Raw genomic sequence first — 56627 nt, 5'->3', positions numbered from 1 at the left:
TGCCCAGCTCGTCGATCTTGTTTTGCATCTTCTCGAGGATCTTGGGGATCTGGCTCTCATCGTTGACCACATCGCGTACAAAGCTCATGTCGTGACGACGCTTGATAAACTCGTTGGCCACCAGATAGCTGGAGTCGCTGTCTGCTGCGGCCAGCGCCTTGCGGGTAGCGTCGGTCACCATGGAGACACCGATCTCGTTGTTACCGTAGACATCGGAGACATCATCAAACTCACCGACGATGATCCCCATATCCAGAGTGGTGCCGCCACAGTCGATCACCAGAGTCTTGGTGAACTCGTTGCAGCCTGAGCCAATCAGGCGGGAGAGCGCAGCAGGCAGACTCTCCGGCATCACTTCGACGCTGACGATATTGAACAGCTCGCCCTTGTTAAGGGTGATCGGACGCATCAGGTTGCGGCGTTTCTTCTCGATCTTCTCTTCGTTACGCTGGCAATCATCCGGGTTGTAAAACTCGGTGATGGGCAGGGTCACGGTAATGGCGACATCGCACGGCGTTACACCTGTCTGCAACAGGGCATGATGCACGGAGAGCAGGTTGAGATCGTCATACTGGTACTCCACATGGGTGGTGGCCAGAGACTTGTCGGAGGTCGCGTCGTAGGTATATTTGGTGTTGCCTATCTCGTAGTTGTAGATCTTCTTGTCTTTACGCAATGCGGCGCTCTTCCAGTCCTTGCGAAAGGAGTTGGGAGAGATGATGGTCTTGAGCACCTTGTTCTCAATCCAGCTCACCTTGACGTTGGTCGAGCCATCATCGATGGCCATTTTCATTACTTCAGACATGAGGAAACACCTGTTAATAGATCAGAAATGGGTCCGATTGCCTTGCCTTATGCCTTTGGCAAGGCGATCGAACCAATACATACACGGGGTAAAAGGGCGACAAGTTTAATGGGTTTCTAAAATCCGGTGAAGCAAATGATTAAATCCGGAAGGATCTTCCGCAGGCCAGGCGTGGTGGCCGTTGGGGGTGTGGATGGTGGCGTTGGGCAGGGCGGCAAACTGCTCTACCCGTTTGGCCAGCGGCAGGTAGTCGTGACTGGTGGAGATGATGGCCACCGGCTGCCAGATGGCGCCGAGCCGGGCGCGTACCGACCAGCCGGGTAACGCCTCCAGCAGTGCCTTGTAGGTTTTCTTTTTATTGCGCACGAAACGCAGCCGGAAGGTGTGGCGCACCTGCGCGAGATCCGGGCCCGGGAAGAGCTCGCGTCCCAGCCACCAGGCGAGCGGGCGCATACCGAACCAGCGCAGCCACTTGAGACGCTGGGCGTAACGCTCCTGCTCTTTGGGGGTCTCCAGCAGAAACTCGCTAAAACCGTTGACCAGCACCAGCCCCTGCACCTTGTGGGGCAGTTGCAGCGCCAGCTCCAGCGCTACCATGGCCCCGAGCGACAATCCGACAACCCAGGCGGGCTCCGGCTGCTCGTCGAGCCAGTTCACCACATCGGCTGCCAGGGTCGCCACATCGAACGGCCCCTCCTGCATGCTCTGGCCGTGGCCGCGCAAGTCCAGCGCCACCACCCGGTAGTGTTCGGAAAACCGTTCGATCTGCGCCTGCCAGTCGAGGCTCGAGGAGCCCAGCCCGTGCAGCAGCAACAGCAAAGGGCCCTCCCCTGCACTGCGCAGGGCAAGACCGTTGAATTTCATCACCTGATTGCGGCGCATCAGTGTATTGCCTCTCGACTCATCACCTGAACCATCTCTTGTTGTTATGTTGCCCGTGGCTATCCTGCCACGTTATCAGCACGGCGCCCAATCAGCCTTCGCTGACCAGACTCACCGCCTTGATATAAGCGTAGATCTGCTGCTCCGGCGCCAGCGCCAGCCGCCTGGCGGAGCGGCTGGTGATCCGGGCCAGCAGTATCTGCTGACCCAGCTCCAACTGCAACAGGGTCTGGCCGGGGCGCACCTCGCACACCGCCAGCAGACGGGTGACGAGACAGTTGGAGAGACTGGAGTGCTCGATGGGGGCTGTGGCAATCACCACATCGCGCCCCGCCACCTTGATCTGCAAGGGGCCACTCTCGTCCGGCACATGGTTCATGGTGACCCGCAACTGCTGCTCGCCGAGTTGCAGGGTCGCCATCTGTTCGTCGTCATCGTAGTGGGCCAAGGTCGCATCCAGCATCACTCCGGCATCGTCACGGCTGGCGAGTGACAGGTCGGTTCGGGCGAAAATCTCGCTCGGCCTGCCTTGCGCCTCCACCCTGCCACTTTCCAGCAGCACCAGCTGATCGCAGAGCAGGCTCACCTCCTCCATGGCGTGACTGACGAAGATCATCGGGATGCCGCTCTCCTGCTGCAAACCCTTGAGCACATGGGCCTGATGGATGCGGCTGCGCCGATCGAGCGCAGAAAAAGGCTCATCAAGCAGCAGCAGATCAGGCTCGGCCAGCAGCGCCCGCCCCAGCGCTACCCGCTGGCGTTGACCGCCAGAGAGGGCATGGGCAGGCTGCCCCAGCAGATCGGCAAAACCGAGCCGAGCCGCCAGCGCTTCGGGCTGCCAGCGCCCTCGCCCCTTGCGGGCCGCCAGTTGCAGATTGCCGAGCACCGTCAGATGGGGGAAGAGGCGCGCGTCCTGAAACACCAGTCCGATCCGGCGCGCTTCGGGCAGCAGTTGAGCATACTCCCGATCGCGCCACCACAAGCGATCCCCGCTTTGGCGATCGAGCCCGGCGATGATGCGCAGCAGGGTGCTCTTGCCGCAGCCGGAGGGGCCAAACAGTCCGAGAATGCCCCCCAGTTCGAGGGTCAGTGCGCAATCGAGGGCAAAGGAGCCAAACTCGCGCCGAACATGGAGGTTCAGGGCATGGCGGTGCGGCTCGTTCACTGGCGGCATAGTGGCGGGCTGGTTCATCCAAACACTCTCCGCTGTCTACGCTGCAACACACCATAGACCAGCACCAGCATCACCAGCGAGAAGGCCATCAGGCCGCCCGCCAGATAGTGGGCTTGTCGGTAATCCATCGCCTCCACATGATCAAACAGGGCAATCGAAAGCACCTGGGTCTCGCCGGGGATATTGCCGCCAATCATCAGCACCACACCAAACTCCCCCAGGGTATGGGCAAAGCCGAGGGCTGCCGCCATTACGAAGCTGGGCAGGGTCATCGGCAAGATGATGTGGAAGAAGCGCTCCAGTGGGCCAAGCCCCAAGGTAGCGGCAGCCTCCAGCTCCTTGTTACCCATGTTGACGAAAGCGGAGGTGAGCGGCTGCACCACGAACGGCAGCGAATAGAGGATGGAGGCAAACAGCAGGCCGAGAAAGCTGAAGGCGAGCGGGGCGCCAAAGGTGTCGCGCCACCAGGCGCCGAAACCATATTCGGGGGAAAAGGCGAGTAGCAGATAAAAACCCAGTACCGTGGGAGGCAGCACCAACGGCAGTGCCACCAAGGCCTCAACCAGCGGCCGCAGCCGGTTCTGACTGTGCGACAGCCACCAGGCCAGCGGCGGTGCCAGCAACAGCAAAATCGCGGTGGTGCAGGCCGCAAGCTTCAGGGTGAGCCAGACCGCCAGCAGATCCCCTTCACTCATTGCCGACCTCCCGGTTGATAAATGCCCCCAACGGCATGGTCTCCATCCTTATTGCAAAGAGTGGCCGACCCGAAGGCCGACCACTCAGGGTATCGCATCAGGCCCATCCCCTTATTGGGGCAAGGCATAACCAGCTGCCTTGATCTGCGCCTGACCCGGCCCCTTGAGCCAGGCGACCAGCGCCTCGACCGCGGCGCCTTTCTTCAATACCAGCCCCTGCTGCTCGATGGGGGGATAGAAGCTCGCAGGCACAGCCCAGGCTTCGCCAGTCTTGCCCGCCTCAACCAGATTGGCCCAGGCGACAAAACCCAGTTCGGCATTGCCGGTGTCGACAAATTGCCAGGTCTGGCCGATGTTGGCGCCGGTCAGCAACCGGTACTGCTTGGGATCGATTTTGAGATGGGTGAGGGTCGCCATGGCGGCAGCACCATAGGGTGCGGTGCGGGCATTGGCGATGGCGAGGTTGCCTTTCCAGCTACGCAGGGTCGCCTCGTCAGGGGCCGGTCCCCCTTTCTTCCACAGCCCCAGCTGGCCGATGGCGTAGGTGAAGCGATCGCTCCCCTTGCGCTCTTTTTCCAGCTTCTCGGGGGTCGCCGCATCGGCGGAGAGGAAGAGATCGAACGGTGCTCCGTGACTGATCTGGGTGTAGAGCACCCCGGTGGCGGCAGACGAGATGGCCAGGGTGTGGCCGGTCTTGGCGGTAAACTCCTTGCCGATACGCTCTATGGTTCCCTTGAAGTTGGCCGCCACGGCCACTTTCACTTCATCGGCCTGCACGGCACCAGTATGCAAGGTGGCGGCGCAGACGCCTGCGATGACAACAGATAACAGCGGTTTCATTCCCTTTCTCCTGATGGGGCCCGCACATCCGCGCCCCTTGGCGGGGCCGTGGTTCCCGTTGAACCTGCGCCCCTCGTGATGAACAGGTCAGGCTTGCCAGCGGGCAGCGGCGGCGTTGTCGCGATCAAGCGCCTCGACCCAGCGTTGCACACCCTCGGCGGTCAGCTCTTTTTTCCAGAACGGCGCCCGGGTTTTCAAGAAATCCATGATGAAGTGACAGGCGTCAAAGGCGGCGTCGCGGTGGGCACTGCTCACCGCCACCAGCACGATCTGATCGCCAAGCCACAACTCGCCGATACGATGAATGAGGGTACACTCCTGCAGCGGCCAGCGGCGACGAGCCTCCTGCACGATATCGGCCAGCGCCTTCTCGGTCATGCCGGGGTAGTGCTCGAGGGCCAACCCCTTCACCTCCTCCCCCTGATTGAAGTCGCGCACCTTGCCAACGAAAGTGACAATGGCGCCACTGTCTGGGCGGGTGGCTAGGCGGGCATATTCGTCCGCCAGCGAGAAATCTTCCCGCTGCACCAGAATGCGGTCTGTAATGGCTACGTCGTTCATGGCTCAGCCTCCGGTCGTTACTGGAGAGAAAGTGAAGAAGGCCACTTCGTCACCACCGCACAGCTCAGTGGTGCGATCCACGGTCATTATCTCGCTCATCCTTAACCTCCGGTCACCGGTGGGAAGAAGGCCACCTCATCGCCATCGTTGATGGGGGTATCGAGGGGCACCAGGGTCTGGTTGACCGCCACCAGCAGTTTGCCCGACTCGAGGGCGAGTGCCCACTTGTCGCCGCGTTCACAGAGCGCCGCACGCAGTTGTTCGGCGGTGGCATAGTCGCACGGCAGGCTCAGCTCATCGCAGGCCACCAGCTCTCTTACTTGCGCAAAAAACAGTACCTTGATCATGCTTGCTCCCCGCTATTTGACCCCAGCTGAAAATGGCCGGACTTGCCGCCCTTTTTCTCTACCAGCCGCACCTGTTCGATCACCATGTCCTTTTGTACCGCCTTGCACATGTCGTAGATGGTCAGCGCCGCTACCGACGCGGCCGTCAGCGCCTCCATCTCCACCCCGGTCTTGCCTGAGAGCTTGCAGAGGGTGCGGATATGCACCCGATTCTGCTCGGCCAGCGGCACTATCTCCACCTCGACTTTGGTCAAGGCCAGCGGATGGCAGAGGGGGATAAGATCGGCGGTCTTCTTGGCGGCCATGATGCCGGCGATGCGGGCGGTGGCGAACACGTCCCCCTTGTGGTGCTGGCCGCTCAGGATCAGCGCCAGCGTCTCGGGGGCCATGGCAACAAACGCCTCGGCACGGGCTTCACGCTCGGTTACCTGCTTGTCGGTCACATCCACCATATGGGCTTCGCCGCTCTGGTTCAGATGCGTCAGGTTGGGCTGGGTCTGCTTGGTATCGGTCTGGTTCATCACTTGCTCTCAGAGGTGGGAGACAAAGTTGCACGGCTTGGTGCGGGCATCGAGCTGATCGCGGATCAGTTGCTCCCAACCCAGCTGACAGGCGCCGGTGGAGCCGGGCAGGCAGCAGATCAGGGTGCGATTGGCGAGTCCCGCCAGCGCACGGCTCTGCATGGCGGAGCCTTTAATCTCGGCAAAAGAGAGCTGACGGAACATCTCGCCAAAACCCTGTACGGTGCGCTCGAACAGCACACCGACCGCTTCCGGCACCCGGTTCTGTTCGTTGAAGCCGGTACCGCCGTTAATCAGTACCACCTGCACCCCCTCATCGGCGATCCACTCGCTCACCCGCGCGCGGATGCGAAACAGGTTGTCCGGACAGAGCGCCCGATCGGCCAGCTGATGGCCCGCGTCGGTAAGGGCCGAGACCAGATAGTCGCCCGAGCTGTCATCGGCGGCAGTGCGGCTGTCGGAAACCGTCAGCACGGCGATCTTGAGGGGAATAAATGCGTTGTGTTTCTGTCCCATCGGGCAGCTCCTTGTGGCTATGGGCCGTCAACGAGGCAGGAAGAGAAGGGGTATGAGAGGCCGGCTGTCAGGGCGCAAAAACGGACGCAGACAGGGGTGACCAACTTGCTCAAGCGTGTGACGGCGGGCTGATTCTATCAAAGGTTTCACGAGATATGGGATTTAAAAGACACACAAATCTGATGCTTGTCCCATATATGAACAAAACGCAGGCCGGGCAAACCCGGCCTGTCGTCGCAGGATCAGAACCCTTTCACCCCGGTCATGTCGGGCAGCTGGTGAGCTATCCCCTTGTGACAGTCGATGCAGGTACTTTCACCACTGGCCAGATTGGTAGAGTGCATCTTGGCGGCACGCTGCCCCTGCAGGGAGAAGTCCATGTACTCGAAGTTGTGGCAGTTGCGGCACTCGCGCGAATCGGTCTCTTTCATCCGCTGCCACTCCCGCTCCGCCATCTCGCGTCGGTGCGACTCGAACTTCTCGCGGGTATCCACCTTGCCGGTGATCATGCCCCACAACTCCTTGGAAGCCTGCACCTTGCGGATGATCTTGTAGGTCCACTCGTGCGGTACGTGGCAATCCGGGCAGCTGGCCCGCACGCCGGAACGGTTGGCGTAGTGGATGGTGTCGCGGTACTCCTCGAACACGTTGTCCTTCATCTCGTGACAGCTGGTGCAGAAGGCCTCGGTGTTGGATGCTTCCATGGCAGTGTTGAAGCCACCCCAGAAAATCACGCCACCGAAGAAGCCCATCAGCAGGATGACCCAGAGAGCCGCCTTCGATGGTGACTTGAAGGTGGTCCACAGACGCTGGATAAAGCCGGGTAATTTCATCTATGGATTCCTCAGTTCAGCGCTTCAACCGGTTTAAAGGTATTTTCCACCAGCGGCTTGGCATCCGCTTGCGGCACATGGCACTGCAGGCAGAAGTAGCGACGCGGCGACACTTCACCCAAGGTCAGGCCGTCGCGGGTCTCGAAGTGAGTCGGACTGATCTTGGGGGCCTTCATGGCACTGGCATTCTTGAAGCTGTGGCAAGCCAGGCACTTGTTGACCTTGGTATCCACCTCGTAGTTGCGAATGTCATGGGGGATCAGCGGCGGCTGATGCATGTACTGGCGATCGTAGGGCGCGCCATCCTTGCGGAAGTTTTTCAGGGGCGCGGCGGTGGCATCGGTCACCAGATCGGTGGCGCCACGCTCGGACTTGAGGCCACCGGTACTGTTGGTGATCTCGGGGGCCGCTGCCATCAAGGATCCCGCCATCAGGCAGGCCAGCATTGCTCCAATCAGCTTTTTCATTATTTGTTCTCCGACGTTTTTTCTGCCTTGACGGCAAAACCTACAGTGATTTCAAAAACTTGTTCCGCGCAGACATCGATGCAGCGGCCACAGTTGGTACACTCCTGAGCCGCAATCAAGGGCCCGTGACCGCGCTTGGCACCGTGAACAGGCCCGCGCAGGATGGGACGCTCCGGGCAGACCGCATAACAATCCATGCAGTTGTTGCACCGCTCGCGCCCCTTGGCAGAAATCTTGATAAATCCGACCCGGTTGACCAAGGCATAGAAGGCCCCCACCGGACAGAGATGACCGCACCAACCCCGCTCAACCACGAAAAGATCGAATAGGAACAGCGCCACCAGCAGGGCCCAGCCCGCCCCCATGCCAAACAGCAGACCGCGCATGGCGAGCGACACCGGATTGACCAGCTCCCACGCAATCACCCCGACCACCGCTGGCACCACCAGCACCATGGCCAGCAGCCAGTAGCGGGTCGCACGGCTGAACTGGCCATTGCCCTTGAGGCCAAGTCGCCCCCTGAGCCAGGCTGCGGCATCCGTGATGAGGTTGACCGGACAGACCCAGGAGCAGAACACCCGCCCCCCCACCAGCCAGTAGCCGGCCAGCACAATGGCAGCCCCTAGCCAGAGGGTAGTGATGGGCCAGTGACCCGCCGCCAGCGACTGCAACAGCGTGAGGGGATCGGTCAGCGGCACAGTCTCCAGCAACAGCGAGCTGGAGAGGTTGCCCTTGAGGATCCAGATACCCGCCAGCGGCCCCAGCAGGAACAATGCGAGCACACTGAACTGACTCAGCCGACGCAACAGCAGGAAGCGGTGGGAACGCCACCACCCCAGCTTGATGCGCGCCTCTTCCCCCGGATAACGACTCATAACCCCTCCGGTTTGCGGGTGGGCAGGGTGAGCCTGTCGCCGATGAGCGACTTGTTCCCCGCCTTGGCCTTCTCTTCCCAGCCGAGTCGGTAGTGATGACCCAGCTCACCCTTGGCAAGCTGGCGTGGCACCACCTTGATGGCCGCTTCCTCCAGCACGCAGGCATGCTCACACTTGCCACAGCCGGTACAGATATCGCTGTGTACCGTGGGCAGGAACATGGCGTGCTTGCCGGTACGCTGGTTATGCTGCAGCTCAAGAGTGATCGCCTTGTCAATCAGCGGGCAGACCCGATAACAGACATCGCAGCGCAGCCCCAGATAGTTGAGGCAGGTCTCGTGATCGATGAGCACTGCCACCCCCATCCGGGCCTGATCGATGTCGGTCATCTGCTGATCCAGCGCCCCGCTCGGACAGGCCACCACACAAGGGATGTCATCACACATCTCGCAGGGCACAGCACGCGCCTTGAAATAGGGGGTGCCGGTGGTCACAGGGTCAAACAACCGGGCGAGCTTGAGGGTGTCGTAGGGGCACGCCTCGACGCAGAGCCCGCAACGCACGCAGGCGCCGAGAAACTCTGCTTCATCGAGGGCGGCAGGCGGGCGCAGCGCCTGGGCAGGCACAGCTTGTGCCTGCTGGCGTGCCATGCCGCCGAGCCCCACGCTAAGCAGGCCCACACCGCAGGCCCCCTTGGCCATGTCGGCCAGAAACTGGCGACGACTACGACTCATCTCGCACTCCCCCGCCTTAAGCCTTCATCACCTTGACGGCGCACTTCTTGTAATCGGTCTCTTTCGAGAGCGGATCGGTGGCGTCCAGGGTCAGCTTGTTGACCAGCTGGCTCGCATCAAAGAAGGGCATGAAGACCAGTCCTTTCGGCGGACGGTTGCGACCACGGGTCTCGACACGGGTCTTAACCTCGCCACGGCGGGAGGAGACGATCACCTCTTCACCACGGCGCACGCCGCGAGCCTTGGCATCGTCCGGGTGCATGAAGAGCACCGCATCCGGGAAGGCGCGATAAAGCTCGGGTACCCGACGGGTCATGGTGCCGGTGTGCCAGTGCTCCAGCACGCGGCCGGTGGAGAGCCACAGATCGTACTCTTTATCGGGCGACTCGGCGGCGGGCTCGAACGGCAGGGCGAAGATGACCGCCTTGCCATCGGGCTTGCCATAAAAACGTACCCCCTCGCCCGCTTTCACATAGGGGTCGAACCCTTCACGGTAGCGCCACAGGGTCTCTTTGCCATCTACCACAGGCCAGCGCAGACCACGGGCTTCGTGGTACTGATCGAACGGCGCCAGATCGTGGCCGTGACCGCGACCGAAGGTGGCGTACTCCTCGAACAAGCCCTTCTGGACGTAGAACCCGAAGTGCTCGGCTTCGTCGTTCAGCATCCCCTTGCTCTGCTCTTTCGGGAACTGGTTGACCTGACCGTTGGCATAGAGCACGTCGAACAGGGTTTTACCCTTCACTTCCGGCATCTTGGCAATCAGCTCAGCCGGCCACACTTCCTCGACTTTGAAGCGCTTGGAGAACTCCATCAGCTGCCACAAGTCGGACTTGGCCCCTTCCGGCGCTTTCACCTGCTGGTGCCAGAACTGGGTGCGGCGCTCGGCGTTGCCGTAGGCCCCCTCTTTCTCCACCCACATGGCGGTAGGCAGAATGAGGTCAGCGGCCTGGGCAGTGACGGTCGGGTACGGGTCAGAGACCACGATGAAGTTGCGCGGATCGCGATAGCCAGGCAGGCGATCGGTATTCATGTTGGGGCCAGCCTGCATGTTGTTGTTGCACATCACCCAGTAGGCGTTGAGCTTGCCATCTTTGAGCATGCGATCCTGCAGCACGGCGTGGAAACCCACCTTGTCGGGAATGGTGCCTTCCGGCAGCTTCCAGATCTTCTCGGCGATGGCGCGATGCTTGGGATCGGTCACCACCATGTCGGCTGGCAGACGGTGGGCAAAGGTGCCCACTTCCCGCGCGGTGCCACAGGCTGAGGGCTGACCGGTCAGGGAGAAGGGGCCAGAGCCCGGCTCGGAGATCTTGCCGGTGAGCAGGTGGATGTTGTAGCAGAGGTTGTTGGCCCAGACACCGCGAGTATGCTGGTTGAAACCCATGGTCCAGTAAGAGACCACCTTCTTGCCCGGATCGGCATAGAGCTTGGCCAGTTTTTCCAGCTTCTCTTTGGAGACGCCGGAGAGCTTGGAGACAGACTCCACATCGTAGTCCGCCACAAACTTGGCAAACTCTTCGAAGGTCATCGGAGTGGCATCGCCGCTGTCCGGGTTCTTCGCTTTCTGCTGCAGCGGGTTGGTCGGACGCAGACCATAACCGATATCGGTGACCCCCTTCTTGAACACGGTGTGCTTGTTGACGAAGTCCCAGTTCACCTTGTCATTCTGGATGATGTAGTTGGCGACATAGTTGAGGATCGCCAGGTCGGTCTGCGGAGTGAACACCATGCCGTTGTCCGCCAGCTCGAAGCTGCGGTGCTCGAAGGTCGAGAGCACGTGCACCTGCACATCCGGGTTGGAGAGACGGCGATCGGACATCCGCGACCAGAGGATGGGGTGCATCTCGGCCATGTTGGATCCCCACAGCACGAATGCATCGGCCTGTTCGATATCGTCGTAGCAGCCCATCGGTTCGTCCATGCCGAAGGTACGCATGAAGCCGACGACCGCAGAGGCCATGCAGTGACGAGCATTGGGGTCAATGTTGTTGGAGCGGAAACCGGCCTTCATCAGCTTGGCGGCGGCATAGCCTTCCCAGACGGTCCACTGGCCGGAGCCGAACATGCCGACAGCGGTCGGCCCCTTCTCTTTCAGGGTTGCCTTGAACTTCTCGGCCATGATGTCGAACGCCTGATCCCAGCTGATGGGGGCGAAGTCGCCATCCTTGTCGAACTGGCCGTTCTTCATCCGCAGCATCGGCTGGGTCAGGCGATCCTGGCCGTACATGATCTTGGAGAGGAAGTAGCCCTTGATGCAGTTGAGGCCACGGTTGACCGGTGCATCGGGGTCGCCCTGAGTCGCCACGACCCGACCATCCTGAGAGCCCACCAGCACGGAGCAGCCGGTACCGCAGAAGCGGCAGGGAGCTTTATCCCAATGGATGGCCGTCTTGTCGGTACTGGTGATGAGATTGGCTGCCAGCGTGGGGGCACTGACACCGGCCACGGCAGCGGCAGCTGCCACCGCGTTGGCCTTCATAAAGTCGCGTCGACTCAGCTTCATGGCATATCCTCACATTGCTTATCGCGTAATAGTTGTCGAATCTGTCGAACGGGAGCCAGCCATCAGCGGCAGAGGGCACGCCCGGCATCCCATCACTCTTTTCAGTGACCGCCCAGTTCATCGAACTGGTGGTAAATCAGGGCGGCAGAGAGCACACCCGGCATCGCCTGTATCGCATCAATGGCCGCCATGATCGGCCGCTGGCTCGGACCTTCCAGAGTCACGACCAGCTTGCCCTCGTCACTGACGGCGTGGATCTCGGCCCCTTCAAGGGCGCCAATCTGTTCGGCGAGCTGATGGCGCAAAGGGGGCTGGGTCAGCACCACCAGACTCGATACATGGAACTCCTGATCCATTGTGGCTTCTGTGTCACACGGCTTCTGACTCATTCTGACTCCTGCTTGAGGGTGGGCTGGCTCGCACCACCGGATGGGGCGGCTCGCCCGTCGACCTTGATGCTGCCAACCGGACAATCCTGCACACAGGCGCCGCAGCCATTACAGCGATCCGGCTCGACCGTCGGGGTAGGCACACGCCCCAGCACCGGAATAAAACGAATGGCATTGGGCTCACAGCTGTCCTGACAGCGCTGGCAGAACACCTGATCATTGGCCAGACAGTTGGCCTCGATATGGGCCTTGTAGTGCCAGGGGGACTCGCTGGTCGGGCGAAACAACGGCGCCTTGCAGACCGTGACGCACTCGGTGCAGAAGGTGCATTCGCCACGCTGGAAATCGACCACCGGAAAACCGCCCTCGCCATTCACCAGGATCTGCTCCGGACAGGCCGCCAGACAGTCCCCGCAGCGGGTGCAGTCGGCGACAAATGCCGACCAGTTGACTGACCAGGGCAACTGCACCGGCGGTTCGGCAGTTCTCAGCCGCCCCCGGAACAGGCCGCGGCGGGCAAGATCGATCTCATCCGGCATGTTGACTCCTGTTCTGGTGAAAAAGGGGCAGTCCGAGTCCATGATTGGCATTCTTGATACCAATTATAAGAGTGGGTGTATATTGCGGCCCTGACAAGGTAAGGGATATACCACCAGGGAGATAAACAGGGGGGATTTTTGCGCCAGATCAAAGCCTTGCAGCGCAATAAAAATGGAGGTATCGGTTAAAATACCTCCATGTGAGGATTGCTATTTAATCGTTGGCGATTTTTTGCGGTTATCCGCCGATCGAGGCGAGATGAGGGGTGATACCGGCATTGCCCTCATGGAGACGATGGGTGGCACTCTTGCCCGCCAGTGCCGCGCGAATGCGCTGTTGCAGCTCATCGGATTGTGCATCTGCGCCGAGCAGATCCCGCAGGTCGATGCCGTTGTCACCAAACAGGCACAGATGCAGCTTCCCCAGCGAGGAGACCCGCAGCCGGTTGCAACCGGCACAGAAATCCTTGCTATAGGGCATGATGAGCCCCACCCCACCTTGCGAATCGGGGTGCATAAAGACCTGCGCCGGACCGTCATCCGTGCCCCGCAACTGCTGCACCCAGCCGCTCTCCAGCAAGCGCTGTTTGATCTGCTCGCCGCTGACATGGTGGTCACGAAACAGGGTATCCATCTCGCCGGTCTGCATCAGCTCGATAAAGCGCAGCTCGATGGGCTTGTGCCTGATCCAGCCCAGAAAGGCATCAAGCTGGTAGTCGTTGAGCCCCTTGAGCAGCACAGCATTGACCTTCACCGATTTGAAACCGGCGGCCAGTGCTGCTTCGATCCCCTCCATCACTTCGGTCAGCTTGTTCTCGCCGGTGATCTGGTGAAACTGGCGCGGGTCGAGACTGTCGACACTGACATTCAGCGCATTGAGTCCGGCATCAAACCACTCCTGAGCCCGCTCCTTGAGGCGATAGCCGTTGGTGGTCATGGCGACCTTCTCGATGCCCGGGGTGGTGGCAATCACCTTGACGATCTCGGTGAAATCGCGGCGCAGGGAGGGCTCGCCCCCCGTGATGCGCACCTTGCGGGTGCCCATGGCGGCAAAACCGCTGACCACACGGCGGATCTCGTCAATCGAGAGAAAGGGTTGACGCCCCGCTTTGTGACCTTCGGGGGGGCGATAGCCGTCAGGCAGGCAATAGGTGCAACGGAAATTGCACACATCGGTCACCGACAGACGCAAATAGTAAAAACGACGGGAAAAACCATCTTCAAGTGGCAACATAAACACCTTTCCAAATACGGGAGGCCAGGGCATTTCTTTCCTGACCCTTACAGCTCGAACGTCGGCTGACGGCTGGTTTCCCCCTATCGCTAGGACTTAGGCAAAACCGCTCGGAGTTCATCTAGTTTTTCGATGCTAACACAAGTTGGAGTACACTCCCACGCATCTTGCGGGGTCCTTATCACTATTCAGAGGTGCGCATCAGTATGGGAAAACGGTTCAGGGTCCATTCGGTCAGCAGTGCCATTGGCCGCGCCATGGTGTTGATCCTCTTCATGGCCAGCCTGATCGCGCTGGTCGCCATGGTCACCCTCTTCTACTCGGTACCCGATGCCAAGGCGATCAACCTCTCCGGTTCGCTGCGGATGCAGGCCTACCGGATGGCCTACGAAATCGAGCGGGGCGACAGCGTGCTGGGGCGCCTCTCCCAGTTTGAAGAGACCCTGCACGCCGAAGAGCTGCAGGAGACCCAGCGCTGGATCACTCCTGCCTCCTTGCGTCGCACCTATGGCGAGGTGCTCGGTCAGTGGCAGGTGATGCGCCAGCACATCGAGGATCGTACCCCCAGACGGTACACCGATAACACCGAGCAGTTTGTGGCGGCCATCGACAATTTCGTCAATCAGATGCAGTACCACGTGGAATTCAAGGTGAGGATGCTGGCACTGGCAGAGGGGCTCGGCCTGCTGGCTATCATCACCATCGCCTGGTTCACGGTGCGCTTCACCCGCCAGCAGGTGGTCGCCCCCCTCAACCAGCTGGTCTACTGTGCCCGCCAGATCCAGCGGCAGGATTTCGATCTTAAGCTGCCCGCCCACGGCGAAAACGAGCTGGGGGAGCTGTCGCGCGCCTTCGTCACCATGGCCGATGAGCTGGGCAAACTCTATCGGGAGCTGGAGAACAAGGTGGAAGAGAAAACCGCCAAGCTGCAACAAGCCAACGACACCCTCTCGTTTCTCTACTCGACCGCCCAGAAGCTACACGCAGCTCCGCTCAGTACCCGTACCCTCATCAAACTGCTGGACCGCGCTGCCGCCCACCAGCATATCGACCACATCCGGCTGACCCGCTTCGAGCACAACGCCATGCCGGTCTACATCTCTGGGCGCACCGGCTGGCCCGGCGATCTCGATGCGGTCGCCAGCTTCTATCTGCAGATGGATGAGCAGGAGTTTGGTCGCCTCGACATCATCAGCCAGCACCCCATCGATGAGCGGTTGATCAAGAACTTCACCATGCTGCTGGCCCAGGTGCTGCACAAAGACCAGACCCTGCTGCAACAGCAGCGATTGCTGCTGATGGAGGAGCGGGCCGTCATCGCCCGGGAGCTGCACGACTCGCTGGCGCAGGCCCTCTCCTATCTCAAGATCCAGTCCACCCTGCTCAAGCGCTCTTACGCCAAGGGGCAACATGACAAGGCGCAGGAGGCGATGCAGCAGATCGACGAGGGGCTTAGCAATGCCTATACCCAGTTGCGCGAACTGCTCGGTACCTTCCGTCTCACCATTGGCGATGCCAATCTGGGGGAAGCGATCCGCGTCATGCTTGATCAACTGCAGCCTCAGACCCAGGCCGAAATCCGGTTCCATTACGGACTGGCCGACAACGACCTGGAGGCGGGCCAGCATATCCACATTTTGCAGTTGATCCGTGAGGCAGTGCTCAATGCCATCAAACATGCCAACGCGCAAGTGATTGATGTTAGCTGTGAGACCCTCGCCAGTGGTAACATTGAGGTTCAGATTTCAGATGACGGTGTCGGGATCGGACTCGCCAGCTCGGCGATCAACCATTACGGTTTGAGCATCATGAACGAGCGCGCCAGCAAACTGCACGGTCTGCTGACCATCAACGAGCAGCAACCACAAGGCACCTGCGTGCATCTGACCTTTCCCACCAGTCTAGCGAGAGACGCCTGATGGACGAGATGAAATACACAGTTCTGGTCGTAGATGACCATCCCCTCATGCGCAAAGGGATTGTGCAGTTGCTGGCTCTGGAAGAGAACATGGAGGTGACCGGTGAAGCCTCCAACGGCACAGATGCCGTGGCGCTGGCCAAAGAGTCCGAGCCGGACCTGATCCTGCTCGACCTCAATATGAAGGGGCTCTCCGGCCTCGATACCCTCAAGGCGCTGCGGGCCGAAGAGATCACCTCCCGGGTGGTGATCCTCACCGTCTCCGATGCCCGTCAGGATGTAGTGGCCCTGCTTAAGGCCGGTGCCGATGGCTATCTGCTCAAGGATACCGAACCTGATCTGCTGCTGGCCCAGCTGGCCGACGTGATGACGGGTAAACAGATCCTGAGCGAGCCGCTGCGCCCCTATCTCGAAAACATCTACGAGCTGGATCACCTGCAGCAGAAGCTGGAAAGCTTAACGCGTCGCGAAATGCAAATCCTGCGCGAAATTGCAAAAGGCCTCTCCAACAAACAGGTCGCCTCGGTACTCCATATCTCCGAGGGAACGGTCAAGGTTCACGTGAAGAGCCTGCTGAAGAAACTCGAGGCGCAAAGCCGCGTGGAAGCGGCTGTCATGTATCTGGAGCAGCGCAACTAAGCGCCCTCAACCTCCCGAAAAGCCACCCTCCGGTGGCTTTTTTCATTCTCTGGCACAGTCGCTGCATTGTCATATTCAGCAACTACTCAATGGAGGATGGAACATGAAACTACAACCTTTGGCACTGTTCCCCTTGCCTTCCCACATACTGCCGGGCGGCAAGCTTCCTCTGCGTCTGTTCGAGCCACGCCACCTGCAGATGCTCAAGGAGTCCTTCATTAACGATCAGGGCTTTGGCATCGTGATGGAAGAGTCGACCACCTCGGGACAATCCGGCCGCATTCTGCCGGTGGGCACCCGGGTCAAGGTGACTGACTTCTACACCCTTAATGATGGCCTGCTGGGGGTGACGGTGCTGGGACTGGAGCGCTTCTGCATCCACGAGATGGAAACAGACGAGATGGGCCTGCGCCGGGCCAAGGTGGAGATGCTGCCCAACTGGCCGAGCACCCACTCAGATTTCAACGACAAGCTGCTGGTCAATCGCCTGCGGGAAGTGTTCGAGCAGTATCCGGAGCTTGATGAGCTCTATCCGGACAAGCGCTTTGAAGATGCCGCCTGGCTCTGCCAACGCTGGCTCGAGATATTGCCGATGCCGATTTATGAAAAGCAGATGCTGATTGCCAAACAAAACAGCGAAGCGGCCCGTAAATTCCTGCATCGCCTGATTTCACAATGACAAAAACAGCGTTGCAAAATGCAATTATTCCAACAATGAAAATGTGAAATTCGCATTTTGCGAGTGAGTTGGAACGCAGAATGCCATAACAAGAGAGAGCTGCTGCGCTAAACGGCCAAAATTGAACACAAAAGAGTCTAAAAAAGTTGGCACAGATTTTTCATATAGATTGATACAACCCGATTTATCCCGTGCTCTCTTCAGTATTTGCTGAAGAACTGGTCAACCCACAAAGTTGACCATTTTTTTTATCCGCGCGTCGGCAACCGCTGACCAAAGTGACGCTGCAAACACTCTCTCAGCCGTGACAAGGTGATGGGCTTGGCAAGAAAGTCATCCATTCCCTGCGCCAGACAGCACGCCTTGTCCTCCGCCATCGCATTGGCCGTCAGGGCAACGATTGGCATGGTGCATCCCAACTCCCGCAAGCGTCGGGTCGCTTCCAGCCCGTCCATCAGGGGCATCCGCATATCCATCAGGATCAGATCCGGGAGCTGCTCATCCACCTGCGCCAGCGCCTCCAGACCATTGGCTGCCAGCCGTACCTTGCCCACCAGTTTTTGCAGCATCAGCGACACCACCAACTGGTTCACCGGGCTGTCCTCCACCACCAGCACATCCAGTGGCAACAGTGCCGAAGCCCCCTCCTCCCGCTGCGGCTGGCTATGGCAAGGCAACGCCATGCCAGGCAGTTCGAACCAGAAACAGCTTCCCTTGCCCGACTCGCTCTTCAGGTGGATCTCACCTCCCATAAGCGTCACCAGACGCTTGCTGATGGCAAGACCGAGGCCGGTACCGGAAAAACGCCGGGTGGCCGAGTTGTCGACCTGGGAGAAGGGTTCAAACAGCAGCGCCTGATCCGCATCGGCGATCCCGATCCCGGTGTCGGAGACCGAGATCAGCAGCTTCTCATCCTGCCAACCCAGGTGCAGTGTCACCTGCCCCTGTTCGGTAAATTTGAGGGCGTTGTCCAGCAGATTGCCCATCACCTGCGACAGACGCATCGGATCCCCCTGCAACTCCCGGGGCACAGACTCATCGACCCGATAAACCAGCGCGATCCCCTTGGCGGTCGCGCGAGCTTGCAGCGGCTCGACCAGAGATTGGCAAAGCTGGACGGGCTGCAGGGTCTCGCAGTGAAACACCAGGGTTTGCGACTCGATTTTCGAAAAATCGAGTACGTCGTCGATGATGGTTTGCAGCAACCTGGCCGAATGGGTGGCATGGCGCAGCAGGCTCTGTTGCTCCGGCGCCAGCTCGGCATGCTGCACCAGATCGAGCATCCCCAACACCGCATTCATGGGCGAGCGGATCTCGTGGGTCATCATCGCCAGAAACTGGGACTTGGCACGGTTGGCCGCTTCGGCCTCATCCCGTGCCCTCGCCAGCTCCTCTTCCCGGCGGATCTGGTTGCTGATATCCCGGGCAGTGCCGCGATAACCGATAAACAGGCCATCATGGTCAAAGCAGGGCTCAGCGCTCACCTCCATCCAGCAGGGGCCGTGTTGCAGCGCAACCTGCATCCGCACCCCTCGCACCGGCTGGCGCAGCGCCAAAAGCTGCAGGTATTTCTGGGCATCGCAGCTCTGCTTGTTGCAGACGTAGTCATAGAGGGTCGGCCGGGTCGCCTGCGGGGTCATCTCATCCAGATAACCCGGCTCTGAGGCATAACTGAGGCGATGCTCGGCATCTGTCTCCCAGAACCAGTCAGAGGCCATGGCGGCGAAGCTGCGAAAACGGCGTTCGCTGGCCTGCAGCGCCTCGGTTTTTACCGCGACTTGCTCCTGCAAGCGGGCCCGATAGGTGATGTTGACCAGCGCCTGGGCGATAAGCGGACGGCAACGCTCCATGGCGGCCTTGCTGGTAAGATCGAAGGTGCCCGCCCGAGCGTGGCGGCAGATGAGGGTGGCGGTAAAACCGGGGGCCTGCAGCCCGGTCAGCATCACGCTGGCCCAGCCCGGCTCACTCGCCAGCGGCGCAAGCTCAGGCAGCTGGGCGGGATCGTAAATCACCAAGGTTTCACCCGAGATGGCGCGGGCAAATGCCGGGGTCATGCGCCAGCTGCGGGCTGATAGCATCGGCTCGGTACTGAGGTGGGTACTCCCCTGCTCCCCTTCCCAGGCCACTACATCCGCGTGCTCAAAGCCGATAAAGGGTTTGAGCACCTGGATAAGGCTCTCCAGCACCTGCTCCAGCGTCTTGGCATCGGCGAGGGTAGCAACCCCCCCCAGCAGAGTCTGGGACTCGTGACGATACTTGGCCTCGCGCTCGCGGCAACGCATAAGGTCGACCAGCGTGGTCTGCAATTTGTCGCCGAGGGCTTCCAGTTCACTGTTGCCAATCATCTTGTTGCCTGCTCTGTTATGTTCTGCCGACTCAACGGGTCAGGAAAATCACGCTTGATACCATCAGGTTACCGTGGGCCAGCTCGCCATTGGGCAGCCGCCCCTGCTCGCCGAAGGTAAAGGGGGTGATAAAAGGGATCTTGCCGAGGCGAGCCTGGCTCTGCTCGACAAATTGGCACAACATATCACCTAGCGCCAAACGGCAACCAGCACAAAAGATAATGAGCGCGCCGATAGGCTGCAATTCCACATCGACCCCATACCCTGGCTCGATACGCATGGCATTGAGGCTGCGCTGCAACAACCCTTCCTGACTGCTGTACATCAACAGCAGACGCTCCCCTTGCACCACATCGGTAAAAAGCCGCAGCCCGCCCTGTTCGGTCACCGCTTCGGGATGGGAGAGTTTGTAGTAAGGAATGCCATCCAGCGCTCCCACCTGACGAGCCAGCGGGGTGAGCGTGGTCTCGCGCAAAATCGCCCCTACCGGCCAGGGCTGCTCGCGCCCGCACCAGCGGGCATAGACCTCGGCGGCAGGCTGATGATCGATGGTGAGTACCTCCCGCCCGTTGCAGGTGGTGATCTCGCCGCTGAATTCGGCAGGCACGTAGCCCGAATGAAACTGAAAGGCCAGCTGGCAATCGGGATAGAGCACCGCCAGACCGATGCCATCCTGAGCCACCGCCTCATCCCAGCAGAGCTGCCAGTCACCGCTGACGCTGCTATCAGCCGCGGATCCACCGACCACCGGCACCGAGGCACCGAGTTCTGCCTCGATACCGGCCAGCAGCCCCTCTTCCTTGCCGGGACTAGCATGAAACAGGATCAACTGGGGCAGCTCGCCCGGCCGACCACAGTCGCTCATGGCTCGGCGCAGCAACTGCCGCACATCCACCCCGTCACCGCTGGCACCGGCTACCCCGAATGCCCCTTTCTTATCGTACAGGGCAGCAACGGCCAGCCCATATCCGTCTCGGGCGTGGTGTCCCATCTCGGTCATGACTCCACCGCAAGAGCTGCACCCAAGCAGGCGGGTCGTCGGGAACTGGCGTTTTAGCGCGTCGCGCAGTATCGCCCCCTCATGGGCTTGGGTAAAATAGAGTAACAGCAGGGAGGGGGCCTGATCGGCATGGTGGCGCAGCTGCGCGCAGATATCTTGGGCCGCCAGCGATGAATTCTGGGCGAGGGAGTGAACGGTCAGAAATTTCAACACCATCTCCTTGTTTTATCGAATGGCAGCCTCAAGCAAAAATCATACCTTTATCAAACAATTATCTCGCTTCACTTGCTAACATAGCGGTCAACTGAGACCAATGACAGGACGCCCATATGTGGCAAAAAAACATCAATGACTTCGATCGGGTCGTTGCCATCGGTGGTGGCCATGGCATGGGACGAGTGCTTTCATCCCTCTCGTTTCTCGGTCAACGGCTCACCGGTATCGTCACCACCACAGATGATGGCGGCTCGACCGGACGCCTGCGCAAGAGTCAGGAGTGCATCGCCTGGGGCGATCTGCGCAACTGCCTGAACCAGCTGGTGACCGATCCCAGTATCGGCAGCCTGTTGTTCGAGTACCGCTTCGCCGGCAAAGGCGAGCTGGCGGGCCACAACCTTGGCAACCTGATGCTGCTGGCGCTCGATAATCTCTGTGTCCGTCCTCTTGATGCTATCAAGCTGATCAGTGACATGCTCAAAATCGAGTCACAATTGCTACCCATGTCTGAATTTCCCACCGATCTCTGCGCCCATATGGAGTGTGGCACCCAGATCCTGGGAGAGGTATCTATCGATCAACTGGCAACCCCCCCCCTCTCCCTCGGCCTGATGCCGGAGGTGAAAGCGACCCGGGAAGCTGTGCTGGCACTGCAGCAGGCGGACATGATCATTCTGGGGCCGGGCAGTTTTCTCACCTCCATCATGCCGCCACTGCTGCTGGCCGAGATCGCCCAGGCCATCAACGAGAGCAGCGCCATGCTGGTTTTCGTCTGCAATCTGGTGGCGGAAAACGGCCCTGCCAGTCAGCTGGATCTGATGAGTCAGTGTCGCTGGCTGGAATCCCGGGTCGGTCAGGGTCGACTGGATGCTATCCTGGCCCCACAAGGCGCGGGTGATGCGGGGGACTGGCAAGGGCGAGTGATCGAAGCCGAGCTGGGCGAGCTTGAGCTGCCCCATCGGCACGATCGGTTGAAGCTGAAACTGGCGCTGGACCGGATCATCCAGCAACTGCTCAACCAGCGTTAGGCAACGGTCACGGCGCCCCGGCATCCCTGCATGGCGCCGTTACTGATAATCGGCAAGAAACGCGAGCACTTGGGGCAAGGAGGCCTCCAGCAGTTGCAATTGGCGCTCTGCCTCGGCCACATCGGCCTGCTTGCTGGCCATCTCCAGCGCCATCACCTGCTGATAGCTCGGCATGGCGCCGTAGCTGCCACAGGATGATTTCATGCTGTGCGCCACCCGAGCCAGCGCCTCCCACTCCCCCTGCTCATAGAGGGGCCTGAGCTGACTCAGCTGCTCGCCCACCTCTTCAATAAAGACTGCGATGACCACGGGCAGCATATCCGGACCGATATCCTCTGCCAGCTGCTGCAACACCTTGCGATCCACCCACTCCATGCGAGGCTCCTCCTGAACGGTATTCAAACAGACCATACTATAGATAGTTTTCGATGTCGTGGCTCACGGCCAGGCAGTGATGAAGCACCCGATTGGATGGCTCAGGGAATAAAGTGGCAAAAAATGTGATCAGTATCGAAATAGCGATGCTGAAATGCACGTCAAGACAACAACTTGATTGCCAAAAATTAACAATTGATCAACACTCAATGCCGTCAGAGTGATGATGCTCAGCAACACCTCTCATCCCTTTTGCCTTTTATGGCTGCTGCGAAGAACCAGGGTAGGTATCTACCCTGGTATTTTTTTATCTTGCTCAAGCGCGACCTGGTTGGTCGCCACCCGCTCCCCCATGCGAAACAGATTGAATTCGCCGGGCGCCATTTTGACCCAATTCTCATTGCCGGTCAGCGGACGGGTGGTGATCAGGGTCACCACATCGTTGGGGGTGGTCTCCCTTTGAAAGTCGATCACCACCTCCTCATCCAGCAGGCTCGCCTCGCCAAATGGCGCACAACGGGTCAGCCAGTGCAGGTTGTTGGTGCAGTAGCTCATCACATACTCCCCGTCCGAGAGCAGCATGTTGAATACCCCGAACGCTCTAAGCTCGTCACACAAGGTGGCTAGATAGCGAAACATGGCGGGAAAGTTGGCCGGACGCTTGGGATATTTTTGCTCCAGCCGGTCGAGCAGCCAGCAGAAGGCGTGCTCGCTGTCGGTATCCCCTACCGGACGGTGGCGACCGGTTGGCAGCTTCTTGTAACCGGTCAGCTGACCGTTGTGAGCGAAGGTCCAGTAACGGCCCCACAGCTCACGGGTAAAGGGGTGGGTATTTTCCAGCGACACGCAGCCACGGTTGGCCTGCCGAATGTGGCTGACCACGGCGCAGCTCTTGATGGGCAGCGCCTGTACCAGTCTGGCGATGGGAGATTGGGCACTGGGCTCGGGATCCTTGAAGGTGCGAAAGCCCTTCCCCTCGTAGAAGGTGATCCCCCAGCCATCCTTGTGGGGCCCTGTCTTGCCGCCGCGCAGCATCAACCCGGTAAAGCTGAAGCAGATATCGGTCGGCACATTGGCACTCATGCCGAGCAGTTCGCACATATCCGGCAGACTCCTTTCATGATTTGGCTTGTGTCATGTTCGACCAGCACACTGGTTCGACAGACAGCAGGGGAAGGCGCAATCCCTTCCCCTGTGACTGGCAACAACCGGCCGATGGCAAACCATGCTACCGGTGATGCCCTTATCTGGTAGTTATGGCCTGATTACTTGGCCATCTCTTTTTCGACCAGCTGGATCAGGATGTGGATCACCTTGATGTGCACTTCCTGAATACGGTCGGCATAGCCAAAGTGCGGAACCCGGATCTCGACATCCGCCAGACCCGCCATCTTGCCGCCATCCTTGCCGGTCAGGGCGATCACTTTCATCCCTTTGGCGCGGGCAGCCTCGATGGCTTTCAAGATATTGCCGGAGTTGCCGCTGGTGGAGATGCCAAGCAGCACGTCGCCACGGCGGCCGACCGCTTCTACGTAGCGGGAGAATACATAGTCATAGCCAAAGTCGTTGGAGACGCAGGAGAGGTGGCTCGGATCGGAGATGGCGATACCGGCATAACCCGGGCGGTTCTCGCGGTAACGACCGGTCAGCTCTTCGGCGAAGTGCATGGCGTCACAGTGGGAGCCACCGTTGCCACAGGAGAGCACCTTGCCCTCTTCCTTGAAAGAGTCGGCCAGCAGTTTGGCGGCCGCTTCGATGTTTTTCAGGTTCTGCTCATCAGCCAGGAAGGCCTGCAGCACGCTGGCAGCTTCGGTCAGTTCATTGCGGATCAATTCTTGGTACATGATGTCTCTTCCACTGTTTTTAGTGTGCGTGTAGATCCCGACTATTCTCGCACAAGCGAATCGCACAGTCGCCCCCCTGCGAGCCACAGCGCTGGCGGCACGTGAGCGTTATGGGGATCACAGAGAGAAGGTAATGAAGATGTAAACAGCTTGATAACTTTGTGCGTATGAATTACAACAGGGGCCATATCCAACAGGTCAGACCTCTGGATCAGTTACACCACGTTGGCACATTTATACACGCAAGGAGCAAGCAATGACGACGACCCTCACTCTGCTCGGGGTGATCCTGGTTATCGGAGCCCTAGCCTATCGCCGGGCATCCCTGTTCATCTCCACCCTGGTCACCGGCGCCGCCCTGGTGCTTGGCGCCATCTATGGTCATGTGCCCTTGCTGGTATGGGCGCTGTTCGCGGTGATCGCCATCCCGCTCAATCTGGTGGAATTTCGCCGCAATCAAATAACCAAGCCGCTGTTCAAACTCTACAAATCGATCATGCCGGAGATGTCTCGCACCGAGAAAGAGGCGATTGAAGCGGGTACTACCTGGTGGGAAGCCGATCTGTTCGCAGGCAACCCGAACTGGAAAAAACTGCACGCCATTCCGGTCGCGACCCTCTCTGCCGAAGAGCAGGCCTTCCTCGACGGCCCGGTGGAAACCGTCTGCCGCATGGTCAGCGACTGGGAAGTGACCCACGAGCGTGCGGATCTCTCCCCCGAGGTGTGGCAATACCTGAAGGACAACAAGTTCTTCGCCATGATCATCAAGAAGAAATATGGCGGCCTCGAATTCTCGGCCTACGCCCAGTCCTGCGTCCTGCAAAAGCTGTGCGGCGCCAGCGCCGTGCTCGCCTCCACCGTCGGCGTGCCCAACTCGCTTGGCCCGGGCGAACTGCTGCAGCACTATGGTACCGACGAGCAGAAGGATTACTACCTGCCCCGCCTGGCAGTCGGCAAAGAGATCCCCTGCTTCGCCCTGACCAGCCCGGAGGCGGGTTCTGACGCCGGCTCCATCCCCGACTTCGGTATCGTCTGCAAGGGCGAGTGGGAAGGTAAAGAGGTGCTCGGTATGCGCCTCACCTGGAACAAGCGCTACATCACCCTCGCCCCCATCGCGACCGTCCTGGGTCTCGCCTTCAAACTGCGTGACCCGGAGCACCTGCTGGGGGACGAGGAAGAGCTCGGCATCACCTGCGCCCTGATCCCTACTCACATCAAGGGGGTCGGCATCGGTCGTCGCCACTTCCCGCTCAACGTGCCGTTCCAGAACGGTCCGACCCAGGGCAAGGATGTGTTCGTCCCGCTCGACTTCATCATCGGCGGCCCGGCCATGGCCGGTCAGGGCTGGCGCATGCTGGTCGAGTGTCTGTCGGTAGGACGCGGTATCACCCTGCCCTCCAACAGCACTGGCGGCGTCAAGATGCTGGCACTGGCGAGCGGCGCCTACAGCCGCATCCGTCGCCAGTTCAAGCTGCCCATCGGCAAAATGGAAGGGATTGAAGAGCCGCTGGCCCGCATCGGCGGCAACGCCTACATCATGGGCGCCGCAGCCAACCTGACCGTGACCGGCATCGACCTTGGCGAGAAACCCTCGGTCATCTCCGCCATCGTCAAATACCACCTTACCGATCGCGCCCAGAAGTGCATCATCGATGCCATGGACATTCACGGCGGCAAGGCCATCTGCATGGGCCCCAACAACTATCTGGCTCGTGGCTATCAGGGTGCCCCCATCGCCGTTACGGTGGAAGGTGCAAACATCCTGACTCGCAGCATGATCATCTACGGTCAGGGCGCCATCCGCTGCCATCCGTACGTGTTGCCGGAGATGCTGGCGGCCAGCCACCCGGATCAGGAGCAAGCCCTCAAGGACTTCGACAAAGCGGTATTCAGTCACGTCGGTTTTGCCATCAGTAACATGGTACGCAGCTTCTGGCTGGGTGTGACCGGCGCCCGTTTTGCCGCGGCACCCTATGGCGACCAGACCAAAGGTTACTACCAGAAGCTCTCCCGCCTCTCTGCCAACCTGGCCTTCCTGTCAGACATGGCGATGGGCACCCTGGGTGGTGAGCTCAAGCGCAAGGAGCGGGTCTCCGCCCGCCTTGGCGACGTGCTGAGCCAGCTCTATCTGGCCTCCAGCGCCCTCAAGCGCTATCAGGACGAGGGACGCCAACAGGCCGACCTGCCGCTGCTGCACTGGGCACTGCAAGATGCCCTGTTCAAGGCCCAAGAGGCGATCGACGAGCTGCTGCGCAACTTCCCGAACCGCTGGATTGGCCTTGCCCTGCGCGCCGTGGTGCTGCCGCTGGGTCGCGACATGAAGCGTCCGAGCGACAAGCTGGACAACCAGGTTGCCCGCCTGCTGCAAACTCCGAGTGAGACCCGCAGCCGCCTGGCCAAGGGCCAGTACCTGACCCGCGAAGAGGGTAACCCCTTCGGTCTGCTGGAGCAGGCGCTCGATGACGTGCTGGCTGCCGAGCCGCTGTTTGACAAGGTGTGCAAGGCTGACGGCATCAAGCGCCCCTTCCTGGCTCTGGACAAGGTGGCAGACATCGGTCTAGCGGCTGGCGTGCTGAGCCAGAGCGAAGCGGAGCTGCTGCGCCGCGCCGAGGTAAGTCGCCTGCGCACCATCAACGTCGATGATTTTGACCCCATCGATCTGGTGGCCAACAAGAAGCTGTTTGAAGCCTCCGCTTACCATCACGCGGCCTGATAACCAGCTATCGACAACGCCTCCCTTGTGGAGGCGTTTTTTATGGGCGCTCACCACTATTCACGGCCCGAACAGCCACCACTTGCACTCACAGCTCCCCCGACCAGCTGCGGGCCCCGTGTGGTCAGCCGGGAAAAAAGGCACAATAGCCGACAAATCGAATCACCAAGGAAGCCAAGATGACCCTTGAGCACCTGATCCTGTGGCGCCGCGACCTGCACCGCCTGCCGGAAGCCGCCTGGAAAGAGTTTCGCACCACCAGCCTGATTGCCCACCATCTGAATGAACTCGGCTATCACATCGTGCTTGGCGACAAGCTGCTGGCCAGCAATCTGATGATGGGGCGCGATGTCGATGTGGCCGCCGAGAAAGCCCGCGCCCGCCGTCAGGGTGCCCATCCCGACTGGCTGGAGCGCATTGGCGACGTGACCGGGCTGATGGGAGAGCTGGATACCGGCCGCCCTGGCCCGACTCTGGCCTTTCGCTTCGATATCGACGCGGTGGAGGTGGAAGAGTCCGACGCTGAACAACACCAACCGCAGCAGGAGGGTTTTGCCTCCCACAACAAGGGGTGGATGCACGCCTGCGCTCACGATGGCCATACCGCCATCGGCATGGGGCTGGCCAGCAGCCTGATGGCGATGAAAGAGCAGCTGTGCGGTCGCATCAAGCTCTTCTTCCAACCCGCCGAAGAGGGGTGTCGCGGTGGCAAGGCGCTGGCTGCCGGTGGTGCACTCGATGACGTGGATGCCCTGCTCTCGCTCCATATCGGCATTCACGCTGGCAGCGGCGAGCTGGTGATCAACCCCACCGAGTTTCTCTGCTCCACCAAGTTCGACGTCCACTTTATGGGCACCGCCGCCCACGCGGGGCTCGAACCCAATGCCGGCAGCAATGCTCTGGCAGCCGCCTGCATGGCCACCACCGCTATGCTCGGCATTCCCCGCCACCGCGACGGCATGACCCGCATCAACGTCGGCCAGCTTCACGCTGGCAGCGGCCGCAACGTCATCCCCGATCATGCCGAGCTGCGCGGTGAGACCCGCGGCGCCGACAGCGCGCTCAACGACTACATGTTCAGTCAGGTACAGCGCATCGTCGAAGGTACTGCCCTCGCCCACGGCGTCACCTACCGCATCATCAAGCAGGGCGAGGCCATTGCCCTCGACAACAGCCCGGCACTGCAGGCCGAGCTGGCGGCGCTGGCCCGCAAACAGGGGCTCGCTACCATCCAGACTCGCCGCTTTGGCGCCAGCGAAGATGCCGGTTTTCTGATGGAGCGGGTGCAAAAGCAGGGGGGCGAAGCGGCTTACCTCATCCTGGGGGCCGATCTGGCGGCGCCGCACCATCACAACGAATTCGATTTCGATGAGCGGGTGATGCAAAGCGGGGTAGAGCTACTGGCCGCCTGGGCCCGCGCCCGGCTGGGTGTGATAGAAGCAGCCCTCTCTTGATATCCCTTCGGCCAGCTCACCGGCTAACGGGATCAAAAAAAGGCGCCTCGGCGCCTTTTTTCTGCAAGAAAGACCTGAGCACTACTCGCGGAGCTTGCGATGTACATCGGGGCGACCACCGGTCACGCTATCGGCTCTCCCCTCCTCTTTGGCCTTCTCGGCCCGCTTTTTGCGCATCTCGCGGGGATCGGCGATGAGCGGGCGGTAGATCTCGATACGATCGCCGTCGTGCAGCGGCTCGCTCCCTTTCACCGGGCGGCTGTAGATACCGAACTTGTTGACCGCCAGATCGATCTCGGGGTGTTTTTGTACGATGCCGGACTGCTCGATGGCCGCCTGCACGCAGGTCTCGGGCGCCACCCGCAGGGCAATCACCGTCTGCTGCTGCGGCAAGGCATAGACAACCTCGATATTGAGCTGGTCAGACACCGTAGACCTCCTTCGCCCGGTTGGAGAAGGCGGAGACCATGGAGCTCACCAGATCGCGGAATACCTGACCAAAGGCCACCTCGATGAGCTTGGAGGTAAACTCGAAATCGAGATCAAACTCCACCTTGCAGGCGTCGACATCGAGCGGGGTAAAGGTCCACCAGCCCGCCAGCTTGCGGAACGGGCCATCCACCAGCTCCATCCTGATCTGACGGTTCACATCCAGCTGATTGCGGGTGGTAAAGGTCTTGGCAATCCCCGCCTTGGCCACATCGACCGACGCCATCATGTAGTCATCGCCCGCCTCGTGGACACGGCTGCCAACACAGCCGGGCAAAAACTGCGGATAGGCATCCACATCGTTAACCAACTTGAACATCTGTTCTGCACTGAACATCACCAGGGCACTGCGCGTAATTCGGGGCATGGCTTTTCCTCATCCAATCGGCGCGATTTTATCACCATGTTTGGGGTTGTGGAGGTAAAACCTCAGCCAAACCGCTCAGAAAGCCACCACTTGACCTGCTGCGCGTTTTACAGCCGCCCCTGCCTACGTATAATACGAGCCTCCTAGTCATTGCCGGAAATCGCCCGTCATGAGCAAAAAAAACAGTAAAAACAAAGCCGGGTCCAGCACCATTGCACTCAACAGAACCGCGCGCCACGAATACTTCATCGAAGAGAAGATCGAAGCGGGTCTGTCCCTGCAAGGGTGGGAAGTCAAATCCCTGCGGGCGGGCAAGGCCAACATCAGCGAAGCCTATGTCATCTTCCGCGATGGCGAGGCCTATCTGTTCGGCTCCAGCTTCCTGCCACTGCAAGCGGCCTCCAGCCATGTGGTATGTGACCCGACCCGCACCCGCAAACTGCTGCTGAGCCGTCGTGAACTCGACAAGCTCGAAAGCCTGATCGCCCGTCAGGGCTACACCATAGTTCCTCTCGCCCTCTACTGGAAACAGTGCTGGGTCAAGGTCGAGATCGGCCTGGTGAAGGGCAAGAAAGAGCACGACAAGCGCGAAGATACCAAGGCCCGCGAATGGGATCGGGAAAAAGCCCGCATCATGAAGAACAAGCATCGCGGCTAACCTGCGACTGGCAGCATCAGAACGCCGGTTCACCTTCCCCCGGCGCAGCTGGCTCTTCAGGCTCAGCTGCGTACAATAAATCGGCAAACAGACTGGCTGTCAGAGGGAATGGGTATCAACGCCTTGCTATGACAGCATTTTTGCGTACAATCGCAATTAACAACTTGGGGCTGATTCTGGATTCGACAAGATTCACGAAACCCAAGGTGCATGCCGAGGTGCGGTAGGCCTCGTTAATAAACCGCAAAAAAATAGTCGCAAACGACGAAAACTACGCACTAGCAGCTTAATAACCTGCATAGAGCCCTTCTACCCTAGCTTGCCTGTGTCCTAGGGAATCGGAAGGTCATCCTTCACAGGATCGTGTGGAAGTCCTGCTCGGGGCGGAAGCATTAAAACCAATCGAGCTAGTCAATTCGTGGCGTGTCTCTCCGCAGCGGGTTGGCGAATGTAAAGAGTGACTAAGCATGTAGTGCCAAGGATGTAGTAATTTTGGACGGGGGTTCAAATCCCCCCAGCTCCACCAAACGTTTGGAAAGGGCCACCTCGCAAGAGGTGGCCCTTTTTATTTGTCCATGTCCATGTTGTTTACCGATATCAAACTGGTTGGATTTTTTTCCAATATCCCCCTTGAACTGGCCTTTGGCAAAAAAAATCAGGCGCATCACCGCGCAGGCTTTATCATCAGGTTGCCATCCCGGTACTAGCCGGACTCACAGCCGCACAGTGGCATGTCGTGGCCCAATATTGAGTAAATTGAAGTTGGCCGCTGCATTTTAATGCACTTACAATATGCGCCCAATTCTGTTGGATTCGTTCTGATGCTCCGCCAATGTGATCGTCTATTCCTGTTTCTCCTGCTACTGCTCTGGGGCGTGGCGGCGCACGCCATTACCAGTCTGAATGAAGACGAATTTGATCTGTCTGAGCGCACCTGGCTGTCATCACACCAGGAGCTGGTCATCGGCATGCCGATGATGGGTGACCCTCCATACAGCTATAAGGATGCAGATCAACGCTTTACCGGCCCAGTCCCCGACATTGCGCAACAGATTGCCAGAACGCTCGGGTTGACCCTGCGCTTCAAGGTTTACCCATCCTACGTGGATGCGCTGACCGGGCTTGACCACGGCGCAATCGACATACTGGTGAACGACCAGCCAAGCGAACAATGGCGATCCAATATTGTCTCCCTCCCGTTTTTGCTCTCCATGCCGCGCGGCGTGCTGCTCAACAATGGCAAAACGAAGTTGTCACGACAGGATGCCCATGGTTTGCACTGGGTCTGTGTCACAGGAGTCAATGCTTGCAGTGAATTGAAAAAACTGGGATTTCTCCGTGTGACCGAGGCCGAGAGTCGCAGCGAAGCAGCCTTTATGCTCAAAAAGCGCATGGCTGACGCCTATCTTGCCGACATGCCGTCACTGGTGATGGTGAAAGAGCAGCACCCCAAGGCTGGCTTCACTATTGCCACTCCGGAATGGGTAAGCGGCACGTCTCTCTCCATCAATATGAACCAGAGCGACCCGGCGCTGGTCAGTCTGGTGAGCAAGGCATTCAACGAGATACCGGTTGAAGATCGTCGTCATATGCTGGCTGCCACCACGACTAGCCAACATGCGGACTCAGGAGCGGTTAAGTCTGTCCCGTTTACCCCTGAGGAGCAGGAGTGGCTCAACCAGCATCCTGAGCTCACTTACGGCGTCTCCCCGGACTGGACCTCCATGAGCGAATTCAATTACCGGGGCAGGCTGGTCGGTTATGTGGCAGACCTGATGGCGCTGATGCAGCAAGTCTCCGGGCTGAAGTTCTCTCTGGTTCGCACCAATAGCTGGGGTGAAACCCAGAATATGCTGAAGCTGCGGCAGATCGATTTTATTCCGGCCATCTCCCCCAACCACGACCGCGGCCAGTTTGCGCTGTTCACCCCCGGCTATCTGTTTGTCGATCGGGTAGTCATTGCCCCCAAACGCAGTGCCGATATCACCGATCTCTCACTGCTGCGAGGGAAACGGGTCGGCATGGTGCATGGCTCGCTTGATAAAGATCTACTGACCCACATCGGCGCCCATCCGGTAGAGGTCAACAATGACAACCGCTTGCTGGAACTGCTGGACACGGGCGATGCCGACTACGTGATGGTCACCCTGCCATCCATCAACAAGCGGGTGAGCGAACGCTATCAGGTGGTCTATGCCGGCAAAGACTTGCGCCTGCCGGTCGCCATGGCCACGCGCAAAGATCCCATGCTGCAGCGGGTCCTTACCAAGGTGCTCTATTCGATACCGCCGGAGGAGCTCAATAAAGTGGAGAGACGCTGGCTCTCCATGAGCGTGCAGACCGGCATCAATAGCGAAACAGTGCTGTTCTGGTTCGCAATGGGCAGCGCAGCTGCCACCCTGCTGTTTACCCTGTTCTGGGCCTGGAACCGTACCCTGAAACGGGAGATCGTGCAGCGACAACGGGCCGAGAAGACGCTCAATGAGCAGTTGGTGTTTATCCAGACCCTGCTCGACTCCCTGCCCAATATGGTGGCGCTGCGGGATCGCGATCATCGCCTGACCCTCAGCAACCGGGCATACCGCGAGCTGTTTGTCGGTGATGGGGAAGAAGGTGATCGCTGGGGCTATATGACCGAGGACGAGCGGCAACAGATGTTGCGCGAGGAGCGTGCGGTCTGGGAAATCGGCGATATCTTCGAAGGATCGGGTTATACCCAGCGCGAGGGGGATGTTCCCCTTCACGTGGTCTACGTCAAGTTGCCCTATCGCGCAGCAGACGGCGCGATTCAGGGGGTGCTGACGGTATTGACCGATGTCAGTGCCCTCAAGGCCGCCGAAAACAAGGTGCGGGAAGTGGAGGGCAGACTGCGGGATATCACCGACAGCATGCCGGGTCTGGTTTATCAATATCTCTGGCAAGGGGCCGGCAAGGGGAAATTCCTCTATCTGTCCCAAGGGGCCAGCGACATTCTCGGGATGACCCACCAAGAGTTGATGGCAGCCGAGTCTGGCGGCGTGATCCTCGGCTTGAACGATGAGGCGTTGGCAACCTTTATCGATAAGGTGGCCAAACATGCGCAAACCCTTGAGCCGCTCGATATGGAGGTGCTGGTGCCCTCTGTTCAGGGGGAGCGCTATATCCAGATCCGCGGCAACTTTGTGGCGCAACAGGGCCATGATCGCCTGCTCAACGGCGTGGTGCAGGACATCACCGCCATCAAGCAACAGGAGCATGAGCTGCGTGAGGCGCGCGCCGCGGCCGAGCAGGCGATGCAGGCTCGCAGCCGTTTCCTGGCCACCATGAGCCATGAGCTGAGAACCCCCATCTCGGGCATGCACGGCATGCTGGAGCTGCTGCGCATGAGCGAGCTCAATGATGACCAGCGCTATCTGCTGCGCAATGTGGAGAGCTCGGCCAACCACCTGCTCTATCTGGTCAACGATATCCTCGACTTTTCCAAAATCGAGGCGGGTCAGCTGCACCTCAATCGCCAATCCTGCCGTCTGCAACCTGTGGTGTGCGATGTGATCCGCGGCCATGCCGCGCTGGCCTACAGCAAGGGGCTGAAGGTCACGCTCCAGTGGGAGGATCAACTCCCCGACCTGGCCGATATCGATCCGGTCAGAGTGGGCCAGGTGATTTCCAATCTGCTCAACAACGCGGTGAAGTTCACCGAGCAGGGCGCCATTTCGATCCAGGCCAGCTATCACGACCAGCAGCTGGTTATCGCGGTGACGGATACCGGCATCGGCATCGCCGAAGAGAAGCAAGCGCAGCTCTTTACCCCGTTCGAGCAGGTGGAATCCGATATCAATCGCCGCTTTGGTGGTACCGGTCTGGGCCTGGCCATCTGTGATCAGCTGGTGAAGAAGATGGGCGGCACCCTGACGGTCAAGAGCCAGCTCGGTGCAGGGGCCTGTTTCCGCTTCAGCATCCCGCTGCTCAATGTCCTGTGGGAACCACCCGCACTGGCGGGCAGCGAATGGTGGTGGCTGGGTAGCGATGCCGCCTTGCAGGCCACCATGGCACGGCTCGGCGCCCGGTTAACTCCCCTCGATATCCATCAGCTCACCGCCGATCTCGACGGCCTGCTGTTGGCGGAAGAGGCCGCGCTGGAGTCCAGCATGGGGAGCGATTGGCACACCTTGCTACAGTCCGGCACTCTCAAGGGGGTCATCCTCTCCCCCCGCGAAGCGTTGCGGGGACGCATGGGCTCGGAGAACTGGTGGCGCCTCGGCCAATCCCCCCTCTATCCGGATCTGTTGCTCGAAAGCTGCCGCGAGCTGATCACCGGGCGAGCCGTGACCACCCATGCCGCCAGCATCGAAAAACTGGGCGGGCGGGTGCTGGTCGCCGATGATCATCTGGTTAATCGCGCCCTGCTGACCCGTCAACTGGCGATTCTGGGAGTGGAGTGCGAGGTAGTGGAAGATGGCGAGAAGGCGTTGCGCGCCTGGCAAACCCGGAATTTCGCCTTGCTGATCACCGACTGCCACATGCCGCACATGGATGGCTACACCCTGACCCGCCGCCTGAGGGAACAAGGGGAGCAGGCCCCCATCATCGGCGTCACCGCCGATACCTCGGAGGAGGCGGCAGCCAATATGACGGCAGCCGGCATGAACGGCATGCTGTGCAAACCCTATTCGCTGGAGTCACTGCGCCAGATGCTGCTGCGGTGGTTGCCCGCGACTACGATCACAGAGAGAGTGCCCGCACGACAGGCCATCAATCTCGACATGATCGGTCGCTGGCAAGATCTGTTTGGCGATGAAGGGATTGCCAAAAGCATGGCAAGGGAGTATCTGGCCTCCAACCGGAAAGATTGCCACGCTATGATGAGCGCGCTCTCCTCCGATGATAGCCAGGAGCTGGTGGAGATCGCCCACCGCATCAAAGGGGCAGCCAGAATGGTCGGGGAGCTCTCCCTGGCCGAGCAGGCGGCGCAACTGGAATCGGCGGCCCGCCTCAAACAGTTGAGCGAGCTCGCGCTGCTGACACAGAGAGTGGAAGAACAGATGAACAATATTGAACGTGAAATGGGATTGTGGCTCGATGAGTAGAACGGCAGACGAGTTGGTCATCATGGTGGTCGAGGATCACGGGTTTCAACGCAAGACCCTGATGCACCAGATCCGGGCGCTCGGTTATCAGCAACTGCTGGAGGCCGCAGACGGCATCGAAGCCCTGGCGCTGTGCCAGAGCCACACTGTCGACATCCTGTTCTGCGATCTGCGAATGCCCGGCATGGATGGCATGGCGCTGCTGCGCCGCCTCTCGCTGGGTGGCTTTCGGGGCGGCATCATCCTCTCCAGCGCGCTGGAAGATGACGTGGTGGAGGCCGTGCTGCGGATGAGCGCGGCCTATGGTCTCCATGTGCTGGGTCGCATCGAGAAACCCTCCAGCCCGCAGCGACTGCGCCAGCTGATCGACTCCTGGGCCCCCAAGTCGGCCCCCTCGGGCAAGGACGATGGCCTCGTCCTGTCGGTGGACGAGCTCAAACGCGCCCTCGACAACGACCAGTTGCTGCCCTGGTATCAACCCAAGGTCGGCTTTGCGTCCGGCCAGTGGGTGGGGATGGAGGCGCTGGCCCGCTGGCAGCATCCGGAATACGGGCTGATCTCCCCCGGCATGTTTATCCCGCTGGCGGAAAACAACGGCCTTATCGACCAGCTGACCGATGTCATCATCAACAAGTCGCTGCAGGATTGCCATCTGTGGGGCCAGACCGGCCTCTCCCTCAATCTGTCGATGAACCTCTCCACCACCTCGCTGATCGAGGGAGATCTCTGCCACTTCCTGATCAACCAGTGCCAGCGCTGGGGCGTCAATCCCGAGCTGATCACCCTGGAGGTGACCGAAAGCTCGTTTGTCGAGGATATCGGCAAGGCGCTGGAGGTGCTGACCCGGCTGCGGATGCACGGCTTTGGCCTCTCCATCGATGACTTCGGTACCGGCTACTCCTCGATGCAGCAGCTGGCGCTGCTGCCGTTTACCGAGCTCAAACTTGATCGATCTTTTGTCGATCGCTGCTATGCCGACCCCTCCCGTCTGGCCATCATCGAATCGAGCATCGAGCTGGCCCGCAAGCTGGGGCTGAAATCAGTCGCCGAAGGGGTGGAAGATGTGCAGACCTGGCAACTGCTGGCCAAGCTGGGGTGCGATATCTGTCAGGGCTTCTTCACCGCCCGCCCGATGCCACGCAGCGAACTGCAGCACTGGCACCAGATCTGGCAAGCCCGGCTGCCCACCCTGATATCCGGCTGATCTTCCGCAACCAACCCTTTGGGCCAACAGCGCGCCGATCGGCAACGTGAATGGCCACCTTGGAAAAGGTGGCCATTTTCTTTATCTAGGACTCGCCACTCACGCATGCCCGCCCCCTCTCCAGCAACCGTCTATCCAGCCGAGTGCCCCCCCTTTGCTCTGCATGCACCGCATGCCTTGCGTCACCATTTATGCAAAATAAGTTGCATCACAAATGGTGCTACTGACGGATAACACCTATCGCGAGCGAGAGCAGCCTCTCTTCTACCAGACGCATAAACTGACAATAAGACAATGAATTTCCTGCTGTAACAGGAATGGTTCTCAACGATGCGCCGAGCAGATGAGGTAGACAAGACAATCTGAAATCGTTTTCTCTTTTGAACAATAAGCTGTCTAAAATCAAATAAAGTTGTAAATAATCTTTGTTATGGTGAGCGTATAGCAAGCGGCCTCCCTGTCGCTTCCCCTGCTGGCTCCGCCAGATGCAGCATTTTCTGCGCCTTGAAAGCGAGTTTATGACGCCATGATCACCATCACCCTCGATGGGGCTCAGTTGACGGTTGACCCGACCAGAACCCTGCTCCAGATAGCAAAACAGCACCAGATCGATATCCCTTCCCTGTGCAGTGACAACACCAGCGCTCCCAAAACGCCGTGCGATCTCTGCGTGGTCGAGATTGCCGGTCTCGGCATCCGGCGCGCCTGCGAGACGCGCCCCGAGGCAGGGATGGTGATCACGACCCAAAGCGATGTCCTGCGCGAGCACCGCCAGCAGGCGCTCGGCCGCATCCTCGCAGATCACTACGCCGATTGCGAAGCCCCCTGCCAGCGCGCCTGTCCGGCCGGAGTGGACATTCAATCCTATCTGCATCACATCGCCATGGGGGAGCACGAGGCGGCGATGGCCGTCATCAAACAGACCCTGCCGATGCCCCTCTCCATTGGCCGGGTCTGCCCCGCATTCTGCGAGGCCGAGTGCCGCCGCGCGCTGGTGGATGAGCCGCTAGCCATTCGTCAGCTCAAGCGCCATGCCGCCGATCTCGATCTGGCCGAGGTTGCCCCCTATCAACCGGCAAAGAAGCCCGCCAAGGGCAAGCGGGTTGCCATTATCGGCAGCGGCCCGGGCGGCCTCACCTGCGGTTACTATCTGGGTTATGAGGGGTTCGAGGTCGCTCTGTTCGAGGCGATGCCCGAAGCGGGTGGCTGGCTGCGCTACGGCATCCCCGAATACCGGCTGCCCAAGGCGATCCTCGATCAGGAGATCGACCTGATGTGCCAAAGCGGCATGCGGATCCACACCAAACAGCGACTGGGCCACCAGATCACCCTCTCGGCGCTGTGCCAAGACTATGATGCGGTCTGTCTGGCGGTTGGCGCTTCCAAGGCGGTGCCGATGGATTACCCGGGCAGCACCCAGGCAGGTTGTTATCTCGGGGTCGATTACCTCAAGGATCGGATGCTGACCAAGCGGCTCACCACCGGCAAGAAAGTTGCGGTGATCGGCGGCGGCAATACCGCTATCGACTGCGCCCGCACAGCGGTCAGGCTGGGGGCTGACACCACCCTTATCTACCGCCGCACCCGCGCCGAGATGCCCGCCGAAGCCTACGAAATCGACGAGGCGGAGCATGAAGGGGTGCGCTTCATGATGCTGACCAATCCGGTAGAGAATCTGCCGGATAGCCGTGGCCGGGTCTGTCAGGTGCGCCTCGAGAAGATGGCCCTCGGCGAGCCGGACGCCTCCGGTCGCCGCCGCCCGGAGCCCACTGGCGAGTACCTCATTGAAGAGTTCGATACCGTGATTGCGGCTGTGTCGCAGCAGCCGGATCTCAGCTTTATGGAAGGGGAGCCCCTCACCCTCCCCTTCACCCGCTGGCAAACGCTGGAGTCCCACCCCGACACCATGCACAGCGGCCACGGCAACCTGTTCGCCATCGGCGATCTGCGCCGCGGGCCCGCCACCGCCATCGAGGCGGTTGCCGATGGCCGCAAGGCGGCGCTGGCCATCGATCAGTTCCTCCACGGTGACATGATCGACCCGGTTCGTCCTTTCAACGCCTGCAAGGCCCCCAAACTCAAGCATGTCGATCCCGCCCAGTTTGCTCACCTGAAAAAAGTCGCCCGCACCATCATGCCCCATCTGCCAGAGCAGGATCGCGAGGGCAGCTTTGCCGAGGTGGAGCGTGGTTTGAGTGATGCCGATGCCCGCAGCGAAGCCAGCCGCTGCCTCGAGTGCGGCTGTCAGGCCAACACCGATTGCGCACTGCGCGACTACGCCACCGAATACAAGGTCGACCAGCGCGCCCTCGATACCAGCCAGTGCCAGAAGTTTGCAGTGGATAACAGCAGCGAATTTATCGTGTTCGATGCCAACCGCTGCATCGGCTGCGGCCAGTGCGTGCAGACCTGTGGCGAACAGGCGGTACAAGGGGTGCTGCGCTTTGCCAAGCACAGCGATGGCACCCTCTCGAACCGCCCGCAGTTCGACACGGGACTCTCGATGGGCGACTCCCACTGCGTGCAGTGCGGCGCCTGTGTACAGGTCTGCCCCACCGGGGCTCTGGTGGATGCCCGCGACAAGTCGCAGGGGCGCACCGAGCTGCTCACGCCGGTCAATACCATCTGTACCTACTGCGGGGTCGGCTGCGGTGTAACCCTCTATGTCGATGAGGCGCGCAACCGCATCCGCTATGTGGAGGGGAACCGCAACTCGCCGGTCAATCAGGGGCTGCTCTGCGTCAAGGGGCGCTTTGGCTTTGACTTTATCCAAAGCGAGGAGCGCCTCACCACCCCGCTTATCCGCAAGGATGGCGAGCTGGTGCCCGCCAGCTGGCAAGAGGCCATTGAGCTGGTTGCCAAGCGCTTCACCGCCCTGCGCCAGCGCTATGGCAACGATACACTGGCGGGTTTCTCGTCGGCTAAAACCACCAACGAAGAGAACTACCTGTTCCAGAAGTTCATGCGCCGGGAGCTTGGCACCAACAACGTGGATCACTGCGCGCGGCTCTGCCACGCCTCCACCGTCACCGGGCTGGAGGCGTCACTCGGCAGCGGCGCCATGACCAACGACATCCCGAGCATCGACCACTCGGATCTCATCTTCATCATCGGCTCCGACACCTCGGCAGCCCACCCCATCATCGGCGCCCATATCAAGCGGGCCGTCATCACGGGCAAGGCACGGCTGGTGGTGGCCGATCCCAAGCGGATCGAGATGGCGGACCACGCCAGCCTCTATCTGGCCCACCGCCCCGGCACCGACGTGATGCTGCTCAACGGCCTTATGCAGCAGATCATAAAGAACGAGTGGCACGACAAGGCCTATATCGCCGCACGAGTAGAAGGGTTCGAGGCATTGCAAGCGGAGGTGCTCTCCCCGGCCTATGCGCCAGACAAGGTCGCCCTCGTCACCGGCGTACCGGCCGAGCAGGTGATCGAGCTCGCCCGCCTTATCGGCACCGCCGAGCGCACCGCCGTCTACTACTCGATGGGGATCACCCAGCACACCACCGGCCACGACAACGTGCGCGCCATCGCCAACCTGCAACTGCTGTGCGGCAACATCGGCATTGAAGGGGGTGGCATCAACCCGCTGCGGGGCCAATCCAACGTGCAGGGCGCCTGTGACATGGGGGCGCTGCCCAACTGCCTGCCCGGCTATCAGAAGGTGGCCAACCCCGAGGTGCATGCCCGCTTCGTGGCAGCCTGGCAGCAGCCAGACTTGCCGCGCACGCCCGGCCTTACCCTCACCGAGACCATCGATGCCGCCTGCGCGGGTAGCATCAAGGGGCTCTATGTGATGGGGGAAAACCCGGTGCTGAGCGATCCGGATCAGCATCACGTCATCGAGGGGCTCAAGCAGCTGGAGTTTCTGGTGGTGCAGGATATCTTCCTCTCGGAAACCGCCCAGCTGGCCGATGTGGTGCTCCCCTCCTGCTCCTTTGCCGAGAAGAGCGGCCACTTCACCAACACCGAGCGGCGGGTGCAGCGCATCTCCCCCGCCCTCAAGGCGCCGGGTGACGCACGGGAGGATTGGTGGATCATCCAGCAGATCGCCAACGCCATGGGTGGCGACTGGCGCTATCAACACCCGCAGGAGATCACCGCAGAGATCTGCCGGGTCACCCCGCAATACGCCGGCATCCAGTGGGACAAGGTGGGAGCGCAAGGGCTACAGTGGCCTTGCAACGATGCGGCGCCCGAAGGCACTCGCCTGCTCCACGGCAAGCAGTTCACCCGTGGCAAGGGGGAGATGGTCGCCACCCCGTTCCGCTATGCCGCCGAGCTGCCCGACGAGACCTATCCCATCGTGCTCACCACCGGTCGCCTGCTGGAGCAGTTCCACACCGGCACCATGACCCGCAAGACCAAGGGGCTCGACAAGCTGGCTGGCCCACGGGTGATGATGAGCGTGGTGGATGCGCAGCGGTTGGGGATCAGCAACAGTGAGCGGGTGAAGGTCACCAGCCGCCGCGGCCATATCGAACTGCCCGCCTTCGTCACCAAGCGGATGCAACCGGGCGTAGTGTTCATCCCGTTCCACTTTGCCGAAGCACCGGCCAACCGGCTCACCATCAATGCCACCGATCCTCACGCCAAAATCCCCGAGTTCAAGGTGGCGGCGGTGCGCATCGACAAGCTGGAATCCCAGTCACAAGCTGGAGAGCTCTCCATGCAGAAGGAGCCAGCCAAACCAGACATCGAGGTTGCCTGAGGGGAAGAGCGAGCGCCGCTTGGTTACCACCTGAGTGGCCACCTACCGAGTGTCTGGCCTGCCAACCCTTCCCCCCTTGGCTTTGCGAGCGCATAAAATAAAGAGGGGTATGAGAAGGGGCCACCAGCCCAAAAGCCCAAAGAGTTAGCTTCACCGTGAAGCTAACTCTTTGTTTTATATGGTGCCGATAAGGGGAATCGAACTCCTGACCTTCGCATTACGAATGCGCTGCTCTACCAACTGAGCTATACCGGCTTGTTGCTCTCCACATTCATAAAAAATGACTGGCAAGTCAATTGAGCCAGCTCGATTTTATGAGTTGGCTCATGGTGTTAGAGCCCGATTTACAGATCGGCAAACTCGGGGATATGGGCCCGGCCGCGGCTTTCGAGAAATTCGAGCAGGGCCCGGGGGGAGCGCACCAGGATCCTCTCTTGCGGGAAGCCCGCTTCGGTCACCAGACGATGGCAGTGGTCAAAATCGCCAAGAGTAAATGCCACGTGGGAATCGGAGCCGAAGGTGAGATAGGCCCCCAGATCTCGCGCGGCTTCGACTATGGCACGGCAGTTGCCTTCGCTCCCCGGGCGGGAATGAATGAAGGAGGAGTTGTTGATCTCCAGCGCCACCCGATAGTCGGCCGCCGCCTTGACCACCGCCTGAATGTCGATGGGAAATGCGGGGTTACCCGGGTGGCTGATCATGTCGACCCGACCGCTCTTGATGGCGTTGATCATCGCCTGGGTGTGGGTAGCCTGATCGCAGGGAGGGAATACCTGCTCATGAAAACCCGCCATGATCATGTCGAGGCGCGACTCGTAACGCTCGGGAAAATCGATCTCCCCCTCCAGGTTTTTGATGTTGGCCTCGATACCCCGCAGGATCCCTACCCCATCCACCACTCTTGGCAATATCGGCAAGTTGGCGAAATGCCAGACATGAGGGGCATCGGCCATCTCGGGGCCATGATCCGTGGTGGCGAACAGCTTGATCCCCTTGGCCCTGGCTATCGGCAGATAGTCGTGGATGGTGCTGTAGGCGTGGGTGCTGGCAATGGTGTGAGTGTGGGTATCGACCGGGTACTTCATCTTCTCTCCCCTCATATTTTGAAAGGGCAGCATAGCAAAGAGCGGCAGCTTGGGCCACGCCAGTGCTTGCCACACTTTGTCACAAAATACCGCGAAGCTGACATAGTCTGAGGGGCTCTGGCTGGCATACTGCCCCCGTCGATACATGCCTGAACTCGCATCGACAGTTTGCTGTCAGGATGACGCGAACTCACTTTCCCCACCGTCGCGCCCTGCGGCGGTTTTTTTTGCCTGCAAACCGCAAACCGGTAACAGACGCGCAAAAAAAGGCCCAACTAGCATGGTGCAGGTTGGGCGAGACTTAATGTTTAATTGCAGTGGCATAGATATAGAGTCCTGCTTTTTGACTAAGTTCCGCCCACTTTGCTTTTTTCATCGAAAAACATTCCGCTAACACTCATTCACATTCTCTTGACACTTCACGTTATGAAACGTACTTTTTAAACATTCGTTTAAGTGAGGTGTCCAGTGAGTAAAATCGATACCAAAAACCGTATTCTCGACGCCGCTGAAGTGCTGTTTGCCGAGCGGGGATTCGCCGATACCTCTTTGCGTCTGATCACCAGCGAGGCCGACGTCAATCTGGCTTCCGTGAACTATCACTTCGGCTCCAAGAAGGAGCTGATCCAGGCGGTGCTGGACCGCTATCTTAGCCTGTTTATGCCGGATCTCGATGCCCGCCTGCGGGTACTGATGGAGCAGGAGCAGCTGACCCTGCTGCAACTGTTTGAAAGCTTTGTCGAGCCGCTGATGAAGCTATCGGCGGTACGGGCCAACGGCCCGGCCATCTTCATGCAGCTGCTGGGACGCGGCTATATTGACAGCCAGGGTCACCTGCGCCGCTTTATCACCGCCCACTATGGCCCCATTTTGCAGCGGATCACCCAGGCTATCTCCAAGGCCAACCCTGCCCTCTCGCCAGCGGATCTCTTCTGGCGCCTGCACTTCACCCTGGGCACCGTCGTCTTCACCATGGCCTCTGCCGATGCGCTGCGCGACATCGCCCTGGCCGACTTTGGCCAGCAGCTCGATGTCGAGGGGCTGGTTCGCAACGTCATTCCTTATCTGGCGTCCGGAGTCGGGGCACCAGTGGAATCGACCAGGCTCTCCCTGGCCGTGTAACAACCAACAATAAATCAACGGAAACAGTGAAATAGAAGGAACTTCGGTATGATCACATTGCTTGTCCTGCTGGTGCTGGCGATAGCCGTTGTGCTCGGCGTACCCTCCATCCGTAAAAAGGTGGTAACCCGTCCGGTGTTCGGCATCTTCAAAAAGATACTGCCGCCCTTGTCAGCTACCGAGCGGGAGGCCATGGAAGCCGGCTCCGTCTGGTGGGATGGCGAGTTGTTTCGCGGCAACCCCGACTGGAAAAAACTGCACGGCTACGGCAAGGCCGAGCTGACCGCAGAGGAGCAGGCCTTTATCGACAATCAGGTCGAAACCCTGCTCGCCATGGTCGATGACTTCAAGATCGTCAACGAAACCAAAGACCTGCCGGAACCGGTGTGGGACTATCTGAAGAAGGAAGGCTTCTTCTCCCTGATCATCCCGAAATCCTACGGCGGCCGCGAATTCTCGGCGATTGCCAACTCCACCATCGTTACCCGCATTGCCACCAAGAGCCTGAGCGTGGCAGTCACCGTCATGGTGCCGAACTCCCTTGGCCCGGGCGAGCTGCTGATGCACTACGGCACCCAGGCCCAGAAAGATTTCTGGTTGCCGGGGCTGGCCAATGGCAAAGAGGTGCCCTGCTTCGCCCTGACTGGGCCGGAAGCGGGCTCCGATGCCGGCGCCATTCCTGACAAGGGGATCGTCTGCAAGGGGATGCACAAGGGGGAAGAGGTGCTGGGTATTCGCCTCAACTGGAACAAGCGCTACATCACCCTGGCGCCGCGCGCCACTGTGCTGGGACTGGCGTTCAAACTCTATGACCCGGAAAAACTGCTGGGTGACAAGGAAGAGCTCGGCATCACCTGCGCGCTTATCCCCACCAGCCACCCCGGCGTGCGCGTTGGCGATCGCCACTACCCCATGGGTCTGGCGTTCCTGAACGGCCCGACCTTCGGCAAAGATGTGTTCATCCCGCTCGACTGGATCATCGGTGGCCCGGATTACGCCGGTCGCGGCTGGCGCATGCTGGTGGAGTGCCTCTCCGCCGGTCGCGGCATCTCGCTGCCTGCTCTGGGTACCGCCTGTGGTCACATGGCGAGCCGCACCGTGGGCGCCTACTCCTACGTACGCAAGCAGTTCGGCATGTCCATCGGCAAATTTGAAGGTGTGCAGGAAGCGCTGGCCCGCATCGGCGGCCTCACCTATCAGCTGGAAGGGGCCCGTCGCATGACCGCCGGTTCGCTGGACTTGGGTCAGGCACCGGCCATCGTCACCGCCATCTCCAAGTACCACATGACCGAAATGGCGCGCCAGATCATGGATGACTCCATGGACATCCATGCCGGTCGCGCCATCCAGCTGGGCCCGAAAAACTACACCGGCTACGCCTACATGGGGATTCCGGTGGCCATCACGGTGGAAGGGGCCAACATCCTGACCCGCAACCTGATGATCTTCGGGCAAGGGGCTACCCGCTGCCACCCATACGTCTTTGCCGAGCTGGAAGCGGCGGCCGATACCGACGTGGAACGCGGTCTCGAGAAGTTTGACGCCCTGCTGATGAAGCACATCGCCTTCGGCGCCGGCAACTTCTTCGGCTCCCTGTTCCAGGGGCTGACTCTGGGTCAGTTCAACAGCGCGCCGGTAGCTGGCGAAACCGCCCGCTACTACAAACAGCTGTCCCGTATGAGTAAAGGGCTGGCCCTGTGCGCCGACGTCTCCATGCTGATGCTGGGTGGCGATCTCAAGCGCAAGGAGATGATCTCCGCCCGTCTGGGTGACGTGCTGAGCCACCTCTACCTGGCCTCCGCCACCCTCAAACACTACGAGGATCAGGGCCGCATGGTCTCCGATCTGCCATTCGTGCAGTACGCGGTAGAGCGCAACCTCTATCTGATTGGCAAAGCGTTCGAGGGCTTCTTCCAGAACTTCCCGAACAAGGTGGTGGGTGCCGTACTCAAGCGGGTGGTATTCCCGTTCGGCGTCGGTTACAAGATGCCGGCCGACGATCGCTGCCACGCCATCTGTCTGGCCATGATGAAGCCGGGCGAGTTCCGCGACCGTCTGACCGCTCTCTGCTATGTCGGCAAAGACGAGGCAGATCCGGTCGGCCTGATGGAGCGCGCCTTCCAGGCAATGGTCGCCGTGCAGCCCTACGAGAAGAAGCTGGTTCAGGCCCAGAAAGAGGGCAAACTGCCCCGCAAACTGGCGCTGCCGGAGCTGGTTGCCGCCGCGCTGGCTGGTTCCATCCTGAGCAAGGACGAAGCGGACAAGCTGCTGGCCGCCGATGCCCTGCGCTACGAAGCGATTCAGGTAGATAACTTCGCCCCGGGCGAGCTGGAAGGCTTCTCACCGCAAGCAAACAAGCAGCCAAACAAGGTCGAACACGCCGCCTGATCCCCTGGCAACCCTGTACCAAACCGGCCCTCGTGGCCGGTTTTTTTGTTTGTTAACCATGCATTTACAAGCCGGGAGAATTCCAGTTAAATGCTTGAGTCCCTGTTGCAGGGACTTTGGAAGCAAGGCCAGCGGAATGGCCGATAACAACAACTCAGGAAGAGTGAATGAACCTCGCCAAAACGGCGATCGAACGCCCCATCTGGGTGGCGGTCTCGATCGTGCTGATTTTCCTGCTGGGCCTGCTCAGCATCCGGGGACTGCCGATCCAGCTGTTCCCCGACATCGACCGTCCACACCTCAACATCTCGGTGAGCTGGCGTTCCGCCTCTCCCCAGGAGATGGAGTCGGAGATCACCGACCCCATCGAGCAGGAGATGCAGGGGGTGCAGGGGCTCAAGAGCCTTGTCAGCAACAGCTATCCCGGCTTTACCGAAATCGACATGGAGTTTGCCCTCGGCACCGACATGCAGCGGGCCCAGCTCGATGTGATTTCGCGGCTGAACCGGGTCTCGGGATTGCCGGACAAGATCGGCGGCCCCTACGTCAACAACTACAGCAGCAACGATACCCTCACCTTCTTCTTCATCCAGCAGCTGCCCGGCGCCAAAGGGGTGATCGATGATCATCAGGCGTTGATCGAGGCGCGGGTCAAACCCGAGCTGGAACGCATCGAAGGGGTCTCGACGGTCGCAGTCGAGGGGATCAACGAGCGCCAGATCCAGATCCGCTTCGACCCCTATCGCGCCGCCGAGCTGGGGGTGGAGATCCCGGTGTTGGCCAGCCGGGCCACCACCGGCTGGGACGTATCAGCCGGTACCCTCGACATCGGTCGCTGGGAGTACAAGCTGCGCTTCGCCGGTCGTTACGATGTCGAGACGCTGGGGGACAAGGTGGTGGACTGGCGCAATGGCCTGCCCATCTATCTGCGGGATGTGGCGGAAGTAAGGGTGGCCAGGGAAGAGAACCCGGTGCTGCGGATCCAGAACGGCAATACCGCCATCGCCGCCCAGATCTTCAAGGAGAGCGGTGCCAATGCCCTGGCCTCCCTTGAGGCGATCAAGGCCCGGGTGAACGAGCTCAACCGCGAGGTGCTGGAGCCGGTCGGGCTGCACATGGAGCAGTCGTTCGATGCCTCCCTCTACATCAATCGTGCCGTCAGCATGGTCACTGCCAACCTGGGGCTCGGGGTGCTGCTCTCCTGCGCCATCCTCTGGCTCTTCCTGCGCCGGCTCAAGGCGACCTTGATGATTGCCCTCGCCATCCCCATCAGCATCATGCTCACCTTCTGCTTGCTCAAAGTGATGGATCGCACCCTCAACATCATCTCGCTGGCGGGCATCGCCTTTGCCGTCGGCATGGTGCTCGACGCCGCCATCGTGGTGCTGGAGAGTATCTACCGGCGCCACGAGCGGGGGGATTTGAGCAAGGCGGAGGCGGCGCTCGAAGGTACCCGTCAGGTGTGGACGGCGCTGGTCGCCTCCACCCTCACCACGGTTGCCATCTTCCTGCCGGTGCTGCTGCTCAACGATGTGGAGGGTCAGCTGTTTGCCGATCTGGCTCTGACCATCGCCTGCGCCGTGACGGTCTCCATGCTGGTCGCCGTCATCGTGCTGCCTGCGGTGGCGGCGCGCTGGATGGGACATGAAACGCTGACCGACCCCTATGAGTCGCTGTGGCAGCGCACTACCCGTCACGTGATCCGCTGGACCTCGACCTCACGCCAGCGCTGGACAGTCATCACCCTGATGATGAGTCTACCGGCACTGGCCACCTGGGCGCTGCTGCCCAAGATGGACTATCTGCCGGACGTGAAACGGGACGCGGTGGATGTCTGGATGAACTTCACCCCTGGGGTCAACCTCAAGGCCCAGCGCGAAGAGGTGATCGATACCCTGATCGCCCGCCTCGCCCCCTACATGAAGGGAGAGAAAGAGCCAGCCCTCAAGAACTACTACATCTTGCGCTACCCGGGGGGCGCCCAGATTGGCGTGCGCCCCAAGGACGAGACCCGCATCAAGGAGCTGGAGAGCCTGTTGATGAAGCAGCTGCTGGTGGGTATTCCCGACACCCGGGTGTTCGGCGGTCAGGGGTCGCTGTTTGGCGGCTTTGACAGCGAGAACGGCGTCTCCCTGCTGCTGCAGGGGGGTAACCTGCCCGAGCTCTATCAGGCGGCCCGTGCCAGCATGGCGATCCTCAGCAAGGACCTGCCGGGAGCACAGATCCGGCCCGAACCTAGTCTCGACTTCACCGCCCCCGAGCTCAAACTGGTGCCGCAAGATCGACGTCTCGCCGAAGTGGGTTGGGATCGCACGCCCCTGCCCGCCATCATCCAGACCTTTGGCGACGGCTTGCGGGTTGGCGAGTATTTCGATGGCGAGGATCGGCTCGACATCATGCTGATGGGGCAGAGCTCCGCCAATCCGGACGAACTGAAGGCAGTGCCGCTGGCCACCCCCTCCGGGCGCATCGTTCCCCTTGGCGAGCTGTTGCGGGTGGAGCACGACATGGGTCCGGCCAGCATCTTCCGGGCCGATGGGCGGCGCAGCATCAGCCTGCAGATAGTACCTCCGGCGGGCATGACCATGGAGCAGGTGATCGACACCCTGAAAAACCGCAGTTTTGCCGCCATCCACCCCCTGCTGCCCGCCGGTGGCGAGCTGCGCATTGCCGGCAATGCCGACAGCCTGCAACAGGCGCTCGACAATCTGGGGACCATCTTCCTGTTCGCCGTGGTGATCCTGCTGGTGCTGCTGTGGGGGGTGTTTGCCTCCCTCAAGGATGCCCTGCTGGTGTTGCTCACCCTGCCCCTTGCCTCGGTTGGCGGCGTACTGGCGCTGCAACTGAGCGGGCTGCTGGTGCCGCTGCCGATGGATCTGCTCACCATCATCGGCTTTGTCATCCTGCTGGGACTGGTGGTCAACAACGCCATCCTGCTGGTGCATCAGACCCGCACCGCCGAGCGGGATGGCATGAGCCGCCAGCTGGCGGTGGCCGATGCCCTGCAAAGCCGGATGCGCCCCATCGCCATGACCAGCCTCACCAGCATCTTCGGCATGCTGCCGCTGATGCTGAGCCCGAGCGAGGGGAGCGAAATTTACCGCGGGCTCGCCACCGTCATTGTCGGCGGCATGAGCTGCAGCACCCTGTTTACCCTGATCCTGTTGCCTGCCTTCCTGCGTCTCGGGGAGCAGGTGGCGATCCCACAACCCCTGCGCCAGCGGGCCTGAGCAAGGAGCTCATCGATGACACATATGATTACCCGAATGTTGGCTGGCGCTGCGCTGATTGCAGGCAGCGCGCTACCGGTATTGGCCGATCAGGGCAAGATGGTGACCCTGGCGGATGTGACCCAAGGGGATGCGGCCGCCAATATCTGGGTCAGCGGCACGGTGGCGAGTCGCCAGCAAGCGGCGCTCAGCGCCGAAGTGAGCGGCCGGGTGGAGTGGATCGCCGAATTTGGCAGCCGAGTCAAAAAAGGAGATGAGCTGCTGCGCCTCGACAGCGCGGCGCTGCGCCTCTCGCTGGAGCAGGCTCGCGCCGAGCAGGCGAAATGGCAGAGCAACCTGCGCTTCGCTCGCGCCGAATCCCGGCGGATCACCCGACTGCACCAGCAAAAGAGCGCCTCCCAAAGCCAGTACGACAAGGCCAGCTACGATGTGGAGCAGGCCGCGCTGGCCGAGCGGCTGGCCGCCATACAGGTGAACCAGATTGAGGAACAGCTGCGCCGCAGCCACATCTATGCCCCGTTCGACGGGGTGGTGAACAACCACTTCATCCAGCCCGGCGAGCATGTGGACGCGGGCGAGCAGGCGCTGGAGCTGGTCAACCCGGATCAGCCGGATATCCGCCTGCAGGCCCCCATTCTCTGGGCCCAGCAGCTGGCGCCGCAAACCCGGCTGCGGGTGGAGGGGGAGCAGCTGAGTGGTCACGGCGTCTATTACCAGCGGGCCGCCAGCGCCGATCCCAAGTCGCGCCTCATCGAGCTGCGCCTCAAACCGGAAGCGGGCACATTCATCATCGGCTCGCCAGTACGGGTTGCCCTGCCACTGGGGGATCAACAGAGCATGCTGCTGCCCCGGGACGCCCTGGTGCTCGGCACCGATGGCAGTGTGGTCTATCAGGTGGCGCGAAGCGGCAAGGCGCTCAAGGTGAATCGGGTGCCGGTCACCGTGCTGTTTGGCGACAGCCAGCAGGTGGCGGTGAGCGGTGCCCTCAAGCAGGGGGATCGGGTGGTGGTGCGTGGCGCGGGCAGCCTGCAGGATGGCGACACCATAGAATTGTTCAAGGGGTAGCAACGCCCGACGCAGGCTGGCCAATCTTTGCCCGCTTGACCCGGGACATACAGCCAAACGGGCCACAGTTTGCTATCTTGGCGGCCATCACTCGCGTTTAGAGCAATCAACACCCATGAGCATTATTTTGGGCATCGATCCGGGTTCGCGGATCACCGGATACGGGGTTATCCGGGTCGTGGGCGGCAAGGCCGAATACTTGGGCTCTGGCTGCATCCGCACCGATTGCGGCGAGCTGCCGGAGCGCCTCAAGCAGGTCTATGACGGGGTATGCGAGATCATCACCCAGTTCAAACCCACCGAGTTTGCCATCGAGCGGGTCTTTATGGCCCGCAACGCCGACTCGGCCCTGAAACTGGGGCAGGCCCGGGGCAGCGCCATCGTCGCCGCGGTCAACGCCTATTTGCCGGTGAGCGAATACTCTGCCACCCAGATCAAGCAGGCAGTGGTGGGCACTGGCGGCGCCGCCAAGGAGCAGGTGCAGCATATGGTGACCCATCTGCTGAAACTCTCCGCCACCCCGCAGGCGGATGCAGCAGATGCCCTTGGCGTCGCGCTCTGCCACCTGCACACCCGCCAGAGCCTGATCAAGATGGCCGGCCGTGCCAGCAGCTCGGTACGTGGCCGCTATCGCTGAGCCCTTGTGTCGTCCACGACTCATCTCAGTATCGCTAAATAAAAAAACCGCCCCGGATCTCCGGGGCGGTTTTGTTTTGGGCAGGTAACAACCAGCGGGACTTGTCAGATGAATGTTCTCTTACGTAGCCGGCCATATATTCAGCCGCCTTATTCAACCGCGGCATTCGCCCCGACGAGTCGGGCCTGCTGCTCACCACGCTTTTCCAGCGCCGAACTCATAGCGAAGGAGAGCGCCTCCAGCTGGCCGTCGAGGCTGGCATCGATGATCCCCACCTCGGTCTCGAGGATGCAACCCCCCTGATCGAGGCGGGCATCGGCGGAGATCTCGAGATAGCCGATTTCGGGGAAATCCTTGTGTACCCGGGCGATCTGGTCGCGCACCGCCTGCACCTGCTCGGGATGAACCCGTATCGTCACCTGCTTCTGGTTGCTCACCAGCGAGAGCGCCTCGCGCACCACCTTGAGGGTGAGCGCAACCTGATCGTAATCGTGCAGGATCTTGCGCACCGCCTGCAGCACCACCTCGCTCATTTGCTGCTCCACGGTGCGATAGTACCCCTGGCACTGCAACTGGGTCTGGTGGATCAGCACTGCCTGTTCGCGCCGGGCCTCGTCAATCCCGGCTTGCCAGCCAAGGCTCTTCTGCTCTTCATAGACGGCGCGGGCCTCCGCCACGATATCAGCCGCCTGGGCGCGGGCAGCCTCTACCAGCGCCTGTGCACTCAGGTAGGATAGGTAATCCTGGCTACGCAAAATACGCTGGCTTGACGCCAGTTGCAGATGGTTACTCTTTATTTCAACAAATGGCAGCATTGGGGAGTTACCTGTTTGGCAATCTTGAGACAAAGCGCCCGGGCCAGTGGCAGCTGGCCAGCCGCCAAAGGCCATGATGGCCCGGGTGGCGCTGGGGGAAGTCGCAGGGTGAGACGGCGAGCCCAGTCGGGGTAGCCTTCCCCGGCCGCCGCCAGCCAGAACTGCAAGCCAGCCTCTTCCAGCACTCCCTCATCGAGCTGAGCGGGCAGAGGCTGCTGCCAGCCAGCGGGCCAGGGGCCGATCAACAAGTCGAGCTGGGAGAGTACGGCTCTGTGCCCCTCCTCCCCCAGCAAAGCGATGATCTGGCGCAGCGTTGGTGCCAGCAAGCAGTGGCGGATCGCCTCGCCGTGCAGCACGGCCCCCAGACGGCGCAACAACAGCACCAGCTCACTTTGGGGAAACAGCGCCAATCCCCCCAGAGGCGCGGGCATCTCGTAGCCAATTCCCAATGCCAGCGCCTTGAGCAAGGCGCCGTTACTGGCTGGCAGCGTCCGCCACTCGGGCAAAAGTTTCGGCACCTGCGCCCAGGATGAGGGCAGGTGCGCCTCATGGAGATAACTGGCCGGGCAAAAGCGCAGCTGATAGGGGGTCAAACCGACCGTCATCCGCGACTCCGACTCCGGTGCCACATGTATTGCGCCAGGTTGCTGGTCACCACCAGCGCCAGCAACAGGGCAATCAAGCCGCCCAGCCGCCATTTTGAACCTTCGCTCACTTCAATGGAGAACAGCGAGGTATTGCGCGGCATCAACGGGCTCTGGCGCACATCGGCCGAGGGCACCAGCACCACGCTGATCCGGTCGTAGGCGAGCCCCTCGATACTGTTGTTGACCAGTTGCTTGATCTGCGGAATGTAGGTATCGAGCTGGATATCCGCCGCATGCTTGATAAAGACCGAGGCCGAGGCGGGAGAGGGTTTCTTGCTGATCCCCTCATTGCCTTCCGGCAGCACCACATGGACGCGAGCCACCAGCACGCCGTCTATTTCCGACAGGGTATTGGAGATCTCCTGCGCCTTGGCATAGGTGAGGCGAGCCCGCTCCTCGGTGGGCGAGGAGATGAGGCCATCCTTGGGAAACACATCCTGCAGAGTGGAGAAGCTCTCTTTTGGATAGCCCTTGCGTTTGAGGGTCTCGATGGCCTGCGCCACGTCGGACTCCTCCACCAGCAGCTTGATGCGGCCATCCTTGTCCGGCTGCTTGTCCGAGGCGATCCCCTCGGTTTGCAGCAGCGCCAGCATCTCGTTACCCTCTTTCTGAGTGACTCCGGTATAGAGCTCCACTTTGCAGCCACTGAGCAGCAACGAGGCGCCGAGCACCCCCATCAGCATCGATCTCTTCACACTACCTCACTGGGTCTTCAACAGGGTTTCTACGTTCTGGCTCATCTTGCCCACTGTCTTGGCAATCAGCTCCTCCTGCATGGTGATCCGCATCAGCGACCACTGCATCTGCATCAGGCTGTTGGGATCATCCCCCGGGGTGGCCAGCTCGGCTTGCAGGCTCTGCTTGGCCTCGACAAACTGCTGCTTCAACTCCCCCAGCTCCCCGAGCAGAGAGCTCCCCATCCCCTGGGATGTGCTCCCCATCGCCTGTTCAAAACTGGCGACATGGGGCGAGGAGAGATCCACCGCTTTCAACTCATCCAGGCTGGTTACCACCGCCTGGGCAGACTGTGCAATTTCCATCACGCCTCCAGATCAAGTTTGTGCGAATTGCGCATCAGATTGTCGACCATGCCGTTGAGCGGGATCAGGGTCATCAGCTCGCGCCGGGCCAGTGCATCGAGGAATTGATGTCCCGCGGGCACGGCGCCCTGCCCGTCCCTGAGCTCGCTCAACAAGTTCAGCAACACCTTCTCGCGCCGCGACGCCAGAGGATCAAACTCCCGCATGGTTGCTCGCAACTCCGGCAGATCGATGGCATCCACCACCGGCGACTGGCGCTCGCCAAAACGCGCGATCAGCTTGTCGGTAACAGGGCCAAACAGCTGCTTGCCAATCTCCGGCGCCGGTTTGTCGCCCTGTTGGTAGATCTGCCAGAGCAGTTCACGCTTGGCGACTGGCGCCACACCGGCCAGCAACCCCTCAAGGGGTGCCCCCTGTTGCCAGCGTTCGAACAGATCCGGCTCGGGAGTCTTGGCCAGCAGTCGCTCGAACTGGCGTTGGGCCATGGATTCGGGCGGGGGGGGCTGACGCAGCGGCTGCTCTCCCCCCGGCTGATCGCTGCCTTCAATTTTCATGAGGTCATCTGCTCGCGCAGGCCTGCGGCAAACTGTTGCAAGGCTGGTTGGCCGCTCTGCTCCAGTCGCAGCAACCGTGCAGTCAGTTCATCCTGCTGACCAAGCCGCCACTCGCACAGTGCCAGCCAGGGCTCGATATCCGGTGTGCAGTGCTCGCCACCAAGCTGCAAAGCAGCCTGATAATCCCCCCGGTTCATCAGGGAGGAGAGGCGAATGAGCGTTACACACTCGGTCATCTCCGGCGCACCCGCCAGCCAGTCGGCGATGGTGGCCGCCTCCTGATGGCAATGGTGGCCGGTACCAGCCAGCGCAAGCTCGGCCAGTTGTCGCTTGAGTTCAGGGTTCATCATCAAATCTTCTGCAAAATACCCTGCATCAGGTCTTTCATGGCCCGAGTCACGGTGGAGTTGATGTTGTAGATCACCGACCATTTGTTGATCTTGTGCTGCAACTCGGCCAGCAACGCCGGGTTGTCCGGATTGGTTTTCATCGCCTCAATGGCCTTGTTGACCTCGGTGTTGGCGGTGTTAGCCTGACCAGAAAGGTTTTCTGCCACTTGATCGAGGGTGTTACTGTTCTTGTCCGTATAGGTAAAGTAATCAGCCATGGTTGTGTTCCTTTATCTTGCCAATGATCGTGAGCCCCGCCTCGATGGCGTCGGCCTGTTGTTGCCACTCCCGATACTGTTGCGGGGTTCCCCCGCGCAGCAGTTGCCGTTTCACTTCACCCTGCGCCTGAACAAGCTGCTCATGCAGCTCACGAGCAAAGGCGGGATCAGCGCCGGACAGTCGCGCTTCCAAACTGGTCATCATGCCGCTCGGCTCCTTTTAATTTGACGATGTATTGCTGCTTGCCCTTGCTCACCACCACCGCATCGGGGCGAATGGCCAGCACCCGCACCCCGCTGGAGGTTGCGCCCCCAACCGGATAGCGCTGGTTGTCTGCCAGTACCACATAAGGCACCCGGCCAAACGAGACGCTGCGCACATCGAACTCCAGCTCATCCTGACGCGGCGTTCTGGTCTGATTGATCAGCTCCAGCGTCGGGTGTGTACCGAACTCCCGGCGAAACTGCTGATTGACCTGCTGAAACTGGCCAAGTTGGCGCTCATCCAGCTGGCCGGAGAGTTCGAGTCGCCCACCCGCTTCACGCACCCGCAATGCACCGGCCAGCCCCTGCTCCTGCAGCAAGGCATCAAGACGCTTGCGATAAGCCCCGGCAATCTGTACCTGATTCTCAACCCCCAGCAGGCCGGGGACCTCCTGCTTGAGCAGAGATTCAATGGTGCTCCATTTGCCATCCTGTCCCTGAATTTCACCGCTGAGCTTGAGCCAGCCGGGCTCCTTGCCATTGCGGATCTGCAGCTGTTCATAACCCAACTTCTGCAAGATAAAGCCGGCACCCTGCCGCAGATCTTCCATGGTGCGCAGCTCCAGCCGGTAGCTGAAACCCTTGCTGTCGAGGTACTGCTGCAAGGCAAGACGAGCGCTGTTCTCATCGACATAACCCGAGAGTTGCCACAGCTCGGGGTCACTGCTGTTCAGCACCACCTGACGGTAGTTTGGTGCGGCCAGAAAGCGCTTCAATGCCTGCTCACTGCGGGCGGATTCGTTCTCGTCGGCGCCATGCCACCAACCCGTGCCGAGCAGCAAGACCACGGCGACCACCAGACTCAGGCAGAGGGCCCCCATCCAGACATCGGCGCCTGCTGCCCGCCGCCGCGGCGCACGAGAAGGAGCAACCACCGCCGCCAGTGCCTCCAGCTGTTCGGGTAGCGAACGACTGTTGTCACAGAAGCTCCAGAGCAGCGGGCCTGCCTCCAGGCGCGTTCCCGCCCTGAGCGTCTCTCCCGCGGTCAGGGCGACACCGTCCTGAGTCGGGGTAATACCGTCCGCCCAGGCTTGCAGGGTGATCCCTTCCCCATTCACCAGCAGTACCAGATGCTCGGGGGCCATCCCCTCATCCACCAGCACCAGATCAGCCTTGAGGGGATCGGAACCTATGACCAGACGCCCCTCCGGCAGAGGAACTTCTACCCCGCGATTGAGCCCGCGATATACGCGGCACTTCCAGCTCATCGGGTCGCGCCCTCATTGCCCGCCTGCACACACCAGCTGGCGGCCGGTGTACATTTTTGATCCTTGTTCATTTCGACCAGACGCCACCCCAGCTCATTGCCCATCCGGCACTGAGTGAGAGACGAGCTCTTGCCCCCCTGACGCAGCAGTTGCTGCACATCACGGGCTGCAGCCAGCGGCTGGCATTGCGCGCCCCCCAGCACCTTGCCAAGGGAGAGACTCTGATTGGAGATCTCATCAGCCCCGAGCACCCCGGCTCGCAAATCCTGACCATTGCCCAGCGCCAGATAGTGGGCAATACCGTCATCAATCAGACGAGGCTCGATGATAAATAGCCGCACCGAACGACGAGTCTGGGTGTCCTTGCTACGGAACAGCGCCCCCAGATAAGGGATGTCACCCAAGAAGGGCACCTTGCTCAGGTTCTCGCTCATCTCGTCGCGGTAGATACCGCCAATCAGCAGACTCTGGCCGTGGCCGACCCGGGCGATGGTATCGACCACGGTGCGACTGATGGTGGGAATGCCATCGGCCCCCGCACTGTTGGGTTTCTGGTTGCCATCCTCGATGTGGAGGCTCAGGCTGATCTCGGGTCTGTCACCCATCTGGATCACTCGGGGCGTCATTCGCAGCATGGTGCCGTAAGTGATCCCCTGCAGCTCGGCCACCCGCTCACCGCTGATCTTCACGTAATAGGTTTCGCTGTGGTCGATCACCGCCTGGGTGTTCTCCTGGGTCAGCAAGGTCGGGCGGGAGACCACCTGGGCATTGCCTTCGTTTTCCAGCAAGTTGACCCGGGCCAGCAGATAGTCGAGTCCCTTGGAGTCCACCAGACTGCCGAGCGCAGCGCCCCCTTCAATTCCTTTGCGATCGCCGGTGGTCTTGATAATCACCTGCTGGTTGGAACCGGTGCGGATCCCCACTCGCCAATCCACCCCCAACTGGGAGAGATCCTCGGCATTGATATCGATGATGGAGAGCGCCACCTCGATACGGGCCGCCGGTTTGTCGAGCGCGGCGATCAACTTGCCGTACATCGCCATCCGCTCCGGAGCATCGCGTACGATCACCGCATTGAGGGAAGGATCGGCCTGCACGATGGCCTGACCGGAGGTGGCCGTCGAGGCCTTGCTACCCTCGCCGTTGACCATCTGCACGCCAGCATCACTCAGCAGCTTGGCCAGAATGGTCGCCACACCGGGCGCCGCCACATCGGTATCGCGGTACTGGATGGAGCGATCGGTAGCCGAGGCGTACTTGAGGGGGAAGATCTCGATGGCCAGCGGCCCGGTCTTCTCGCTGCGCAGCTGGGATTGTTGCTCCAGTGCCAGCGCG

The 56627-nt window shown here is 60.5% G+C and carries 50 protein-coding genes, 1 tRNA gene, 1 other RNA gene and 1 riboswitch (2 of these 53 only partly in view); of the genes, 16 read left to right on the top strand and 36 right to left on the bottom strand.

All coding sequences use genetic code 11. The annotated features are described in order from the left end of the window. From parM to moaA, 17 genes are all read right to left on the bottom strand, one after another. Window positions 1-805: the 5' portion of a plasmid segregation protein ParM domain-containing protein gene (parM, locus tag AB5Y83_RS10470; protein WP_103252105.1), read on the bottom strand. 239 nt of this gene lie to the left of the window's left edge; the window shows 805 of its 1044 coding nt (coding positions 1-805); its start codon is at window positions 803-805; its stop codon lies off the left edge, out of view. A 105-nt stretch (window positions 806-910) separates the two neighbouring features. Beyond that, window positions 911-1687 (bottom strand): alpha/beta fold hydrolase, encoded by a 777-nt coding sequence (locus tag AB5Y83_RS10465; RefSeq protein ID WP_162506403.1) that lies wholly within the window; start codon window positions 1685-1687, stop codon window positions 911-913. Between the two features lie 91 nt (window positions 1688-1778). Continuing rightward, window positions 1779-2861 (bottom strand): molybdenum ABC transporter ATP-binding protein, encoded by a 1083-nt coding sequence (gene modC / locus AB5Y83_RS10460; protein ID WP_368175129.1) that lies wholly within the window; start codon window positions 2859-2861, stop codon window positions 1779-1781. Between the two features lie 14 nt (window positions 2862-2875). Further along, window positions 2876-3556: a molybdate ABC transporter permease subunit gene (gene modB, locus AB5Y83_RS10455; protein WP_368175127.1), complete on the bottom strand. Its 681-nt coding sequence runs from the start codon at window positions 3554-3556 to the stop codon at window positions 2876-2878. Between the two features lie 111 nt (window positions 3557-3667). Then, window positions 3668-4396, bottom strand: a complete 729-nt coding sequence (gene modA / locus AB5Y83_RS10450; RefSeq protein WP_236353431.1) for a molybdate ABC transporter substrate-binding protein — start codon at window positions 4394-4396, stop codon at window positions 3668-3670. 87 nt (window positions 4397-4483) lie between these two features. Beyond that, window positions 4484-4957 (bottom strand): molybdopterin synthase catalytic subunit MoaE, encoded by a 474-nt coding sequence (moaE, locus tag AB5Y83_RS10445; RefSeq protein ID WP_368175126.1) that lies wholly within the window; start codon window positions 4955-4957, stop codon window positions 4484-4486. Between the two features lie 101 nt (window positions 4958-5058). Then, window positions 5059-5304: a molybdopterin synthase sulfur carrier subunit gene (gene moaD / locus AB5Y83_RS10440; protein WP_120415736.1), complete on the bottom strand. Its 246-nt coding sequence runs from the start codon at window positions 5302-5304 to the stop codon at window positions 5059-5061. Continuing rightward, window positions 5301-5825, bottom strand: a complete 525-nt coding sequence (gene moaC, locus AB5Y83_RS10435) for a cyclic pyranopterin monophosphate synthase MoaC (RefSeq protein ID WP_139731816.1) — start codon at window positions 5823-5825, stop codon at window positions 5301-5303. The genes moaD and moaC overlap by 4 nt, the downstream gene beginning before the upstream one ends. 9 nt (window positions 5826-5834) lie before the next feature. After that, on the bottom strand, window positions 5835-6341 hold the full coding sequence (gene moaB / locus AB5Y83_RS10430; protein WP_005344126.1) for a molybdenum cofactor biosynthesis protein B: 507 nt from the start codon (window positions 6339-6341) through the stop codon (window positions 5835-5837). 242 nt (window positions 6342-6583) lie between these two features. Beyond that, the gene (locus AB5Y83_RS10425; RefSeq protein WP_005353459.1) at window positions 6584-7174 is read right to left on the bottom strand and encodes a cytochrome c3 family protein; all 591 of its coding nucleotides are present in this window, start codon (window positions 7172-7174) and stop codon (window positions 6584-6586) included. An 11-nt stretch (window positions 7175-7185) separates the two neighbouring features. Then, window positions 7186-7641, bottom strand: a complete 456-nt coding sequence (locus tag AB5Y83_RS10420; protein ID WP_005334452.1) for a nitrate reductase cytochrome c-type subunit — start codon at window positions 7639-7641, stop codon at window positions 7186-7188. Continuing rightward, a complete protein-coding gene (napH, locus tag AB5Y83_RS10415; RefSeq protein WP_206874858.1) occupies window positions 7641-8516 on the bottom strand; it encodes a quinol dehydrogenase ferredoxin subunit NapH in 876 nt (291 codons plus the stop codon). The genes AB5Y83_RS10420 and napH overlap by 1 nt, the downstream gene beginning before the upstream one ends. Next, window positions 8513-9250: a ferredoxin-type protein NapG gene (napG, locus tag AB5Y83_RS10410; RefSeq protein WP_368175125.1), complete on the bottom strand. Its 738-nt coding sequence runs from the start codon at window positions 9248-9250 to the stop codon at window positions 8513-8515. Before napG ends, napH begins: the two co-directional genes overlap by 4 nt. Before the next feature lie 16 nt (window positions 9251-9266). Next, window positions 9267-11756, bottom strand: a complete 2490-nt coding sequence (gene napA / locus AB5Y83_RS10405; RefSeq protein ID WP_368175124.1) for a nitrate reductase catalytic subunit NapA — start codon at window positions 11754-11756, stop codon at window positions 9267-9269. A 101-nt stretch (window positions 11757-11857) separates the two neighbouring features. Then, window positions 11858-12112, bottom strand: a complete 255-nt coding sequence (locus AB5Y83_RS10400) for a chaperone NapD (RefSeq protein ID WP_031227438.1) — start codon at window positions 12110-12112, stop codon at window positions 11858-11860. A 29-nt stretch (window positions 12113-12141) separates the two neighbouring features. Next, entirely contained in the window at window positions 12142-12684 is a 543-nt protein-coding gene (gene napF, locus AB5Y83_RS10395) for a ferredoxin-type protein NapF (RefSeq protein ID WP_179902154.1), read from the bottom strand. Between the two features lie 238 nt (window positions 12685-12922). Further along, entirely contained in the window at window positions 12923-13918 is a 996-nt protein-coding gene (gene moaA / locus AB5Y83_RS10390) for a GTP 3',8-cyclase MoaA (protein ID WP_368175123.1), read from the bottom strand. Beyond that, a riboswitch (molybdenum cofactor riboswitch) is annotated at window positions 13906-14046 on the bottom strand. It overlaps the preceding gene by 13 nt. A 78-nt stretch (window positions 14047-14124) precedes the next feature. Here moaA and narQ point away from each other — a divergent pair. From narQ to AB5Y83_RS10375, 3 genes are all read left to right on the top strand, one after another. Further along, the gene (gene narQ / locus AB5Y83_RS10385) at window positions 14125-15837 is read left to right on the top strand and encodes a nitrate/nitrite two-component system sensor histidine kinase NarQ (RefSeq protein WP_005334468.1); all 1713 of its coding nucleotides are present in this window, start codon (window positions 14125-14127) and stop codon (window positions 15835-15837) included. After that, on the top strand, window positions 15837-16475 hold the full coding sequence (gene narL, locus AB5Y83_RS10380) for a two-component system response regulator NarL (RefSeq protein ID WP_005334471.1): 639 nt from the start codon (window positions 15837-15839) through the stop codon (window positions 16473-16475). The genes narQ and narL overlap by 1 nt, the downstream gene beginning before the upstream one ends. Before the next feature lie 103 nt (window positions 16476-16578). Further along, window positions 16579-17154: an LON peptidase substrate-binding domain-containing protein gene (locus AB5Y83_RS10375; RefSeq protein ID WP_005334473.1), complete on the top strand. Its 576-nt coding sequence runs from the start codon at window positions 16579-16581 to the stop codon at window positions 17152-17154. A 248-nt stretch (window positions 17155-17402) separates the two neighbouring features. On the opposite strand, the gene AB5Y83_RS10370 is transcribed toward AB5Y83_RS10375, so the two are convergent. Both AB5Y83_RS10370 and AB5Y83_RS10365 read right to left on the bottom strand, forming a co-directional pair. Next, window positions 17403-19499, bottom strand: a complete 2097-nt coding sequence (locus tag AB5Y83_RS10370) for an ATP-binding protein (protein WP_368175122.1) — start codon at window positions 19497-19499, stop codon at window positions 17403-17405. A 31-nt stretch (window positions 19500-19530) separates the two neighbouring features. Further along, complete coding sequence (locus AB5Y83_RS10365) at window positions 19531-20715, bottom strand: FIST signal transduction protein (protein WP_368175121.1); 1185 nt, start codon at window positions 20713-20715, stop codon at window positions 19531-19533. Window positions 20716-20828: 113 nt separating this feature from the next. Between AB5Y83_RS10365 and yvcK the strand changes: the two genes are divergently transcribed. Next, window positions 20829-21743 carry a uridine diphosphate-N-acetylglucosamine-binding protein YvcK gene (gene yvcK / locus AB5Y83_RS10360; RefSeq protein WP_368175120.1) on the top strand — a complete coding sequence of 305 codons (915 nt, stop codon included), beginning with the start codon at window positions 20829-20831 and terminating at the stop codon, window positions 21741-21743. Between the two features lie 39 nt (window positions 21744-21782). Here the strand turns inward: yvcK and AB5Y83_RS10355 are convergent, their stop codons facing one another. The 3 genes from AB5Y83_RS10355 to lpcA form a co-directional block, all read right to left on the bottom strand. Continuing rightward, entirely contained in the window at window positions 21783-22118 is a 336-nt protein-coding gene (locus AB5Y83_RS10355) for an Hpt domain-containing protein (protein ID WP_005353511.1), read from the bottom strand. Window positions 22119-22409: 291 nt separating this feature from the next. Then, window positions 22410-23219: a class II glutamine amidotransferase gene (locus AB5Y83_RS10350; RefSeq protein WP_236562085.1), complete on the bottom strand. Its 810-nt coding sequence runs from the start codon at window positions 23217-23219 to the stop codon at window positions 22410-22412. A 164-nt stretch (window positions 23220-23383) separates the two neighbouring features. Then, on the bottom strand, window positions 23384-23962 hold the full coding sequence (lpcA, locus tag AB5Y83_RS10345; protein WP_005334485.1) for a D-sedoheptulose 7-phosphate isomerase: 579 nt from the start codon (window positions 23960-23962) through the stop codon (window positions 23384-23386). A 256-nt stretch (window positions 23963-24218) separates the two neighbouring features. Between lpcA and fadE the strand changes: the two genes are divergently transcribed. Then, complete coding sequence (gene fadE / locus AB5Y83_RS10340; RefSeq protein ID WP_368175119.1) at window positions 24219-26675, top strand: acyl-CoA dehydrogenase FadE; 2457 nt, start codon at window positions 24219-24221, stop codon at window positions 26673-26675. A 179-nt stretch (window positions 26676-26854) separates the two neighbouring features. Further along, window positions 26855-28129 carry an amidohydrolase gene (locus AB5Y83_RS10335; RefSeq protein ID WP_368175118.1) on the top strand — a complete coding sequence of 425 codons (1275 nt, stop codon included), beginning with the start codon at window positions 26855-26857 and terminating at the stop codon, window positions 28127-28129. 81 nt (window positions 28130-28210) lie between these two features. Here the strand turns inward: AB5Y83_RS10335 and AB5Y83_RS10330 are convergent, their stop codons facing one another. Beyond that, window positions 28211-28558 (bottom strand): RnfH family protein, encoded by a 348-nt coding sequence (locus AB5Y83_RS10330; protein ID WP_040065214.1) that lies wholly within the window; start codon window positions 28556-28558, stop codon window positions 28211-28213. Further along, window positions 28551-28985 carry an SRPBCC family protein gene (locus AB5Y83_RS10325; RefSeq protein WP_005334496.1) on the bottom strand — a complete coding sequence of 145 codons (435 nt, stop codon included), beginning with the start codon at window positions 28983-28985 and terminating at the stop codon, window positions 28551-28553. The genes AB5Y83_RS10330 and AB5Y83_RS10325 overlap by 8 nt, the downstream gene beginning before the upstream one ends. A 169-nt stretch (window positions 28986-29154) precedes the next feature. Here AB5Y83_RS10325 and smpB point away from each other — a divergent pair, with 169 nt between their 5' ends. The 5 genes from smpB to fdhF all read left to right on the top strand — a co-directional run bounded on the left by smpB (window position 29155) and on the right by fdhF (window position 40630). Continuing rightward, window positions 29155-29643, top strand: a complete 489-nt coding sequence (gene smpB, locus AB5Y83_RS10320; RefSeq protein ID WP_005334498.1) for an SsrA-binding protein SmpB — start codon at window positions 29155-29157, stop codon at window positions 29641-29643. A gap of 166 nt (window positions 29644-29809) precedes the next feature. After that, window positions 29810-30169: a transfer-messenger RNA gene (gene ssrA / locus AB5Y83_RS10315) on the top strand. 295 nt (window positions 30170-30464) lie between these two features. Further along, window positions 30465-34709 carry a transporter substrate-binding domain-containing protein gene (locus AB5Y83_RS10310; RefSeq protein WP_368175117.1) on the top strand — a complete coding sequence of 1415 codons (4245 nt, stop codon included), beginning with the start codon at window positions 30465-30467 and terminating at the stop codon, window positions 34707-34709. Beyond that, on the top strand, window positions 34702-35913 hold the full coding sequence (locus AB5Y83_RS10305) for an EAL domain-containing protein (RefSeq protein WP_005353540.1): 1212 nt from the start codon (window positions 34702-34704) through the stop codon (window positions 35911-35913). The genes AB5Y83_RS10310 and AB5Y83_RS10305 overlap by 8 nt, the downstream gene beginning before the upstream one ends. Window positions 35914-36439: 526 nt before the next feature. Next, on the top strand, window positions 36440-40630 hold the full coding sequence (gene fdhF, locus AB5Y83_RS10300) for a formate dehydrogenase subunit alpha (protein WP_368175116.1): 4191 nt from the start codon (window positions 36440-36442) through the stop codon (window positions 40628-40630). Window positions 40631-40809: 179 nt separating this feature from the next. Here the strand turns inward: fdhF and AB5Y83_RS10295 are convergent. Together AB5Y83_RS10295 and AB5Y83_RS10290 are read right to left on the bottom strand one after the other, a co-directional pair. Beyond that, window positions 40810-40885: transfer RNA gene (locus AB5Y83_RS10295), tRNA-Thr, on the bottom strand. Between the two features lie 89 nt (window positions 40886-40974). Then, a complete protein-coding gene (locus tag AB5Y83_RS10290) occupies window positions 40975-41715 on the bottom strand; it encodes a phosphatase (RefSeq protein ID WP_069528321.1) in 741 nt (246 codons plus the stop codon). 468 nt (window positions 41716-42183) lie between these two features. Between AB5Y83_RS10290 and AB5Y83_RS10285 the strand changes: the two genes are divergently transcribed. The 5 genes from AB5Y83_RS10285 (at window position 42184) to ruvC (ending at window position 50157) form a co-directional block, all read left to right on the top strand. Beyond that, the gene (locus AB5Y83_RS10285; protein WP_005334507.1) at window positions 42184-42837 is read left to right on the top strand and encodes a TetR/AcrR family transcriptional regulator; all 654 of its coding nucleotides are present in this window, start codon (window positions 42184-42186) and stop codon (window positions 42835-42837) included. A gap of 48 nt (window positions 42838-42885) precedes the next feature. Further along, a complete protein-coding gene (locus AB5Y83_RS10280) occupies window positions 42886-45225 on the top strand; it encodes an acyl-CoA dehydrogenase (protein WP_368175115.1) in 2340 nt (779 codons plus the stop codon). Window positions 45226-45392: 167 nt separating this feature from the next. Beyond that, window positions 45393-48455, top strand: coding sequence for an efflux RND transporter permease subunit (locus tag AB5Y83_RS10275; protein WP_368175114.1), 3063 nt, complete (start codon window positions 45393-45395; stop codon window positions 48453-48455). 15 nt (window positions 48456-48470) lie between these two features. Next, window positions 48471-49520, top strand: coding sequence for an efflux RND transporter periplasmic adaptor subunit (locus AB5Y83_RS10270; protein ID WP_368175113.1), 1050 nt, complete (start codon window positions 48471-48473; stop codon window positions 49518-49520). 115 nt (window positions 49521-49635) lie between these two features. Next, on the top strand, window positions 49636-50157 hold the full coding sequence (gene ruvC / locus AB5Y83_RS10265; RefSeq protein ID WP_005334512.1) for a crossover junction endodeoxyribonuclease RuvC: 522 nt from the start codon (window positions 49636-49638) through the stop codon (window positions 50155-50157). Between the two features lie 149 nt (window positions 50158-50306). On the opposite strand, the gene ascL is transcribed toward ruvC, so the two are convergent. The 10 genes in view from ascL to ascC are tightly spaced (at most 6 nt apart) and all read right to left on the bottom strand, a layout consistent with a single transcriptional unit that may run on beyond the window. Continuing rightward, entirely contained in the window at window positions 50307-50972 is a 666-nt protein-coding gene (ascL, locus tag AB5Y83_RS10260) for a SctL family type III secretion system stator protein AscL (protein ID WP_368175112.1), read from the bottom strand. Next, window positions 50951-51577 (bottom strand): SctK family type III secretion system sorting platform protein, encoded by a 627-nt coding sequence (locus AB5Y83_RS10255; RefSeq protein ID WP_139398609.1) that lies wholly within the window; start codon window positions 51575-51577, stop codon window positions 50951-50953. Before AB5Y83_RS10255 ends, ascL begins: the two co-directional genes overlap by 22 nt. Then, complete coding sequence (ascJ, locus tag AB5Y83_RS10250) at window positions 51574-52314, bottom strand: SctJ family type III secretion inner membrane ring lipoprotein AscJ (RefSeq protein WP_179831119.1); 741 nt, start codon at window positions 52312-52314, stop codon at window positions 51574-51576. Before ascJ ends, AB5Y83_RS10255 begins: the two co-directional genes overlap by 4 nt. Window positions 52315-52320: 6 nt before the next feature. Beyond that, window positions 52321-52659, bottom strand: coding sequence for a SctI family type III secretion system inner rod subunit AscI (gene ascI, locus AB5Y83_RS10245; protein ID WP_005320806.1), 339 nt, complete (start codon window positions 52657-52659; stop codon window positions 52321-52323). Next, the gene (locus AB5Y83_RS10240; RefSeq protein ID WP_139398611.1) at window positions 52659-53213 is read right to left on the bottom strand and encodes a YopR family T3SS polymerization control protein; all 555 of its coding nucleotides are present in this window, start codon (window positions 53211-53213) and stop codon (window positions 52659-52661) included. The genes ascI and AB5Y83_RS10240 overlap by 1 nt, the downstream gene beginning before the upstream one ends. Then, entirely contained in the window at window positions 53210-53563 is a 354-nt protein-coding gene (locus tag AB5Y83_RS10235) for a YscG family type III secretion system chaperone (RefSeq protein ID WP_058058927.1), read from the bottom strand. The genes AB5Y83_RS10240 and AB5Y83_RS10235 overlap by 4 nt, the downstream gene beginning before the upstream one ends. Beyond that, window positions 53563-53820, bottom strand: coding sequence for a type III secretion system needle filament protein AscF (ascF, locus tag AB5Y83_RS10230; protein ID WP_021229954.1), 258 nt, complete (start codon window positions 53818-53820; stop codon window positions 53563-53565). The genes AB5Y83_RS10235 and ascF overlap by 1 nt, the downstream gene beginning before the upstream one ends. Next, entirely contained in the window at window positions 53813-54025 is a 213-nt protein-coding gene (locus tag AB5Y83_RS10225; protein ID WP_005334536.1) for an EscE/YscE/SsaE family type III secretion system needle protein co-chaperone, read from the bottom strand. The genes ascF and AB5Y83_RS10225 overlap by 8 nt, the downstream gene beginning before the upstream one ends. Beyond that, entirely contained in the window at window positions 53988-55292 is a 1305-nt protein-coding gene (gene ascD / locus AB5Y83_RS10220; protein WP_111900816.1) for a SctD family type III secretion system inner membrane ring subunit AscD, read from the bottom strand. Before ascD ends, AB5Y83_RS10225 begins: the two co-directional genes overlap by 38 nt. Then, window positions 55289-56627: the 3' portion of a SctC family type III secretion system outer membrane ring subunit AscC gene (gene ascC / locus AB5Y83_RS10215; RefSeq protein WP_174218988.1), read on the bottom strand. It continues 515 nt past the right edge of the window; the window shows 1339 of its 1854 coding nt (coding positions 516-1854); the start codon falls outside the window, past its right edge; the stop codon is at window positions 55289-55291. Before ascC ends, ascD begins: the two co-directional genes overlap by 4 nt.

It is taken from the genome of Aeromonas sp. R5-4, assembly GCF_040908215.1.
Taxonomy (GTDB): Bacteria; Pseudomonadota; Gammaproteobacteria; order Enterobacterales; family Aeromonadaceae; genus Aeromonas; species Aeromonas veronii.
This window is presented reverse-complemented; position numbering and strand designations above follow the sequence as displayed.

Excerpts from the sequence above, each read along its gene's own strand:
- AB5Y83_RS10465 (WP_162506403.1), bottom strand. The coding sequence starts at position 1,687 with ATGCGCCGCAATCAGGTGATGAAATTCAACGGTCTTGCCCTGCGCAGT.
- modC (WP_368175129.1), bottom strand. The coding sequence starts at position 2,861 with ATGCCGCCAGTGAACGAGCCGCACCGCCATGCCCTGAACCTCCATGTT.
- modB (WP_368175127.1), bottom strand. The coding sequence starts at position 3,556 with ATGAGTGAAGGGGATCTGCTGGCGGTCTGGCTCACCCTGAAGCTTGCG.
- modA (WP_236353431.1), bottom strand. The coding sequence starts at position 4,396 with ATGAAACCGCTGTTATCTGTTGTCATCGCAGGCGTCTGCGCCGCCACC.
- moaE (WP_368175126.1), bottom strand. The coding sequence starts at position 4,957 with ATGAACGACGTAGCCATTACAGACCGCATTCTGGTGCAGCGGGAAGAT.
- moaD (WP_120415736.1), bottom strand. The coding sequence starts at position 5,304 with ATGATCAAGGTACTGTTTTTTGCGCAAGTAAGAGAGCTGGTGGCCTGC.
- moaC (WP_139731816.1), bottom strand. The coding sequence starts at position 5,825 with ATGAACCAGACCGATACCAAGCAGACCCAGCCCAACCTGACGCATCTG.
- moaB (WP_005344126.1), bottom strand. The coding sequence starts at position 6,341 with ATGGGACAGAAACACAACGCATTTATTCCCCTCAAGATCGCCGTGCTG.
- AB5Y83_RS10425 (WP_005353459.1), bottom strand. The coding sequence starts at position 7,174 with ATGAAATTACCCGGCTTTATCCAGCGTCTGTGGACCACCTTCAAGTCA.
- AB5Y83_RS10420 (WP_005334452.1), bottom strand. The coding sequence starts at position 7,641 with ATGAAAAAGCTGATTGGAGCAATGCTGGCCTGCCTGATGGCGGGATCC.
- napH (WP_206874858.1), bottom strand. The coding sequence starts at position 8,516 with ATGAGTCGTTATCCGGGGGAAGAGGCGCGCATCAAGCTGGGGTGGTGG.
- napG (WP_368175125.1), bottom strand. The coding sequence starts at position 9,250 with ATGAGTCGTAGTCGTCGCCAGTTTCTGGCCGACATGGCCAAGGGGGCC.
- napA (WP_368175124.1), bottom strand. The coding sequence starts at position 11,756 with ATGAAGCTGAGTCGACGCGACTTTATGAAGGCCAACGCGGTGGCAGCT.
- AB5Y83_RS10400 (WP_031227438.1), bottom strand. The coding sequence starts at position 12,112 with ATGGATCAGGAGTTCCATGTATCGAGTCTGGTGGTGCTGACCCAGCCC.
- napF (WP_179902154.1), bottom strand. The coding sequence starts at position 12,684 with ATGCCGGATGAGATCGATCTTGCCCGCCGCGGCCTGTTCCGGGGGCGG.
- moaA (WP_368175123.1), bottom strand. The coding sequence starts at position 13,918 with ATGTTGCCACTTGAAGATGGTTTTTCCCGTCGTTTTTACTATTTGCGT.
- narQ (WP_005334468.1), top strand. The coding sequence starts at position 14,125 with ATGGGAAAACGGTTCAGGGTCCATTCGGTCAGCAGTGCCATTGGCCGC.
- narL (WP_005334471.1), top strand. The coding sequence starts at position 15,837 with ATGGACGAGATGAAATACACAGTTCTGGTCGTAGATGACCATCCCCTC.
- AB5Y83_RS10375 (WP_005334473.1), top strand. The coding sequence starts at position 16,579 with ATGAAACTACAACCTTTGGCACTGTTCCCCTTGCCTTCCCACATACTG.
- AB5Y83_RS10370 (WP_368175122.1), bottom strand. The coding sequence starts at position 19,499 with ATGATTGGCAACAGTGAACTGGAAGCCCTCGGCGACAAATTGCAGACC.
- AB5Y83_RS10365 (WP_368175121.1), bottom strand. The coding sequence starts at position 20,715 with ATGGTGTTGAAATTTCTGACCGTTCACTCCCTCGCCCAGAATTCATCG.
- yvcK (WP_368175120.1), top strand. The coding sequence starts at position 20,829 with ATGTGGCAAAAAAACATCAATGACTTCGATCGGGTCGTTGCCATCGGT.
- AB5Y83_RS10355 (WP_005353511.1), bottom strand. The coding sequence starts at position 22,118 with ATGGAGTGGGTGGATCGCAAGGTGTTGCAGCAGCTGGCAGAGGATATC.
- AB5Y83_RS10350 (WP_236562085.1), bottom strand. The coding sequence starts at position 23,219 with ATGTGCGAACTGCTCGGCATGAGTGCCAATGTGCCGACCGATATCTGC.
- lpcA (WP_005334485.1), bottom strand. The coding sequence starts at position 23,962 with ATGTACCAAGAATTGATCCGCAATGAACTGACCGAAGCTGCCAGCGTG.
- fadE (WP_368175119.1), top strand. The coding sequence starts at position 24,219 with ATGACGACGACCCTCACTCTGCTCGGGGTGATCCTGGTTATCGGAGCC.
- AB5Y83_RS10335 (WP_368175118.1), top strand. The coding sequence starts at position 26,855 with ATGACCCTTGAGCACCTGATCCTGTGGCGCCGCGACCTGCACCGCCTG.
- AB5Y83_RS10325 (WP_005334496.1), bottom strand. The coding sequence starts at position 28,985 with ATGCCCCGAATTACGCGCAGTGCCCTGGTGATGTTCAGTGCAGAACAG.
- smpB (WP_005334498.1), top strand. The coding sequence starts at position 29,155 with ATGAGCAAAAAAAACAGTAAAAACAAAGCCGGGTCCAGCACCATTGCA.
- AB5Y83_RS10310 (WP_368175117.1), top strand. The coding sequence starts at position 30,465 with ATGCTCCGCCAATGTGATCGTCTATTCCTGTTTCTCCTGCTACTGCTC.
- AB5Y83_RS10305 (WP_005353540.1), top strand. The coding sequence starts at position 34,702 with ATGAGTAGAACGGCAGACGAGTTGGTCATCATGGTGGTCGAGGATCAC.
- fdhF (WP_368175116.1), top strand. The coding sequence starts at position 36,440 with ATGATCACCATCACCCTCGATGGGGCTCAGTTGACGGTTGACCCGACC.
- AB5Y83_RS10290 (WP_069528321.1), bottom strand. The coding sequence starts at position 41,715 with ATGAAGTACCCGGTCGATACCCACACTCACACCATTGCCAGCACCCAC.
- AB5Y83_RS10280 (WP_368175115.1), top strand. The coding sequence starts at position 42,886 with ATGATCACATTGCTTGTCCTGCTGGTGCTGGCGATAGCCGTTGTGCTC.
- AB5Y83_RS10275 (WP_368175114.1), top strand. The coding sequence starts at position 45,393 with ATGAACCTCGCCAAAACGGCGATCGAACGCCCCATCTGGGTGGCGGTC.
- AB5Y83_RS10270 (WP_368175113.1), top strand. The coding sequence starts at position 48,471 with ATGACACATATGATTACCCGAATGTTGGCTGGCGCTGCGCTGATTGCA.
- ruvC (WP_005334512.1), top strand. The coding sequence starts at position 49,636 with ATGAGCATTATTTTGGGCATCGATCCGGGTTCGCGGATCACCGGATAC.
- ascL (WP_368175112.1), bottom strand. The coding sequence starts at position 50,972 with ATGCTGCCATTTGTTGAAATAAAGAGTAACCATCTGCAACTGGCGTCA.
- AB5Y83_RS10255 (WP_139398609.1), bottom strand. The coding sequence starts at position 51,577 with ATGACGGTCGGTTTGACCCCCTATCAGCTGCGCTTTTGCCCGGCCAGT.
- ascI (WP_005320806.1), bottom strand. The coding sequence starts at position 52,659 with ATGGAAATTGCACAGTCTGCCCAGGCGGTGGTAACCAGCCTGGATGAG.
- AB5Y83_RS10240 (WP_139398611.1), bottom strand. The coding sequence starts at position 53,213 with ATGAAAATTGAAGGCAGCGATCAGCCGGGGGGAGAGCAGCCGCTGCGT.
- AB5Y83_RS10235 (WP_058058927.1), bottom strand. The coding sequence starts at position 53,563 with ATGATGAACCCTGAACTCAAGCGACAACTGGCCGAGCTTGCGCTGGCT.
- ascF (WP_021229954.1), bottom strand. The coding sequence starts at position 53,820 with ATGGCTGATTACTTTACCTATACGGACAAGAACAGTAACACCCTCGAT.
- AB5Y83_RS10225 (WP_005334536.1), bottom strand. The coding sequence starts at position 54,025 with ATGATGACCAGTTTGGAAGCGCGACTGTCCGGCGCTGATCCCGCCTTT.
- ascD (WP_111900816.1), bottom strand. The coding sequence starts at position 55,292 with ATGAGCTGGAAGTGCCGCGTATATCGCGGGCTCAATCGCGGGGTAGAA.